The organism is Ligilactobacillus sp. LYQ60 (assembly GCF_045033015.1).
GTDB lineage: Bacteria > Bacillota > Bacilli > Lactobacillales > Lactobacillaceae > Ligilactobacillus.
In genome coordinates this window covers 57,672-115,342 of record NZ_JBJFZV010000001.1, presented here as the reverse complement: position 1 = coordinate 115,342, position 57,671 = coordinate 57,672, and the positions used below count along the sequence as shown (strand labels likewise).

Genomic DNA, 57,671 nt, shown 5'->3' with positions numbered 1-57,671 from the left:
GCGGGTGTATTCCCTTCCCCGGGTAAATGCTGTTCGGGAATCCGCCTTCTGGACTAACTGAAGTCCCGTGATAACCGTATCGGTAACCAGGCAACGGAACCAATCATGTTTCCGTAAGGCGGTGACCATAGGTTCTGTCCACGCAAATCCCGCCGCCATCTGAACTACCACTGCTTGGTTCCCGTACTGCTTTTTGCGCGTCGTTTTTCCCACCGTCACATCAAAAAAACTAAGGTTGAGAATCCCCATCACTGAAGTAAGGGTAGCGGGATCGGTGGCAGCATGGTATTGATTGAGCGCTTCCTTATACGCTCTTTCAGTCACTACGCCGTCATTTTCAAGCAATAACCTCAGCAAAACCAATTCGTGTGGTCGGAGTCCGTTCACCAACTCCTGGGTAATAAACGTGAGCACTTGGTCCTCCCACTTAGTTAGTGGACGGTCATCCTTCATCCGCGCAAGAAACTGGTTGTAGTTTTTCACCCGCGTTTGGTGGGTAAACGCCCGCGGACTCACCGTTTCTGCGGCAGCAAAGTCGTGGAGCAATGGTACCCGGCCGAATCGTTGCTTGAGCGTCTGGTACGCCTGCTTAAGGTGCACCAGCGCATCCACCTTCGTTTGTTCCAGGCTTCGCAAAATCCGCTCCCGGGCAACCCGGGTGAAATTGATTGTTGTAATCCCCATGGTTGGAGGGGCAGCTACTATATCCCGAACAGCGGGATTCGCCGCCGGGAGATGTCCCGTTAACGCAATCGGAATCATGTAATTATTCTTATAGTTCCCGATAAAATCAAGCACAAGGACACTCGTCTTCCCGGTAGCCCACCGCAATCCACGTCCTAACTGCTGAGTAAAAACAACCGGTGACTGGGTACTCCGCAACATTACCACCTGGTTAACACATGGAATGTCAATTCCTTCGTTAAATAAATCAACGGTCATAATGTACTCAATCCGTCCAGCTTCAAGATCCTGGACCGCCCTTGCCCGGGTAGTTGGCCCATCAGTATTGGTCAGCGCAACCGCGGGGTGATCCGCTGCCGTGAACTGCGCGGCAATTTTTTTGGCCTCCGCTTGCCGGCTGCAAAACACCAACCCGTGTACCGGACCGTGCGTACCGTAATAGGCAAGCTGCTGTAAAACATACTCTACCCGCGCTGGTGCTGCCAGGCGCTTTAACGGAACTTGTTCGTCAATTATCCGGCCTTGGTACGTATAGTCCGCTACCCCAACGTAATCAAACGGGCATACCATGTGACTATCAATCGCCGTCCGGAGTCTGATCTCATAGGCAACATGATAATCAAACAGAGCGTACACGTCCGCATCGTCCATCCGCTCTGGGGTTGCCGTCATCCCCAACCAAAACTGCGGGGTAAAGTAATTCATCACGCGCTGGTAACTTGGTGCCGGGGCCCGGTGCGCCTCATCGATAAGGATAAAGTCAAAGGTTGTGGGGGAAAAGTGATGTTGTATCCGTTCTTGCGCCATGGTTTGAACGGTCGCAAAAAGGTACTGGGCGTCCCAGTCGTGGCGGTGACCGCTTAGAATCCCAAAGGCACTTGCAGGTCCACCTAACACCCGTTGAAAACTTTTCCGGGCTTTGAGGGCGATTTCCTCCCGGTGCACAATAAACAAGAAGCGCCGCGGTTGAAATGCCTGAACGGCAAACGCTCCTAGGTATGTCTTTCCGGTTCCGGTAGCCGATACTACTAGTGTCCGGTGTTCTCCCCGTTTCCAGGACGCCTGCAGGGTTGCTAAGGCTTCTTGTTGCATCTTATTCGGGGTAACTTTCTGGGTGGGTTTTTGGTGCAGCGAGGTAGTCACCAGCGGGTGGTAGGTCGCAGCATAATCCTTAATCCACGCTGGAGTGATGGGATGGGCTTGCTTCCATTCCGCTTCAAAGGCTGTTGTAAACTCCTGAAAAACGGTACCGCGGGTGGTTCCCACCACCCGCAATGTTAGCTCCCGGTTCGTAAGGAGCGCTTGTTTAGTGAAATTTGCACTCCCCGTAAAGAGCACTTCCTCTCCCGTTTTTCGGGTAAAGGCATAACCCTTAGCGTGAAATCCCTGACTAGTCGCCACCCGGGCCGTAACTCCCGGAAGCTTATTAAGTTCATAAAACGCTGCGGGAGGATTAAAGCCCGCATAAGTTCCCGTAATAATTTGCCCCGTGACCCCTGCCGGTTGATCTGCTAAAACGGCTTTTAAGGGAACAAGCATCGCGGGAGTAACAAACGCAATCATCCACCGGAAACGGGTACAGTGTTCCAATTCAAACCGTAGGTAATTCCATAATTCTTCCCCCGGCTCGTTAGTAATTATCCGGGGCCCCCATACCCCCGTTGTTTTTTCCCGGGTACCACTAAACCCGGCAAGCAGCGCTGCGTTAATCCCTTGATCCACTTTGTCCACCTCTTTATTTTTCTGATCCCATTATACCCGGAAGACTTACTTCAAGCGACCGGTTGCTCCAGGTCGCATCTAACTTTCCTTCTGGTATATACTAAGAACGGAAAGAAGGAATTACGGTGGAAATTACCTATAATAAAAAGGGCTGCAAGAAAGTCTTTAAAACGTATAAGCACCAGGTTGCAACCATCCAAAAGGCCATCGTCGCACAGCTTACCCAGCAGTTTGCCACGGACTTCGCTAAAACTAAACTTGCAACCCGCATCCCCGTTGCGGGCACTAAGTGTTATGAATGCCGGGTTAATCCCCCGCAATTGCCAGCAATGCGGGTTGCTTTTACCCGGCACGGCGCTAATGCAACCGTAGAATATCTAACGACTAACATCACAAAGGCAGACTTTACCCAGGAACTTGAACAGTTTTTAGGGGGCAAATAAAATGAAACTGATTGAACTAAAACAAGCGCAAAAAACAGCCCTCACTAACCTTAAAAAGCGTCGGAAACAGGAACTAGGATTCTACACGTTTAAGAAGGATCGGTCCGTGCGGATTAAGTTGATTGATGACGGGGGAGCCGAACTTATTGAACACGGCTACGCCGAAGAACGGACCCAACTTGACGGGCAAAACGCTAAACGGGCCCTGAAGCGGGCGTTCAGCCGGGAATTTCCCCGAAGTCATAAGGTGTATGTCCAAGAACACTGATTAAATTAATCAAGCCGTGTATTAACGCAAATAAAACAAGCGTGATGAAGAACTCTTCTATTGAAGCACCCCACACCACTTCAACAGGCGCGCTCCTTTCACCACGCTTGTTTTATTTATTCCCTAATTCACTTCATCCTGAATAAAAACGTACCTGGTTGAATTTGAAAATTCCGGACGGTACCGGTAGCCCCTAGTTTGAAACTGCCGGGCGGTTTCGGGCTGTGTTACATTGTTTTCTGCGAGGTATCGGACCATTTCCCCCCGAGCCATCTTTGCCAGCGTTCCCCGTTGAACCACCCGGCCATTAATCAACTTGCCAAAAACACAGTCAATTAGTTGTTCGTCTGGTTGAAGATACCGTCGGACCGTCCGGGCAAACATCGCCGAAGCAACGTTTAACACGACCTTCCCGTTCCGAAATGCTGCATCATGGAGCTTGCTCCCCCAAAAATTTGGCAAGTTGCGGCTACCATTCACATGAATCTTCGCCTTTAGTTCCAGCCGGTATGGAGCCACCCCATCAAACGGACGAAGTGCCCCGTAAAAGCCTGATAGAATGGTCACGTGGTCCTGCAGGTAGGCTAACCCGTGATCGGTGAATAGGTCGGGCGCCATGTATTGGTACGCTAGTCCCTGAAAGGCCATAATTGCCGGTGTAAGGTTGTGCTCCAAATCCATGGTTTGAAGATTATGGTAGCTCGCCTTAACAATCCGGTCACTTGCATGCCACATTGCTGCTAGGTCCGCATAGCTCATTGCCCGCAAATAATCCCGAATCATTCGTGCATCGTCCAGGTACAGGGGGCGGGTAACGTCCTGAAAATCATCCGTATCCCGCATCATCTTTTTGGCGGGGGAAATAATAATTCCAAGTTGTCCCATCCCTATTCCACCTCCGAAACAAGATCCGCCACTACCTGATCATTAATCTTCATTCCGGCAGAATCGCCCAACAAAAAGAGCGGCGTTTGCTGGTCATCCATGAAAAACGGTAAATTCAGGTTAATTCCGTGGGCGTGCACGGAATGAAACCCGTTAGCGTACTGGTACGCAAACGTACCATGCGGGACTACCATTCGTTCCACTGCCCGGAAAGACCGGGCGTGTTTTCCCGGCCCCTGTTCGATTGCTAACCAGTTCCGGTGTTGCTTATCCCGCCTGAGTGTTCGCTGATTCATCGCGGGCATTGCCGCTTGAACTAGCGTGTCGGTGAGGGTTTCTACTACGGGGGTCAACGTTTCCGCCTGTTCCGCCGTAACAAAACGACGCACATCGCGTACAAGTTGAAGCCGGGCGGTTAAAACAAACCGGTTAAAGAGCGCGCGTTGTGCTTCGTTAGTCGGTTGTGCCTTAATCCATCGGATACTTACCCACTGCTCATTCAGAGTGCGGAAAAGAACACGTGCCGCCTGATTCCGTCCCTCTTTTCGCAGCCAGCGGTATGCATCTAAAGTTGCCCGGGCCTGCGCCATAAAGGCAACGTCCGTTCCCCGCACAACTCGCTCCGGATGAGCGCTTCGCGGCCATTGCGGTACAGTTGGCGCCTTAAACAATCCCATCACCTGCTGATGAAGGTGATGGAACTGCCGACGCTCCTTATTAGTAGGATGCCCTTCCTTGAAAACAGCAGCTACGATAGCATCTAATAACCCGGCAACAAAGAATGATGTTCCGGTAATATCCTTGATAAGAACTTCCGGTAAATAATACCCGTGAGTAAACAACGAATTTAACCCGTAAAACACCAGGTGACAGTAATTATGCTGGTCCCCCAATACAAACCGGGCAACATCCGCGATACTACTAATCTTTGGCCCGTGGCCCCATACTTCCGGATCCGTTCGGTACCACGTCTTTCGCCGGTCATCGCGGCCAAATGACGCTAAATCACAGTATTGTGCCTTTTGTTCAAGCGCATTAAACGTCGTTCGCTCGTCATCGATTCGCTGCGCTAACCAACTAGCAAGGCTCATATGATGTTGCCCCCAACACTGACCGTCCTGGGCGGCAAACGCTGATGCTAACGGTTCAAGGGCCATAAACGAATCAGGGTGCGCGCAAATCGTTCTTGTCCACAAATACTGCCGTAGCCGGCTCGAATGGTAGAAGAGCTGTGCCCGGGAAACACTCTCCCCGTGATCATGCAAAATAAACAATAAAAAGACGCCCCGCTCGTAGATGGGCCGTGAAACAACCCGAGCAGCTGCCAGCATGCGGCGGTTAACTAATGCTTGGTAATCATCCGCTAACGTACAAGTCAACTGAATCATCTGCCGTACCGTTCTTGTCCCGGTTTTATCTGCCAGCCGCACCGTTTGGTTTCCCGCCGTTAATAGGGCGGTTAGTTGTTTAATCAGGGCCAGCGCATTTACTGTCATTAAGCCCACCTTCCTCTTAGTCATTTTTCTGTCTCCATCTTACCAAGTATCATCATTATTAGCACGAAAAGGAGGTTATCACTTCAGATAACCTCCTTCGTTATGGTAATGGTCTGTGGGATATCCACAGATGGGGGATGAAAGTATGCGTTGTTTGGGCAAAACGCTTTTACCCCCAAATGGGAGCGTGGAGAAATTTCACTTTTTACCCGCGCACATTTTCATTCTCAGTATAGAAACGCCCTTCTCCCGGTTCAAATAATATGCTCACTCACTTCTTCACTAGTTAGTCCCATCCTTTCGGTACAACTATCAAACAACAAATATTTTTCGATTATAATTAAATAATTTACTAGCAAATAGTTATGGTACACTTAACAGCGGTGCACTGCTCATTATTATTAAGCTATTAAGGGAGGTATTATCACAATGAGTGATTTGTCTAAAACCACTAAAAAATCATACATTAGCTGGCCGGTTCTCGCCTTAATGGACTTCGTGACGGTCATTGGTTTTGACGATTTAATTTACAATTTTCAAAACCAAGGACTGAGCGTCATTACGTCGTGGATCATCATGCTCTTTTTCTACGTTATTCCGTATTCATTAATGGTCGGGCACCTCGGGTCGGCATTTAGCAATGAAGGCGGTGGTTTAAGTTCATGGGTACGAGGAACAAGTGGCGAATTTCTCGGCTATTTCACTGCCTGGACATACTGGGCGGCTTCAATTCCTTACGTGGTCGACACGGCAAACTCAATCGTTGTTGGGTTGGGATGGGCTTTTAACGGCAACGATCACCTTGAACACACCCTCTCCAACAGTATGTTTGCCCTCTTGAGCCTAATTGTCTTTGTCGTCTTTATCGTGATCCAATCACGGTTTAAGCACTCCATGGAAATTCTTAGTACCATTGGAGGCATTGCCATGTTTGGGATGACCGTACTGTTTGTCATCATGACAATTACGGCAATTGCGATGGGCGGCCACATTGCCACCCAGCCAATGAATCTGCACGCTATCCTGCCGAAATTTAACTTTAAGTACTTCGCAACGGTCGGGATGCTAATCTATGCCATGAACGGTGCCGAATTAGTTGCCCCGTTCGTTACCCGAATGAAGAAACCAAAGACAGACTTCCCCAAAGCAATGATCATGCTAGCAGTCATGACCGCCTTTTTGACCATCTTCGGGTCCTTCTCTTTGGGAGTCTTCTTTAACGCCCACCACCTACCAAACGACCTTAAAATGAACGGGTCGTACTACGCCTTCCAGGCACTTGGTCGACATTATCATGTAGGAAACCTTTTCATGTACTGCTTTGCGTGGACCGAAGTTTTCTATTTGGCCGCTTTGCTTGCAGTGCTACTTGATGCCATGACCCGGATGTTGATTTCAGATACCGGCACCAAGTACATGCCTAAGTTTCTGCGAAAAACTAACGCTGCCGGGTTGCCAATTAACGGGTATATCCTCACATGTGTTTTAAGTGCGTTCATCATTGGTTTAGGAATCTTCTTGCCGGATATGAACGATATCTTCAACTGGTTATTAAACCTAAACGGAATCGTATCACCAGGAGTGACCTGCTGGATTTTCTTTGCTTTTATCATGGTGCGGCTCAAGCAAAGCCAATTCCCGTCCACGTATGTTTATATTAAAAACCGGAAGTTTGCGTTGGTTGTTGGCTGGTGGATGTTGATTGTAACGGCGATTGCAACCATCCTTGGAATTGCTCCGCAAGATGTTACCACGTTCTCAGGTACTTGGTGGTATGAACTAACCATCAATCTCATCGCCATCATTGTCCTCGTTGGGCTCGGAATTATCCTGCCATACATTACCCGGCGGGAACAGCGAAGTACAACGGGCGTTGCTTTTACTAAACTACAGTGGCTTAGCATGGTTGGTGTTTTGCTTGTCGCCTTAATTAGCGCCTTTTATCTGGGAGGAACTCACCTTACCAGCAGGTGGTGGTTAATCGGAATTATCACCGGTTTGGCTGCAGTCCTACTGATCATCATTGGTAAACCAGAGCATGACCGGCAAAACTAAAAAAAGCGCTTGTCTTTTATCAGGGAAGTCGCTATAATAACCTGGTTGTTATCAATTAGGTTATATTCGTCGTTTCGTTTTGGAACGGCGTTTTTTTGATATCAAATTATTTGAAAACAAAGGAGGCCGCGATTTACGGTACAGCCTCCTTTGTTTTCTTCGAATTTTCCTTAACGGCAGATTATTTTAGGGGATGCCGGTGACGCCACTGCTGAACGGTAGTATCTCCCACATACAAAAGAATCCCTGCTGCCAACAACATGGCGCCAAACACAATTACCCGCCACTGAAGGTTAACCAGAATATACCCACACACGATGAGTGCCATCAATGGTACGGTCACCCCACCGTGAAGGTGGAATCCGGTACGGGCTTGTTCCTTATGCTGGTGTTGCCGCCACTTTACCCGGAGCATTACCAATGCAGTGGAGAAATACTGAACCAATGAAACAATCACCGCACATGGCACCAAGAACAGGTAGTTTCCGCTTAGGAAAAGCAACGCACATACTCCCGCCGTCAAGAGAATCGCTACCCACGGCGCTCCGTTCTTGGTCTTAATCCCAAAAAATGCTGGCAACAGTTTATGCTCATTTGCCAGTGAGGACGCCACAAACGGGGTACTATACGACAGGGAAATGGCGACTCCCAAAATGGAACCAATCGTTCCGATCGTAATAAGTAACTTTCCCCAAAATCCAAACCGGGTTGCAAATGCCAAAGCTAACGGCGCTGAACTCATTGTAATCCGCCGTCCTAACATTCCAATTACCACCACAAAGACCACCACATAAAGGGTTACGACTGCCGTAATCACCGCCAATAGTTCCCGCGGTAAATTCTTTTGGGGATTGCGCATTTCCGCCGCAGCAACCGGGAGAAATGCAAAGCCGGTGTACATGTAAAAGACGTTACTATACGCGTTATTATACGATACAAACGAGTGAGCTGGACTATGGAATAAGTGGGCGCCGTGAATGAACCAAACACCGCCGATAACAAATAGAAGTAACACCGCTAATTTTAACAAGGTTGCCGTATCGTTCGCTGCGTTTGATACCCGTTGCCCCAAAATGCCAATTACCGAAATCGCGAGGATAACCAGGATTCCCGTTATCCGATAGGTAGTCGGATGGTAAAGTTGGGGGAAAAACACCTGAAGAGCCGTCAAAAACGCGGCAATTTCAGTCGCAATCGTCATTACTCCCTGTAACCAAGTAAATAAACCCACTTCAAATCCGGCAAACTGCCCAAATTCGTTATAAGCATATAACCACCCCGCGCCGTTACCACTGGTTCGACTCGCCAAACCCGCATAACACAACGCCAGTAACAAGGCGGATACTCCTGAAAGAATTAGGATTGGAATAATCATGATTCCCGCTTTACCGTATAAGTTACCTGGTAGCAAAAACGCGGCGGACCCAATCATACTATCAACACCCAAAAGAAACACCGAAAACGGACTCATTTTATGCCCTGCCTTTGTCATTTAAATCGCCCTCTTAAAATTAAATTGTTTCTTTGCTTAAAAACACGTAGAATGAACAATTGAGAATTATGTAAACGGAGGAATGACGGATGCAAAACCACCTGATTGCCCTTGATTTGGACGGCACCACCTTAACAAGTACGGGAATAGTTACCCCCTATACTAAACAGGTGTTGCAAGCGGCCAGTGCTGCCGGGCACGTTGTGGCAATCGTTAGCGGCCGCCCATACCGCATGTGCACAACAATTTACGACGAACTTGGCCTTACTAGTCCCATGATTAACTTCAACGGCGCCCTCGGCAGCATCCCCCACCGACACTGGCGGGGTGAATACACCGAAACAATTGATCCGCACATTGCGCTGGCCATTGAAGATGCCAAGGAAGAACTTAACTTACAAATTGTTTCCATTGAAAGTAAGTTCCGGTGTTTGGTTGACCAACTCAATTACGAAATTGACGAGTTCTTTCCCCTAGCAACACGCCCAGAACAATTGCTCCGGGCAGAAAACATCCAAAATGATCCGCTTTCAATCATGCTTGTCGCCGCTAACCAGAAAACAAAGGCAGCAACGGTCGCTACACTTGAAGACCGGTTTGGAGACCAAATTCACGTTGGCGTCTGGGGCGGGCCCCGACCAATCCTCGAACTTTCGCGTCGTGGGGTCAGTAAAACGACTGGTATCAAACACCTCATGACAACCTATCATATTCCACGTGAAGCGGTAATCGCCTTTGGGGACGAGCATAACGACGCCGAAATGCTCAGCTTCGCCGGTCACGGGGTTGCAATGCAGAACGCAACACCGCAGATTAAAGCGGTGGCGGACGCCATTACTTCCAAGGATAACGACCATGATGGAATGGCGCACTACTTGGCGAATTACCTGCAACTTACTTTTTAGAAAGGAACCCTCTTTCCAGGAAGTAATTATACTCTTGTTCCGTAAAATTACCGGAAAGTATAAACAAAAGAGACTGTGTTTTTTTGATATGCTCCCAAATCTTGGATAAAGTAAATTCAAGGTTTGAAGCTTATATCAATTCCCGTCACAGTCTCTTTTATAATCTTAATCGAAAAACACGCATGGAATTATTATCCACAAAGGATTGACCCATCAGACATGCTTCTTAGAAACTAATCCCTACTTTTCTTCGTCGCTTTTCAGTACACCCGCAACCGAGTACCGGTCGTGCTGCATTTCGTTAAGCACGATGTGGATGTGCTCAGCTGGTGCCCCCGTATTTTTAGAAATCGCAGCGGTAACATCTTTTACCAGACTCCGCAGCTGTTCTTCTGACCGGCCAGCCAGTAAATCAATATGAACTAATGGCATGTTAGCCCCTCCTTACCATCAATAATCATTCTCATTCTACCGGTCCTCCTCAACGAATTCAAGCGCAGCACAATGCTAATGTGATACAATCGGGATAACTTTAATCTACCTGGGAGGGATTTTAATGCCCCGGAAAGAGGACTATTTTTCATCATGCACAAGTATTTTAGTTGGTAAAAACGCCATGGCAATGGGAACCCCGATTATTGGGCGTAACGAAGATGCCAATACCGCGTGGCCTAAGCACATGGTTATTCACGCTCACCAGGAAGCAACCACGCCCCAGCAGTTTAAGTCGCCGGATAACGGTTTTACCATTGACCTGCCGACTACGCGGTTAAAGTATACGGCAACCCCCGAATGGACGCTAAAGTACGGGGTTTTTGAAGAAGATGGTATTAACGAAGAAAACGTTGCGATGAGTGCAACGGAAAGTGCCTATGCCAACGAACGTGTCTTAGCCTATGACCCGCTCAATACCAGTACGGGGATTGGCGAAGAGGCCATGGTTACGGTTGTGCTCCCATACATTCATTCAGCCCGGGAAGGAGTTGCCCGCCTTGGAAAAATCGTCACGGAATACGGAGCAGCGGAGACAAACGGTGTCTTATTCGCCGACCAGAATGAAGTTTGGTACATGGAAATTGCAACGGGTCATTACTGGGTTGCCCAACGAATTCCGGACGACGCTTATGCGGTGGTTGCCAACCAGTTAGCAATTCAGGATGTGGATTTAACTGATTCAGCGAACTTTATGGTTGCCCCGGGAATTGCCAACTTTGTCAACAAACATCACCTGAATCCTAACCCAACCACCTTTAATTTCCGTAACATTTTTGGTACCCACACTGCCAGTGATGAGACGTATAGCACGCCCCGGGTTTGGGTGGGGCACCAGTTGTTTTCCCCTGAACAGTCGGAAACAGAAACCCCAACCAGTGAAAACCTCTCGTTTATCATGCGTCCTGATCACCTGCTTCAACGGGAAGATTTGATGGCACTACTGGCCAACCACTACCAGCAGACACCCTATGACTTACTGGGAAAGGACAATTCCAATAAACACCGATTCCGGCCAATTAGCCTGGCTAAAACGCAGGAATCCCACCTATTAGAAATCCGGCCAACAATGCCGAAGGAGATGCAGGGAATTCACTGGTTAGCAATGGGCGTTACCGCCCAAAGCGTGTTTGTCCCAACCTACGCGGGAACAACAGATATTCACGCCGCATACAAGGTCGGAAAACACGAGTACAGCCCTGATTCAGCATACTGGACTTACAAACTGGCTGGCGTGCTTGTTGATGCCAATTACCCGGTTTTAGGTGATAAACTGCATAAGGTACAACAGGAACTGACCACCACATTCCGGCAGATGCTTGCTACGACCGACGAACAGCTACTGACAGTCTCCCCAGCGCTCAGGACAGAACTAATGACCTCAGCATCAATTAAGATGCAGGCAATGGGGTTAAATAAAATGAATACCCTCATCAGCGAACTTGTAACAGCAGCAACCGCCTTATCCCCGCTTAATTTCAAGACGGACGCAAACTTATAGAAAAATTTTAAGCAAGCTCAAAAACGCTTATCACGAAAGTGAACTATCTAAAAAATAAGGAGGATGTGCGTAAATCACATCCCCTTACTTTTTTGTATAATGCGATGCTAAAAATAACCGGACCGACGAAAATCATAACCTGTTCCCCCGGTGCTGCATATTGCGTTTGCTTGCTGCTTTTACTACGGCCGTTTTAGCACATTTCTCACTTTTATTTTACTGCCGTAATCTTAACCGTCATTTCACCACCTGGCGTTGTCAGCGTTACTTCTTCGTTTAACTTATGTCCAATTAGCCCCTTAGCAATCGGCGATTCGTTAGAAATCTTACCGTTAAACGGGTCAGCTTCTGCTGCGCCAACAATCTTGTAAGTTTCTGGTTCTTCGTCTGGTAATTCTTGAAATGTTACGGTCTTTCCCACAGCCACTTCATTCTTATCGATGCTTTCACTATCAATGATTACAGCGTGGTGAAGCATATTTTCCAGTTCCTTAATTCGGCTTTCATTGAAAGACTGCTCATCTTTGGCTGCTTCATATTCGGAGTTCTCTGAAAGGTCCCCGAATGACCGGGCAATCTTAATTCGTTTGACGATTTCCGGCCGCCGGTTTGTAATTAAATCGTTTAATTCATCTTCAATTTTCTTTTTCCCTTCAAGGGTCATTGGAAATGACTTTTCATCTGCCATGAATGTTTTCCTCCTGTCCAGTTAGTGCATTGTTGATTATACCACGCTAAACCCGTTCACGGTTCTTCCGGATAACGTCGCGAATCTTTGTTACCAGCAGATCAATGGCCACGTGATTTTGGCCTCCTTCCGGTACGATGATGTCAGCGTACCGTTTGGTCGGCTCAATGAATTGGTGGTACATCGGCTTTACCGTTGCCATGTACTGATTGATAATTGAATCCAGCGACCGGCCCCGTTCTTCCATGTCCCGTTGAATTCGGCGAATAATCCGAATATCATCATCAGTATCAACAAAGATCTTAATGTCCATTAGATCCCGTAACCGCGGATCGTTAAGCACCAGAATTCCTTCGACGATGATGACTTCCTTAGGTTCTTGAATGATTGTTTCCTTACTCCGGGTATGGTTAACGTAGTCGTACACCGGCTTTTCAATTGTTTTCCAGTCACGTAACTGTTTTAACTGCTTGATAAAAAGGTCAGTGTCAAACGCATCCGGGTGGTCATAATTCGTTTTTACCCGTTCCTCGAAGGGCTTATCATCCTGATTCTTGTAGTATGAATCCTCCTGGATCATCAGGATTGAATGCCCGTTAAGTTGGTGAAAAATTGCTTCACTAACGGTTGTTTTTCCGCTTCCGGAACCCCCAGTGACCCCAATAATAACGGGCCGGCGCCGTGTTTCTTGTTCTGTCATTGATTTACTTACTCCTTAGTTATTATCACTATCTACTTTATCAACGTTCTGCTGGTGTGCACTGTAGGTTTGCGTAAAGTAAACCTTCCCGGTTTTCATGTTGGCCACAAAGTATAGGTAACCCTGATCACGGTCCTTGGGGTGAAGCACGGCTTGCACCGCAACGATGCTTGGATTGTTAACCGGGCCGGGGCCAACACCCGCATGCTGATATAAGTTGTACGGGGAGTTAACCTGTAAATCCTTGTAGGTAATGTTTTTATGGTGCTTATTTAAGGCATACTGAATTGAAACATCCGACTGAATTTTCATATTCTTATCCAACCGGTTTTCAAAAACCCCCGCAATCTTTGCCTGAACATCCGAGCTACCACCCTCACCTTGAACTAGAGCCGCTAAGGCTAGTGTTTCTTGCACGGTCCATCCCCGACGCTTAATTTCATCGTAGTACGGACTCATCTCCTGGTTTTCTTTGGCAACCATTTGTTCAACCAGTTGCTTTAACGTTGTATGCTTATTGGCATAATACGTCGCCGGGTATAAATAGCCTTCAAGTTGATAACGAACGTGCTTTGCGTTAACCGCTGAACCAAGCAATTGCGGATACTTCTTCACAAGGGCCTTAATGAAGGCTTTGTTTTCCATTAGATTTAAGAAATCCCGTTTTGAATAACGGGTACGCGCTTGAATGACATTCCCAATTTCGTCAATCGTAGCTCCTTCCCGAACAAGAACCCGTCCGGCGAGTGGATGACTGTTGCCCCCTTGCTCGAGACTCTTTGCAATCTGATTAAGTGTCATTGCCGGAGTAAACTCATAGTAACCCGCCTTGAAGTTTCCCATATTATGCTTCCGGGTGTACCGGTTAAAGACAAATCCACTCTTAATAACACGCTTTTTTTCAAGTAACGCCCCAATTTGCTTGGGTGAACTACCCACGGGAACTTTTACCTCAATTTGCTGGTGCGAATTGGGATTGAGCGGTTGCTCAGCACTCCGCAAATAGTGGACCCCGAAAACAACAACTAAAAGAACCAGAACGACAATTCCAGTAACGGTTCCCCAAACGACTTTTCGGCCGTCCTTTTTTATCCGTTGGTGCTGGTGCCGTCGCGTTCTTCGTTTGGCATTCCGGTCTTGACTAGCCACAATACCCCTCCTAACAAACTTTATCTTTGCCATTATACAATAGATTTGCCTGGATACCACGGTGAATTCCGGCAAACCAGGCAAAAAAACAGAAATTAAGAAAAAAGAGGTGGCAATTGACGTCTTGCCAATCGCCATTCCCCTCTTAAAGAATGTTTATTTCTTACTTAAAAAGCCTTTTCCAATGGTGGAACTACTTGCTTCTTCCGGGAAACAACGCCTGGAAGATCCACCTTGCCATCAACGACCTTCTTGCCAAAGGCCTTCTCAACAACGGCTTGCGGTTCACCCACTACCATCAACCGTGTATCTGAATTAAGGATATCCGTTACCATCAGTAGGAACAAGTCGTATCCTTCCGCTGCGTTCTGCTTTTCAATCGCAGCCCGGAAGGCAGCTTCCCGCTTAAAAACGTCGTTCAAATCAACCGTGTTAATCTGATCGATTCGGACCGTTTTATTGCCCATGTTAAACGACTTAGCATCGGCACTAATCAACTGTTCCTCACTCTTATCGTCAAGGTTTGTTCCGGCCTTTAACATTGCCAGGCCATATTCCTCATAATTAACCCCCGCAATTGCGGCTAACTCCTTTACCGCCTGCCGATCTTCATCAGTCGTTGTTGGCGATTTCAATAGCAGCGTATCGGAAATAATCCCGGAAAGCATCAACCCAGCGATGTTTTTCGGCACATCAATTCCGTGCTGCTTGTATTCCTTGTAAATAATCGTACTGCAGCAACCAAGCGGTTCAGCATGAAAGTACAATGGTCCTTGCGTTTCAAAGTTTGCAATTCGGTGATGGTCAACCACGTGCGTAACCGTAACGTCCGCCAGGTCATCAACACTCTGCTGGGCCTCATTGTGGTCAACCAGCATTACAGCATCAACTTCCGGCGCAGCCTTGGTGATTACCCGTGGTGCTGGCTCGTTAAAGTAGTCTAACACAAACTTCGTCTCATCATTGGGTTCGCCGAGCGCAACGGCTTCAACCTCCCCACCAAGTTTGTTTTGTAAATATGCATACTCCTTAGCACATGCAATCGTGTCGGTATCTGGGTTCTTGTGTCCAAAAACTAATTCTTTCATGCCATTGTCTCCTCTTAATTATTCTTTCTTAAAACTAACGCGCTTGGTGAATCGCTGTCAAGCGTTCGGTATAATCCGCCGCATCAAGGTACTCCTTAAACCTATCCATGAAAAACGCAATCCGGGGAATTGACCCCTTATCCTTCCGGCAAATGCAGTCCATGTCAAAGTGGATTGCTGGCATAAACCGTTGAACTGTTAAGGGATTTTCATGCCGGTGAGCTAGTAAAAATGACTTAGGAAGCGCCGTACTAACGCGATTACTAATTGCAAACCGAAAAATCTGGGACGGCCGTGTGAAGGACGCAACGTAGTTTGGCTCGGTTACCATCCGCTGTTCGGACGCTTGGTTAATAACCTGATGAATGTAGTAATTTCCCGGATACGAGACCCAGTCCATCGTCGTGGCTGTTGCCAACTTAATCGAGGCTGCCGTGGCGTGAGAATCTGCATTCAAAAACATCAGTTCGTCAGTAATTATCCGCCATTTCTCGTACGCCTGCCAATCCTTAATCCGGTTATCCGGGAGGTAAAGGATTGCAATGTCTAAGGTATTATCGTCCAACCCCGCCCAGATTTCTTTCCGCGACATCATGTAACATTGAATCCGAATATCTGGGTGTTCGTGAGCATACCGTGTCACAAAGTCCGTAATTACGGTATCCTCAATTGATGACAAAATTCCTACGTTAATTACCCCATACGTCGCCGAACTAATCTGCTGGATTTCGTTCTGCGCCCTGTTCAAAATGTCCTTTACCTGTCTGGTTGCATCCAGCATGGTGTACCCGGCATCCGATAAGTGGAGTGTTTTCCCGGTCGAATAAAACAACGGTGCCCCGATTGCCTTTTCCAGCCGCTTAATTTGTTGGGTAAGTGCAGGCTGCGTGATCCCAAGAATTTTTGCCGCCCGCGTGTAACTCATAGTTTCCACTAATTGCAAAAAATACGACAGTGCCTTTGCCGAAAAAATATTCTGCTTATTACTCTTCATTGTCGTCCTCACTATTCGTACTCAACGCAGTAACGTTGGCTCCTGGTAGTTTCTCACCAGCTGTAGACTAACATTATATTGGGATTCACGCTAGTAATCAAGGTAATTTTACCACTTTACTATGAAGCTAATTCTTAAACCGGGCACCCCACGCCTGCGGATCCTGGCGCCAATCAGAAAGCACAGCCCGTTCTTCTGCAGTAACGTAATTTTCCTCTACCGCGGCATCTAACAACTCAGTATAGTTGGTAATCGTCGTGTACGGGATCCCCGCATTCCGGAAGTTTTCGTCCAACTGTGGAAGTTGGTAGCTAAAGATCCCGGCAACCCCAATGACCTGAGCACCCTCGGTTTTAGCAGCCGTAACCGCCTTAAGTACACTGCCACCCGTTGATAATAAATCGTCAATGACCACCGTCTTGGCCCCAGTAGGAAGAACCCCCTCAACCTGCCGGCCCTGGCCGTGATCCTTTGGTTTTGAACGAACATAGACAAGCGGTAGGTTTAATTCCGCAGCAACCCACGCTGCGTGGGGAATCCCCGCCGTTGCAGTTCCAGCAATTACCTCAACACCCGAGTAACGCTCCTTAATCTGCGCAGCAATCCCCTGTGCAATCCGGGTCCGGATTTCCGGATAACTAATCGTTAACCGGTTATCACAGTAAATCGGACTCTTTAACCCACTTGCCCACGTAAACGGTTTGGTTGGTGACAATTCAACCGCCTTGATTGATAAAAGGTCCTTTGCAATCTGTTTCATTTGTTACTCCTCCCATAACTTCTTCACTAGCCGGTATGCCGCTACCGGATCATCCGCCTGAGTAATCGCCCGACCAACCACGATAGCACTTGATTGGTTGGCGGCTGCCTGATTAGGGGTCATTACCCGTTTTTGGTCACCAACCGCGCCGCCTGCCAGCCGAATCCCGGGAGTAACCCGCATGAAATCAGCCGCAGTAACCGCGGCAATTGCAGCGGCTTCATGGGCGGAACATACTACCCCGTCCATTCCCGCCTGCTGGGCAACGCGCGCATAGTTAAGCACGCTTTCTTGCAAGCCAACCTGAATTAGCTGCTCGCGGTGCATCTGTTCTTCACTCGTTGACGTTAACTGGGTAATCGCTAAAATCTGAGGGATCCGTTGCCCGGCAGCCCCGTCAAGTAATCCTTCCTTCGCAGCGGCCATCATCTCCCGACCACCCGCAGCATGGACGGTGGTAAGTTGCACCCCAAGTTTTCCCAGCACCCGGGCAGCGGCGTGAACGGTGTGGGGAATATCATGCAGCTTTAAGTCAAGAAAAACGTCATGCCCCCGGTCAAGGAGCGCCCGCACAAAATCTTGTCCTTCGCTGTAATACATTTCCATCCCAATTTTAACGAAAAGGTGCTCGTCTTGGGGAAAACGGTCCAAAAAACGAGTTGCCTGCTCCTGGTCAGGAAAATCTAATGCAATAATCGGTCGGTTAATCTTCATTAATAAATTTCCTCCTTACATCAGCGTGCAACTGAGCGAGACTTTCAACGTGGAGCTCGTCCATTAAAGCAGGCAAAGCAGCTACGATATGTTCAATTGCGTGGGCATCTGCAAAGTGAGCGCTCCCGACAGCCACGGCACTTGCGCCTGCCATCATCATTTCAAGCACGTCCTCAGCTGTCGCAACCCCGCCCATACCAATGATTGGCAGGGTTGTTGCGTGGGCCACCTGGTAAATCATACGCACTGCGATTGGTTTCACCGGGCGACCGGAGTATCCTCCCGTGACGTTTGCAACAACAGGAGTCCCCGTGTGCACGTCGATATGCATCCCTAACAGCGTATTAATTAAGCTTAACCCATCAGCGCCCCCGCGTTCAGCGGCAAGAGCAATTGTCACAATATCCGTAACATTGGGGGTCAGCTTAACGTAAACAGGAAGCGTCCCAACCCGCTTCTTCACGGCGCGGGTAATGGCTTCGACCTGTGCTGGATCCGTTCCAAATAACATTCCTTCATCCTTAACGTTCGGACACGAAACGTTGATTTCCAGTGCGTTCACTGGCGCCGTTGCTAACTTAGCAGCTACTGCGGCGTATTCCTCAATCGATCCGCCCGAAACGCTCGCAATAATTGGCAAGTCTGGATATTTTTGCCGCACTGCTGGAATTTTTTCGTTGGCTACCGCATCCACCCCGGGACCCGCAAGGCCAACAGCATTCAAGACGCCGTCATCCAGCACCGCAATCCGGGGTTCGGGATTGCCCACCCGGGGCCGGGGCGTTGCGGTCTTAATGACCATTGCTCCAAACTGGTTTAAGTCTACCTGCTGAGCTAAGGGGGTGTCCCCAAACCCAAACGTCCCGCTAGCAGGCATCAGCGGATTTTTCAACATTAATCCTGGTAACTTAACGGCTAACCGGTTAGTCATTTCCATCGATACTTCACCTCATTTTATAGTGCGTCCGTTGCAAATGACCGGTTCTCAAGCGCTTTTAAGAGAGCGTCCGCTGTGTTCAGCGATGTTAACAACGGAATGTTGTGTTCAATGGCCGTTTGCCGGATCGTAAAACCATCGGAGGCGACATCCTGGTCATCCCCCATCGTGTTAATTACCAGCTGAACAGCGTTCCGCTGAAGCATGCTCAAGATTCCGTGATGCTGCTGATCATCCTCACCAATCTTATTAACCTGGGTAACGTGAAGCCCGTTACTCTCAAGGAAACGAGCCGTCCCCTTCGTTGCAAAGATTCGGTACCCAATTCTGCTGAAACGCTTAGCTAGTGGAAGGACTGCTTCCTTATCCCGTTCATCAATGGTCAACAGGACCCGCCCTGCTTCTGGTAACTCCATCTTTGCGCCGACAAAGGCCTTATAAAGAGCCTTTTCAAACGTTTTATCGCTTCCCATTACTTCACCGGTAGATTTCATCTCTGGTCCAAGATAGCTATCAACATCGGCTAGTTTACTGAACGAGAAGACAGGTGCCTTAACGTTTACACGATCACTTTCTGGGAAAAGACCGGATTCGTACCCTAGTTCCTTCAAAGTGGAGCCAAGAATAACTTTTGTCGCCACTTGTGTCATTTTGATCCCGGTAATCTTACTTAAGAACGGTACCGTCCGACTAGCCCGCGGATTAACCTCCAGCACGTACACTTCGTTATTGTGCACAATGAACTGAATATTCATAATCCCAATGCACTTAAGCGCCACGGCAAGTTTTTTAGTTGCCGCAACAATCTGGTCCTTGATGTCCTGGCTAAACGTTTGCGGTGGGTACACGGCCATTGAATCCCCGGAGTGAACCCCAGCATGTTCAATGTGTTCCATGATTCCTGGTAACAGCACGTCAGTCCCGTCACAAATGGCATCCACCTCACACTCACGGCCTTCCAAGTAAGCGTCGATCAAAATAGGGTGGTCAATTGCCGCCGTTGCGTTATCCTTCAGGTAAGCAAGGAGTTCGGCTTCATCGTTTACGATTGCCATGGCCTTTCCCCCTAAAACATAACTTGGCCGAACTAAAACCGGGTACCCAATTTCTTGAGCACACTTAAGAACAGCTTCCTGTGTCGTCGCCGTCTTACCAATTGGTTGCTTCAACCCAAGGTCGTTGATTACTTCATCAAATAGCTCCCGGTCCTCTGCCCGATCAAGGTCCTTTACTGTCGTCCCAAGTACCTTAACGCCATGGGCTTCCAAACCAGCTGCAAGGTTAATGGCAGTTTGTCCCCCAAATTGAACAATTACACCCTTAGGCTGTTCTAAGTCGACCACATTAAGAACATCTTCCAACGTTAGTGGTTCAAAGTATAGTTTGTCCGAAACAGAAAAATCGGTGGACACCGTTTCTGGGTTGGAATTCATAATGATAGCTTCATACCCAGCATCCTGAAGCGCCTTAACGGCGTGAACAGTAGCGTAGTCAAACTCGACTCCCTGCCCAATCCGAATTGGACCTGATCCAATAACCATCACGGATTCCTTTTTTGACCGCATACTTTCGTTTTCCTGGTCATAGGTACTGTAGAAGTACGGCGTGTGGGATTCAAATTCAGCCGCACACGTATCCACCATCTTGTAGACCGGTGTAATTTGGTTGTCTAACCGAAGTTTGCGAACATCATCTTCTTGAACGCCCCACAGCCGCGCTACCGTGTAATCACTAAAGCCGTAGTACTTCGCCCGCCGCAAAACATCCACGTCACGCCGGTTAGCCGCTAACTCCTGTTCTAATTCCGTAATGTGCTTAACGATGTCCAGGAAATACGGGCTGATCTTAGTAAACTCGTGAACTTCTTCCAGGGTGTAGCCCCGCCGAAAAGCCTCAGCTAAGTAGAATAACCGATCATCCTGTGGGTGTACCAGCTTTGCTTCCAGTTGATCATCCGTAGCTTCCTGCGCCACTTGTGAAATTAAGTCCTTTTCATCAATTTCCAGGGACCGGACGGCCTTTTGGAGCGCTTCTTCAACGTTCCGGCCGATTGCCATTACTTCCCCCGTCGCTTTCATCTGCGTCCCAAGATTCCGGTCTGCCTTGGTAAACTTATCAAACGGCCACCGCGGAATCTTCGCAACCACGTAATCAAGGGCCGGCTCAAATTCAGCGTAGGTCGTCCCCGTAACCGGGTTAATGATTTCGTCTAAGGTTAACCCTACCGCAATTTTGGCCGCCATTTTGGCAATCGGGTACCCCGTCGCCTTAGAAGCCAGGGCAGATGACCGCGAAACCCGCGGGTTAACCTCAATCACGCTGTAGTTAAAACTGTTGGGATCGATGGCCAACTGAACGTTACAGCCCCCCTCAATTTTGAGGGCCCGAATCAGTTTTAAAGCACAGTCCCGTAGCATCTGGTACTCACGGTCCGTTAACGTTTGTGTTGGCGCCATAACAATTGAGTCCCCGGTGTGAATCCCAACCGGATCGAAGTTTTCCATCGAACAAACCACCATTGCGTTGTTGGCAGAATCGCGCATCACTTCAAACTCAATTTCCTTGTACCCCTTAATACTCTTTTCAATTAAACACTGGGTTGCCGGGGAAAGGTCTAACCCGTTGGCAACAATCTCCTCGAGCTCTTCTTTGGTGTCACACATTCCACCACCGGTACCTCCCATTGTAAAGGCCGGCCGTACGATAACAGGGTACCCGATTTCAGCGGCAAAATCCGTGGCTTCTTCCACGGTGTTAACCGTCTTGGAAGGCGGAACTGGCTCGTCAAGGTCTTTCATTAATTGCTTAAACCGTTCCCGGTCTTCCGCCTGATCAATTGCATCCAATTTTGTTCCGAGTAATTCAATGCCGAGTTCGTCTAAGATTCCCGAATCATGCAGGGCCACTGCTAGGTTTAACCCAATTTGTCCCCCAATTGTTGGTAAGAGGGCATCCGGGTACTCCTGCCGGATAATCCGGGAAACCGAGTCAACCGTCAGGGGTTCGATGTACACCTTGTCGGCAATTTCCGTATCCGTCATAATCGTGGCCGGATTAGAGTTAACTAAAACCACCTCGTACCCCTCTTCCCGCAATGCCATGCAGGCCTGGGTTCCGGAGTAATCAAATTCAGCGGCCTGGCCGATAATAATTGGGCCGGAGCCGATTACCATAATCTTATGAATATCTGTTCGCTTAGGCATTCCGGTGCGCTTCCTTTCGTTCGTCAATGAGTTGCATAAAGTCGTCAAAGAGGTCGACCGCATCATGCGGCCCCGGCGCTGCGTCCGGGTGGAACTGGACGGAAAAGGCCGGATACTTCCGGTGACGCAGCCCCTCAACGGTGTGATCGTTGATTTCCTGGTGTGTAATGATTAATTCGTTCGGATCAACCGAATCCGGGTCAACCGCGTACCCATGGTTCTGGGAAGTAAACATAATCCGCCCCGTGGCAATTTCCCGAACTGGATGGTTGAATCCGCGATGACCAAATTTCATCTTAAAGGTCTTAGCCCCGTTAGCCAGCGCAAAAATCTGATGGCCCATGCAAATTCCCATCAACGGAATGTGCTTCTCGACTTCTTGCACCATGGCAGCGGCTGCCGGAATATCAACCGGGTCGCCAGGGCCGTTTGATAGCAAGACCCCATCCGGATTAAGCCGTAAAATCTCTTCGGCGGTCGCCGTTGCGGGAAGCACAATCGTGTTGCACCCCCGTTTGCCAAGTTCCCGGAGCATACTGTGCTTGAGGCCATAGTCTACTAGCACCACGTTCCGTTTGCTTCCCGGATTCGGGTATGGCTTGCTGGTTGTTACCTGCTCAATAATTCCGGCATTAATCACCGTGGCCTTCAGCTGATCAAGGGTGTGCTTATCCGGCGCAACGTTTGTAATTCGTCCCTTCATTGTTCCGTGCGAACGAATAATCTTTGTCAGCATCCGCGTATCAATTCCCTTAATTCCCGGAATATCCATCTGCTTTAGAAAGTGGTCGAAAGTATCCTGCTTCCGCCAACTACTGGAAACCCGGGCTAACTCCCGGCATACAACCCCGCAACAACTAGGTTCAATTGACTCATAGTCGTCCAGATTAACCCCGTAATTTCCAATTAAAGGATTCGTAAACGTCAGAATCTGGTTGGCATACGACTGGTCTGTTACGGATTCCTGATACCCCGTCATCCCGGTATTAAATACAACTTCGCCGGTACATTCACCGGCTGCCCCAAAGGCTTCGCCGGTAAAGACGGTTCCATCTTCAAGTACTAAGTAACGCTCCACGGCTTAATCCTCCTTTTGCTCGTAAACAACCTGGCCAGCAACCATGGTTAGAACGGTGGTCCCATATACCCGGTGCCCGGTAAACGGCGTATTGGTTCCCTTAGAGTAATATTCCGCTGCGGTTAACACGTGCGGTTGCTTCAGGTCAAAAATTGCGATGTCCGCTGGTTGTCCGGGCATTAACGTCCCCGCTTGATCCAAGTGGAACAGTTCTGCCGGCCGCCGACTCAGCCAGTTCAACAACTGTGGAAGCGTAAAGACCCCTGTCCGTACGTAGCGCGTATACAGCGTACTGAACGCCGTTTCACTTCCGGTAATTCCAAACGCTGCGTGGCGCAAATCACCCGTTTTTTCTTCCTTGCTATGCGGCGCGTGGTCGGTGGCAATCATATCAATTGTTCCGTCCAACAACCCGTCAATGACGGCCTGCCGGTCAGCTTCGCTCCGTAACGGCGGGTTCATCTTAAAATTCGGATCATCCACCGTAACGTCGTCTTCTGTAAGTAACATGTGATGCGGGGCTGCTTCACACGTAACGTGAATGCCTTGTTGTTTAGCCCACCGGACCAGCGCCACGCTTTCTTTTGTTGAAACGTGGCAAATGTGATAGTGCACACCTGTTGCCTGCGCTAACAGGAGGTCACGGGCAACCTGGGAAGATTCTGCCACTCCCGGAATTCCAGGTAAGCCCAATTTAGCAGCCCGCTGGCCGGCATTCATCACCCCGTTAAGCTTAAGCGATTCATCCTCGACGTGAGCCGCAAGCGGCAACCCCGTTGCGGCAATTCCTTCCATGGCCGTCATCATCGCGCCAGCAGTTTGGATCCCCGAACCATCGTTACTAAATCCAATAGCGCCCGCTTCTTTTAGGGCCTGGTAATCAACCGGACGCTCACTTGTCCGGTTCTGGGTAATCGTGGCGTACTGGTAAATATGCACAACCCCATCTTGCGCGTTCAACTTTTCCATGGCCCGTAATTTATCCGGCGTATCCGGCGCAGGATTAACGTTCGGCATCGCACACACAGTCGTAAATCCCCCATGAGCTGCCGCTTGGCTTCCCGTTTTAATGGTTTCTTTATACGTTTGCCCCGGTTCCCGGTAGTGTACATGAACATCAACAAGGCCTGGCGTAACCAGTTTGTCAGTCGCCTTAATGGTGCGGTCAATTTCTTCTCCTAGTGCATCCAGATTCCTTCCAATGGCGCGAATCCGCCCGTCACTTACAAGGATATCCTGTTGCGTAACCTGATTATTATGAAAAACATTTCCGTCCTTAATTAAGATATTCATTATTCCAATCCCCCTAACTGGCGGCCCCGTAAGACCGCTTCAAGCATCGCCATCCGGACAAAGACCCCGTTTTGCATTTGGTTCACAAAGCGGGACTTGGGTGCTTCAACCAGCGCACTTGCAAACTCCACATCCCGGTTAATTGGTCCCGGATGCATGATAATCGTCTGATCTTTCATCCGTTCGTACCGTTCCCGATTAATTCCATACTGCTTGTGGTAAGCAGCCGCATTAAAATGATCATCCTCCCCAGCAGCATGTCGTTCGTGCTGCACGCGAAGCAGCATCACAACATCAACCATGCTTACAAGCTCATCAACATCCCGGTATTCTCCGTACGCCTTAAACTCATCACTAAACCAATTTTCTGGCCCCGCAAAGTACAGCGTTGCGCCAAGCGTCTTTAACATCTGCATGTCGCTCCGAGCCACCCGGGAATTGGTTAAGTCACCAATAATCGCCACCTTCAACCCGTCAAAATGGCCAAACTGCTCGTAGATTGTTAACATATCCAGCATGCACTGGGATGGATGCTGCCCGCTACCATCACCGGCATTCAAAATACCGATATTCAGGTGCTGGTCTGGGCGGAGATTAATTAACTGATTGTAATACTCATTTTCGGAGTGACGGATGACTGCCAGGTTGCATCCCACAGCCCCCAAGGTGAGCAACGTATCATACAGCGTCTCGCCCTTCTTCATTGAACTGGCCTGCGGGAAAAACGGAATCGTTTGAATTCCGAGCCGCCGTTCCGCCATCTCAAAGCTGGAACGTGTCCGTGTGGAATTTTCAAAGAACATATTGGCCGCGTACACAGGTTGCCGCAGATAAAAATCAGCGGTACCACGCTTAAATGCCTGGGCGCGGTGGATAATTTTCATTACCTGATCATCTGTCAGGTCCTTAACGGATACAAAGTGTGGTAAACGAACAAACTCGTCAGTCATCTCTGACTCCTTTCTGCCTTTTCGGCTTCCCCTCTCTGCAAAATAAAAACCCGGACCGTTTTCCGCCGGTCCGGGCAAAAGAGAGTTTTCGCAAAGAAAACCCAACCGTTTTGCCCTCACGGGGGTCAATTAAATGGTTGAATTAAATCACTTATGTTCAATTGTAACGGCATCATGGTCATCAACTTCAGTGACAGCTACCTTAACATCTTCGTCCTGCGCCGTCGGAATGTTTTTTCCGACAAAGTCAGCACGTAACGGTAATTCCCGGTGTCCCCGGTCAATTAATACCGCAAGTGAAATGCGCGCCGGACGACCCTGATCCATCAGGGCATCTAACGCTGCCCGGATTGTCCGCCCGGTAAACAGCACGTCATCAACCAGAACAACGTTTTGGCCGGTCAAATTAAGATCATCCGCCTCTGCCGCCGCCTGTCGCTTGATTGATGACGGTTGATCATCCCGGTACTGCGACACATCAAGTTCCTTCACTGGAACAACCGCACCCTCAAGCTGTTTTAACCGCGCAGCAATCCGCTGAGCAAGGAAAATACCGCGGGTCTTAATCCCAACAAGAACTAGTCCCGAAACGCCTTTATTTTTTTCGATAATTTCGTAGGTCATCCGGGTCAGTGCCCGCTTCATCGCCATCGCATCTAAGACTTGTTTGGTCATAAAACTTCCTCCTGTTCATAAAAAGAACCACTTAGCCATATAAGTAAGGCTAAGTGGTTCTTTCGGCCACAATAATAACCGAACCGTACCCCCTTATTAGCCTCACAGGACCAAATTAAAAGGACAATTGTTAGTTTTAATTTACTGAATCCGGCCCCGTTTGTCAAGCCGCGCCAGCGTTCGTTCAAACACTGGCGGAAGCGGGGCCGTAAAGATAAGTTGTTTTCCCGTTACCGGATGGGTAAACCCTAGTTTCCCCGCGTGAAGAAACTGACCGTTTCCCGTTAGTGTCTTCCGGGGCCCGTACAGGGGATCACCAGCAAGCGGATGCCCAATATATTTCATGTGAACCCGAATCTGGTGCGTCCGCCCAGTTTCAAGCTGGCACTTAATTAAGGTGTAATCGCCGTACCGCCGCGCCACCGTAAAATGTGTTACCGCCATCCGCCCATCAGAAACTACTGCCTGCTGTTTTCTGTTCTTAGGGTTACGGCCAAGCGGGGCATTTACAGTACCATGATCTTCCCGAATGTTGCCGTGAACAAGCGCCGTATATTCGCGAATGTTGGTCTTAGCCTTTAGCTGGGCAGCCAACGACCGGTGTGCCCGGTCGGTTTTGGCCACCATCAATAACCCTGACGTATCCTTATCAATCCGGTGGACAATCCCTGGCCGGTAAGTCCCGTTAATGGTCGAGAGCGGACAATGGTATAGTAGCGCATTGACCAGCGTATGGTTGGGATGCCCCGGTGCCGGATGAACCACCATCCCCTGTGGTTTATTCACCACTAATACGTCGTCATCCTCATACACAATATCCAGCGGAATGTTTTCCGGTTGTAAATCAAGGTGAACGGGCTTTGGTTCCATCACCTGAATCAGGTCGCCCTGCCGAACCTGATCCTTGGCACGGGGAACACTGCCGTTAACCGTGACCGCCCCGGATTTAATTAACCGGTGAAACTGTGACCGGGAGTACTGCGGGAACAGCTGGGGTAACACCTTATCAATGCGGCCCTGTTGGGTTGTAATCGTCGTCGTCAACATGTTTTTACAAGGCATCGTCCTGCATCACAGTTAGCAAGACGATGATCACGCCAAGTGTCAGGGCAACATCGGCAACGTTAAAGATGGGAAACTGGATAAACCTGAATTCAAACATATCAACCACGTAGCCTACCACGAGCCGGTCAATAAAGTTTCCCAGCGTTCCCCCAATCATCAGGGAAATTCCCAGGGCGTATCCCCAGTTATGCCATAGATCACGGAAAAAATAAATCATGATTGATAACGCAATTACGGTAAAAATCAAGAAGAAGATCCGGTGACCAAGAAGGAGACTCCACGCTGCCCCGTAATTCTGGACGTGCGTTACTGATAAAATGTGCGGGACTAACGTATAACTAACGTTTACTGGAATCTGGGTCCGCACAAAAAACTTAACGAGTTGGTCAAGCAGCACGACCGCAAAAATAATTAACAAGTACATTGGCATAACCGATCACCCCGTGTCTAGCTATTCTTGGTAGCCGTTCAATATCCTTCTCATTGTACTCTTTTTGCCTGGAAGCGCCAACTGTTAGCAAAACAAAAGGTAGTCGTTGCCGGCTACCTTTTAGGAGTTATTTCGCAATTATTTGGTTACTTTAAACCTGTCCACCGCCATTCGGTAACTTCTGGTAAGTCTTTCCCGTTGTCCCGAATGAATTGGTTATGCTTGGCCACCATATCATCCATCGCTTGAACAAAGGATGCAGCCTTCTGTTTGTATCCTGGCACGTGCAGAATTGCGTCCTTAGCCAGGTGGAACCGGTCAAGTTCATTGACAACCCGCATGTCAAACGGCGTTGTAATGTCCCCTTCTTCCCGGTAGCCATGAGCAATCAGGTTATGGTTATGCCGGTTAAAGAAGATACTTTGTGGGAGGTCCTCAAACGCGTGAATGGCAAAGATCACGGGTTTGTCCGTGGTGAAGTAGTGGTCAAACTCTTCGTCCGATAAGCCCCGGGGATCGACGGACGGTGCCCGTAGTTTCAACAAATCAACCACGTTTATTGTCCGGATCTTCAGTTCCGGGAAGTGCCGGTGCAGAATATCAACGGCCGCTAAGGCTTCCGTTGTTGGTTCCGTTCCTGCACTAGCAATGACAATGTCCGGTTCCGCGCCCTGATCAGTTGAGGCCCAGTCCACGTACTTCAACCCGTTATCAACGAGTTCCTTAGCTTCTTCCTGGGTAAACCACTGGAGCCGTGGGTGCTTAGACGTTACCATCAGGTTAACCACGTTGCGTTCCGTGAATGCTTTGTCCGCCACCGCCAACAGGGTATTGGTATCACACGGAAGGTATTCCCGCACATACTTTCCTTTCTTTTCCGCCATGTGGGTCAACATCCCTGGATCCTGGTGCGTGTAGCCGTTGTGATCCTGCTGGAAGGAATTGGAAGCATTGACCACGTTCAGGGATGGGTAATCCTTCCGCCATGCGCATTCATCCGCTTTCCGAATCCACTTGAAGTGCTGCGTCAACATGGAATCAATTACCCGAGTGAAGGCTTCATAGGAAGCAAACATCCCATGCCGGCCGGAAAGAACGTAGCCTTCCATCCATCCCTCACACTGGTGTTCGGAAAGTTGTGAGTCAATGTTCCGCCCAGCGGGGGCCATATTTTCATCATTTGGCTCATGGATTGGCTCCATCCACTGCCGCTTCCCGTCGTCCAGCATCTTAAAGAGTTTGTTGGACTTGGTTTCGTCCGGACCAAATGTCCGGAATGAGCTTGGGTTCCGGCGCTCAACTTCTGCCAAATATTTACCCCACGTTACCATGTCCTCAGCCTTAAACTGGCCCCGGCCCTGTTTTTTGATATCCAACGTAAAGTCACGGAAGTCCGGCAGGTTCAGCACTTGCGGGTCAATCCCGCCGTTGGTAATCGGGTTTGTGGCCATCCGGTGCTGCTTATCCGGAATGTTTTGCCGCACAAGTTCCGTTGGATAGCCGTTTTCATCAAAGAGTTCCTCCGGCTGGTATGACTTCATCCAGTTAACCAACAGCTCCTTGTGCTCCATGTGTGCCTGACTAACCGGGATTGGCACCTGATGGGCCCGGAAGGAGTTCTCAATTGGGTTACCGTCTAAGTCCTGCTTCGGCCCGTTCCACCCCTTAGGTGCCCGTAAGACAATCATCGGCCAAACTGGTAAATGATCGTCGTTGTTTTCCCGGGCGTTCTTTTGGATCGCGTGAATCTTTTCGATGCAGGCATCCATGGCCTGTGCCATTTCCTGGTGCGCTGTCATGACATCCTTGTCGTAGACGTTCACGAAATGCGGCTCCCAGCCCATTCCTTCGAAGTACTTCTGGAGGTCTTCGTCACTCATTCGGGATAGGATGGTTGGGTTAGAAATCTTAAACCCGTTGATCTGTAAAATTGGTAAGACCGCCCCGTCCTTAATCGGGTTAATAAACTTGTCAGAGAACCACGATGCCGCTAACGGTCCGGTCTCAGCTTCCCCGTCACCAATTTCAACGGCAGCGATTACCTCCGGATTATCGAGGATGGCCCCCGTCCCGTGGGAAATGGAGTAACCTAATTCGCCGCCTTCATGCATGGAACCCGGTGTTTCTGGAGCTGCATGGGATGCCACCCCACCCGGGAAGGAGAACTGTTTAAACAGTTTGCCCATCCCGGCTTCATCCTGCGTAATGTGCGGGTAAATTTCAGTATAGCTGCCATCTAGGTAAGAATTGGATACCATTACCTGACCACCATGCCCGGAACCTTCAATGTAGAACATGTTCAGGTCATACTTTTTAATGACCCGGTTTAAGTGCGCATAAATAAAGTTTTGTGGTGCCACTGTCCCCCAGTGACCAATTGGCTTGGGCTTAACGTCCATGGCCTGGAGTTCCCGCCGCAGCAGCGGATTATCCATCAGAAAAAGTTGCCCCACTGATAGGTAGGTTGCGGCCCGCCAATAGGCATCCACACTCTTCAAGTACGTTGGTGAATCGTAGTCAACTGTCATTTTTAAACACCCCTCTAAATTAAGTAATTATAACTTTGCCAGCAAGCGTTGCACGTCTTGTGCAATCATGCGCTCTTCATCGGTTGGAATAACAAACGCCCGAATTGATGAATCAGGAGTTGTAATTTCTGCCAACTGCCCCCGAACTTTGTTTCGCGCTTTATCCAACTGCACTCCCAGGTAACCCAACTGAGACAAAACAGCTGCCCGTACTTCCGGTGAATTTTCACCAATTCCAGCCGTAAATGTAATTGCATCAACCCCCTTTAACTCGGTAATGTACTGTCCAACATACCGAATTACACTTGTGTTATATAATTCCAAGGCCAGCTGGGCGCGAGGATTTCCTTGAGCAGCCATTTGCTCAACATCACGCATATCCGCACTGCCAGCAAGTCCCTTAAACCCTGATTGTTTGTTCAACAGGTACGTCATTTCATCTACTGTTTTAATGCCAAGTTTTTTAACCATAAACGCTACCAATGATGCATCGACGTCCCCTGAACGCGTTGCCATTTGAAGTCCCGTTAACGGGGTGAAGCCCATTGAAATATCAACCGAACAGCCGTGGTCAACAGCGCAGACCGATGAACCCGCCCCTAAATGGCACGAAATCATGGTTAAATCAGTCTCTTTCCGGTGTAACTGCCGGGCTGTTTCCTGCACAATATACCGGTGACTAATCCCGTGGGCTCCATACCGGCGAACATGATACTTAAAATACCAATCGTACGGGACACTATACATGTAATGCTTCGGCGGTAATGTTTGGTGAAAAGCTGTATCAAAGGCAGCCACTGCCATCGCCTGGGGAAGAAGTCGCTGACACAGTTCAATTCCTTGAAGATTAGCGGGATTGTGCAACGGTGCAAGTTCTGCTAATACATTAATCTTTCGGCGAACCTCATCCGTTACAACCACAGAGCGATCAAACTCCTCACCGCCGGCTACAACCCGGTGACCGACTGCCTTAATTTCATTCAAATTATTCAGCGCATGCAACGCAACCAGCTGTTGTAATACAAAGCGAATGGCAGCTTCGTGGTTAGGCATTACTTGTTCCCACCGCGCAGCAGACTCCCCAGCGATACGGATTTTAACGGGTGATTTCGCTTGACCAATTCGTTCCACCTGCCCGCTTGCACGGAGTGTTAACGAATCAGCCGTGTATAACTTGAACTTAAAGCTGGAACTCCCACAATTAATTACAAGAATCATTGGCCTACTCCGCTTTTTTCCGGGGAGCATGTTGCTTGGAATCCGCATTGTTCTGCCCGTAATATGCATGGGCACCGTGCTTCCGGTAATAGTGCTTATCCAGTAAATACTGGGGAACATGACTATCACGGCGTGTCAGTTGGGCCGTATGATAATCCATCTCCGCCACTACTTCTAGAACCTTCGCGTTGTACACAGCCTTGTCTGGCGTTGCTCCCCAACTAAACGGCCCGTGCTGGCTAACCAAAACCGCCGGGACGGCTTCAGGATCAATTTGCCGCTTAGTGAATTCCTCGACGATTACTTTTCCGGTGTTATACTCATACCCTTCATCAATCTCCTTAGCTGAAAGCGCCCGGGCACACGGAATATCGCCGTAAAACGTATCCGCAGCGGTTGTATTAAACGCCGGAATATCCATCCCCGCCGCAGCGTATGATACCGCCCACGGCGAATGGGTATGCACGATTCCACCAACGGTTTTAAAGTGCCGGTAAAGGTACGCGTGCGTTGGCGTGTCTGACGATGGATTAAGCTCACCTTCAACCACGTTCCCGTCAAAGTCGCACACCACCATTTGGTTAGGTGTCAGGGTATCGTAATCAACCCCGCTTGGCTTAATGACGAATAATTTATGTTCCCGATCAACCCCACTAACATTTCCCCACGTGAAGGTTACGAGGTTAAGGGCGGGGAGCTGCATGTTTGCTTCGTAAACCTTCTGTTTTAACTCTTCAAGCATTCGTCCTGCACCTCCGCGAGTTCAAATTGTTTGGTGATAAATTTCTTAGCTGCCCGCACTTCACTGACCGGATCAGTGCTATTTTCGCCACTCCACATCTCAATCATGTACGGTCCGTGATATCCGAGCCGCCGTAACGTCCGTAAGGCACCCACAAAATCCACGTCACCTTTGCCAAAAGAAACATTCTTAAACTGTCCCTTAGACGTAGCCGTTACGTTTTTCGTATCCTTAAGGTGAATCTGAGCGATATTATCGATTCCCAACTCAAGCTCTGTTCCGAGATCGTTTTCTGGCCAAGCACTGATATTACCGATGTCCGGATAAGCCTGTAACCACGGAGAATGAATTTGCCGCTTAATCAACTGGATTTTTTGTAATGAATTGATAAACGGGTCATCCATTGTTTCGATTGATAACATCACGCAGTGCTTAGCGGCCATTGCCACACATTTCCGTAAATCCTCGATAAAGTACTCGCGCGTTAATGGTGATTTTTGCTCATAATACACATCATAACCAGCAAGCTGAATATCCCGAATTCCCAGATAACTAGCAATTCTGATTGCCTGTTCCATCATCTGCAAGGCTTTTTGCCGGACCCGCGCATCAAGTGAACCCAACGGATACCGCCGATGACCACTTAAGCAAAGAGACAATACGGGAATCCCTGTATTCACGATCGCCTGCTGCACCTGTTCAAGGTCCACTTGTTGCCAATCGAGGCGGGCTAACCGGGCATCACTTTCATCAATTGACATTTCGACGAAGTCAAACCCTAAGTCCTTCGCGATTGTTAGGCGTTCCTGCCAAGAAACATCGACTGGCAGCGCCTTTTCGTAAATTCCTAACATTATTCTTCGCCCCAGTACTTGTCAATTTCGTGCCGGATTTCCCGAGCAGCAGCTAACGGATCATCAGCGCCGGTAATTGCCCGGCCCGCGATAAACGTCCATACCGGAACACCCTTAAAGAGTTTGATTGTATCGGCGTTTAACCCACCGGTAACAGAAACCTTAAAGCCCATGTCAATGAACCTCTTAACAACATTCAGGTCCTTTTCACCCCATGTTTCTCCGGCTAGAAGCGCGTCACGACTTTGATGGTAGACAACCTGATCAATTCCAATTTCACGCCACTTTTGTGCGTCATCCCACGTCCAACCCTGGTACAGTTCAACCTGCAGGTCATTAATTTCCTTTTTAGCTGCCTGCATTGTGGGAATTGTGGCACAACAAATGACCGTCATCCAGTCTGCACCAGCAACCTTACTATTATGCGCAACCGTTCCTCCAGCATCCGCACATTTCGTATCGGAAACAATAATTTTGTCTGGAAACGCTTGGCGAAAACAACGAATTGCTTCAGCTCCAGTTTGCAGCTGGAGAATCGTTCCAGCTTCAACGACGTCCAACGCCGGTGCTGCCTTCGTCGCAATTCCCAATGCTTCTGGTAACGTATTTTGATCAAGCGCTACCTGTAATTTGGGCCTTTTCATTCTAAACTCCCCCTAATTTGAATTAATTATTGACGTACTTTTGGTAATTTGAGTGTTCAATGATATCTAACAAGTCCTTTTGATTTGTTAACTGCAGGATCCGATCAACAATGCCTTCCTGTTCAAACACAGCAACAATTTGCGGGATTGCAATACTAACATGAATATCTGGGTCAGTTGCCGCTAGAACAACAAGCACCTGGACCGGCTTGTCGCCCGGAAACATTACGGGTTCTCGAAGCGTGATAAAACTAAAGGCATTGCGCATTACATGACTGTTATTCTGTCCCTGTGCATGCGGCATCGCCATCCGGTCAGTTAAAATGTAGTACGGTCCCAATTCCCGGGTAGCGACAATGATATCCTCAGCGTAATCCGGAGTAATTGCCCCGCTTTCTACAAGGGGAGCGCACGCTACTTCAATAGCATCCTCCCAACTAACCGCACACGTATTAAGACGAATGGAATCTTCGGTGACTAACGAATCCTTAAATGATAATGAATCGGCCATCAACTATCCCCCCTACTTAGTAATTAACGGTGTAATCTTATCCTTGATTTCAGCGTCGTCCATCAGATTTTTCAACCCAACAAGGTGAGTATTGGGCATCTCACTAAATTGATTGGTGAGTTGTTCAGAAACGACTACGATATCATACTGTTTACCAATTGACTTAGCTTCTGATACACTAGTTGATTCAACCTGCGCATCAATCCCCATGTCTTTCAGAATTTTCTGAATTTTCAAGCGAATCATCATACTTGAACCCATTCCGCTTCCGCATGCTGCTAATACCTTAATCATTACAATCACTCCATTTCATGTAAAAATCATTACTCTTAAATCTTTCCTTGATCGTATGCTTCCTTATCCTTAGCAAAGTGGTATTGCAGTTGTGGAATAGCCAACAGGAAGATCACAACGAGGGCAAAGCCCACAACCTTTAAGACCTTAAGTGCAGCCCCGGCCCATGGCCAGAAGAGCTCAAAGTCGAGGCTTCCTTCCCAACCACCAAAAGCAAACAACTTAAAGAACATCAGGGCAAAAGCACCGACTAAAACCTCAATTAACCCAGCACTGAAGCTTAAAATAGCCGCTGCTCGCCGGCCGCCAAAATGGTCCGCAAAGATCGCAACTGCGGCATTGTCGAAGAAGACCGGAACAAATCCGGTAATAACCAGAATTGGTGAATGGAATACAAGTAACCCAAGAATTGCAACAAACTGTCCGATGGCCCCAAGAATGAAACCGAATAAAACAGCATTGTTTGGTGCAAACGGGTAGGTCGTTGCCACATCGACTGCGGGCATTGCTCCTGGCAAAATCTTGTTGGAAATTCCCTGGAAACTGTTAGTTAATTCAGCAACGAACATTCGAACCCCCGACATTAATACTTGCAGGTAAACCGTAAAAAACAGCGATTCATGAATCACGTAAACCGGGAATGAAATTCCCCCTGCAAAACCTGCCGGATCAAGTTTCATCATCATATGCTTGCCCAGAACAGTCATGATAATCCCAAAGAAGATAATCATCAGAACAGACGTAGAAACAATGCTGTCTTCAAACATTGATAACCAACCAGGTAACTTTAAGTTACCCAGATTCTTTTCCTTATTCCCCAATTTTGGAGCAATCTTACTAGAAGCCCAGATTGCAAACATCTGCTGGTGGCCAACGGCAAAGCCAGCCTGGTTCGTCAGGTCTTGAGTTACCCCAACGGTTAAGTTGGAACCAACTCCCCAGTACAATCCCGAAAGAATTCCAACCATCAATGCACCCCAGATATTCCGGTACTGTGGCATTGCAAAGAAAACCAACCACGTAATCACCGTTGAGGTCTGCACCATAATATGGCCAGTAATAAAGAGTGACCGCACCTTCGTCCATTTCCGGAACATAACCAGCAAAATGTTAACGATAAACCCGATTAACATAGCTGTCATCGTCCAAGAAACGGATACCCCAATACTTTTCAGGGCATGGTCAACCCCGCTTAGAGCGAAGTACGGGTCAATCACGGCCGCATGAAGGTGGAAGCGGTCTTTCAACCCTGCCAGAATCGGCCGGAACGTTGAAACCAATCCTCCAGCTCCAATGTTTAACAACATGTAACCGACAATTGCCTTTAACATTCCCGTGATACTTTCATACCACCGCTTTTTTAATAGAACATAACCAATCAACACGAGCAGCCCGATAAAGAATTCCGGCAGCCCTAAGATGTTGTTCACAAACCAATTAACAACCGCCATAACTAACTCCCCCTATTCGTACCTGCTTATAGCAATGACGGGAACGGTAAATCCGGTTCCTTCGTAAAGACGTCTTCAAAACCACGTGGGTAATGATATTCAATTTTGCCAACATCTTGTGGGTAGGTGTACTTTCCACCAACTTGCCAAATAAATGGTTGGAATTTGTAATCAAGTCGGTCCTTCTTCATCTTCCACAGTTCGACGATTTCCTTTGGGTCTGCCTGGAAATTAGACCATACATCGTAGTGAACAGGAATCATAACCTTTGTCTTGAGGTCCTCAGCCATCCGCAAGATATCAACGGATGTTACTTTATCTTGAATTCCTCGTGGGTTTTCACCGTATGCTCCCAGTGCAACGTCAATCTTATTTTCGTTACCATCCTTAGCAAAGTAGTTCGAGTAGTGCGAATCACCAGCATGGTAAATATTTCCACCAGACGTTTTAAATAAGTAGTTAACGGCCAACGGGTCCATATCCTGTGGCATCTTCCCCTTCAGTGTTTCGCCAACCGGAGCTGTCACTAACTCTGTCCGATCGTATGCCTGGAAAGCCTTGATCTTAACGCTCTTAACCTGAACTTCATCACCAGGCTTAACGGTGATTGTTTGGCCAGCAGGAACCCCCCATTTAATCCACGTCTTAACAACTTCGGCCGGGCCAATAAACTTAACGTCTTTACCGCCCTGCTTTAAAACGGCTGCTGCAGTATTAATGTCCAGGTGATCTGAGTGCGTATGTGTCACAACCAAAGCGTCAACATCTTTCATCTTGAATGGATCAATAACAAACGGTGAAATTCGCAAATTTTGTTGAACATTATTTACCCCACTCATCCGCATCATCTGATGGCCAGCACGCATCTTGCCATCACCATGGGTCCGTTTCCCCGAACCACACCATAAATCACAAACAATGTTGGTGTTTTCGTGGGTCTTAATCCATAAACCAGTGTTACCTAACCACCACATCGTAAAGTTATTTTCAGGAACAGTTGTGTTTTCGATTTCTTCGTTTAACCACTGTCCCCATTCCGGAAAAGTACTTAAAATCCAATTTTCCCGCGTAACGTCATTCACATTTGTAATTTTTTTACTCATCATAAACCCCTCCATTTCCCAACTACATGTCTATTATACAAATCAATGTAACCGATTTCAACACTACGATATGTTATTTTTGATAGTTTTCGCATAAAAATAACATATATACTAAAAATATATATTTATATGAAAATTAACACATAATAAGTTATAATTAAGTCAGAGGTTATATTATTGGAGGGTTATCATGAAAAGATCAACAAAGGAAATTCACGCACGGCGCCAACAAATTAAACAGCTCGTTGCTGCCCACTCGATATCACTAACAGAACTAAGCAAACAACTTAACATCTCTGAAATGACGGCACGGCGAGACTGCGCCGTTCTTGAAAAGATGGGAATTATTAGCCGGCATAAGGGAATTCTAAGCATCCTTAATCCAACAAGCAATGAACACAATTTATCCATTAATTCAATTGAAGATATCCTGGCGGCCGAAGCAGCTAAGTACGTTAAAGACAACACTGTACTTTTTATTAATTCAAGTAAAACAGCCATTAAAACAGTTAATTACCTTACGGCACAAAACGTTACCGTGGTTACCAATAACCTTAACGTGCTTCACGAAAAACTTCCTACCAGTACTAACCTCATTTTGAGTGGCGGGCGGTATTACCCATCGACTAAGATGATGGCTGGTGACCTTGCATTTAATTCGTTTAATGGCTTTCACGCCGATTATGCTATTATCGGATGTGACGGAATTACTCCTAACGACGGTGTAACAACTTCCAAAATTGAAGGAGCACGAATTAACCGTGTAATCGTGAATCACTCAAAGAAAGTAATCCTAGTTACTAGTTACGCGAAAATTGGCAATGTTTCCAACTTAAAAATTGCTGATCCAGAAGATATTGACATTATGATTACTGATACATTTGTTGATAAACAACAAATCACCCAACTCCAAAACAAAGGAATCCAGGTCAGTCAACTATGCGTGTAACCACCAATCAAATGATTGTTGCAACTTTCTCACGAACCTTTTATAATAAATAGCGTTACGGAGAGTTGGCAGAGTGGTAATGCACCGGACTCGAAATCCGGCGAACCGGTAGTACCGGCGCGCAGGTTCAAATCCTGTACTCTCCTTTTTAATGAATCATATGTTATCACGAAACCCCGTAAAATGTTGATTTTACGGGGTTCTACTTTTTAGTGAACCATATGTTTTCGTGTGTTTTTACAAAAACTGAGAACAAAAGCGCTCATAATAAAAATCAATCCATTATGTATGCAAAAAAAAGACTTCCTACTATCTTGGTGAGAGGTCGTTTTATCAAAAATTCAATTTTTCATCCGGGTAAATCAGGTTCACATTCCGAATACTATTTAATGTATCGCCTACGTAACACCCCCAGCCGGAGCGGTTGCCAAGTAATTGCGTGATACTTCATTTTACCCACTACTACCACTCTTTTCGATTAATATATGCTGTAATACAGGCACAATGAGTATGAAAATGTCGACGCACTCTGTCACGAAACCGTCTGGGCGTTCCGTTTGGAGCGCCCTTTTTTATTTGCTCTCCCTAACCCCGTCGATATAATAAAATATTAAATCATACCAGTAGAATTCAGAGAGACTAAACTACAGTGTCACTGGCGGTTTTTTACTTGTTCTTACCACTATGGTACTATAACTCCGAAAGCAAAAACACAGTTCGGTTGGTAGTCCGGACGTCAGTTAAAACTGATCAGTATCCTTCCCCTCCGGGATGTCCCGCTTTCTTGATCTAATTTAAGGAGGGGACATGATGGCTATTCAATCTTGTCTAACAATTATTTTCGACGGCAGCTTTTACAAGGCCATTTGGGAACGCCACGATGATAAAAATTATTCGGTAGCATCCGTTACACTTGGCAGTTCGGAGCCTAAAACATCATTAATCCTAAAGCTGATAAATCAGAATTATCATCGGTTTCATTTTCATTATGAGCCAGACAAAACACGGATAATTACAAAACATATCAATCCCAAACGCACCCAACGTTTGGCCAACAAAATAATGAAATCACGCGGTATCAGTACTAAAGCACAATACATTTTGCAAAAACAATTTGAAGAAAAAAAGAAAATTCGTAAAACGCAGCGTTCTACTGAGAAACGACTAGCACAAGAGCTTCGATATCAAAAGCGAATTGCTAAACATCACAAAAAACATCGTGGTCATTAGCACCATGCATGATCGTTATATAAACGATCATGCTTTTATTTTGGTTTTTGTTATCTAAAAAACTGCTGCATCACTTCGCCAATATCCACATCATCCGTTTTATCAGCCAACATATTAATTAAATTAGCACATGACGCTGGCGTTAATCCTAACTCACCGGGCAGCTGCTTTAATTTCATTGTCGCTGCATCTAAAAGCTGCGCAGCCGGGATTCGTTTATCCCCTTAAAAGTCCCGGCGTGGTTCACCCTTCCCGTCACGAAGAACTTCACCTGTCGAAAGGATTGCCGTTTTCTACATTACTTGTGTCTGTGCCCGTGTCCCTCCCCGTCCTTGTACGCCGTAATCAACTATAATAATGCAAAACGCTTTAACCAGCTGCATCCCCTAATCACCTCATAAAAATAAGAATGGTTGTTACCCACTCCATATTTTTTAAAACTATTAATACAGCACCGGTAATGTCCAATAAATGAATAGCGCCTATTTTTCGAATTATTGTCGTTTATTTGAGACCATCTCTCTTCAATTTATTTTATTTATAACTGCCTAAATTAAAAAACGTCCCCGTTTAGAGACGTTTCCTTTACGTTAACCCCGCCGCACTTGCATTAACCGTGCACACTCATATGAAACTGCAAACATTAACACTATCCATAACGTACACCCGACGTAAAAAGAGATGTACATGTTTGAACTAAGCACTCGTTGAATCAAACTAACTACGGTTGGCAGGCTACTTGCAATCTTAAAAAAGCCGTACAGGACCAAATATATAACAACTAACATTACTGCTTTTCCCAGTCGTTTAAATAGCGCCAAGAAGCTACTCAAGGCAAAAAACGTAGCTGTAACAACAAAGCAACTCACTACAACACTACTAATTAATAACATTAAGATCCGTGCATTGGCATGTTGAACGCGCAAATTAACTACTGCAAAAATAGTAATTAATAAGGTAATTACTACTACTTCAATTACCTTCACCCACCAAAAGATTGTTCGCGAAAAACCTAACTGCGTTGCAACCAAATAATCTTTGTACTGCGTGAAGAATCCATACAGAAGTGATACTGCCAACATGAAAAGAATCAGGCCATTTATCATGCTCATCCAATACCGTGCTTCGATAATTGCTTTAAATCCGCTAATAATATTTCCTAAAAGCAATACACTAATAAAAATTGCCGTTGCGATAAAAACCTGACGCGCTCGATTATGACATGTACACCTTAATAGTTTAAAGACCTGCTTCATACCTATTCCTCCCCATTTGCCGTTAAAGTAATAAATGCTGTTTGCAAATCAACCGGTTGTACCGTAACCGTTTCAGGGATATTTTTCCCCCGTAATAATTCTGTTTTGACATTAACCATTACCTGCTGTCCAACTGTTATTGGATTAAATAAGTTAACTGATGATCCAAGTAAACGTTCAATCTCCTGTCGTGATCCCCGGATCTGTGTAACTTTCTTACACAGGTCCTCGGCCGACTGGTTAAATTGTAATCGTGCATTATCTAAAACCAACACATCTTCTACTAGATTCTGCACCTCGTTAATTAAATGAGTTGACAACACAAAAATGCGTGGGCGTTCATTATAGGTTTTAATCAATTCGCGGTAAAACGTATTACGCAGGGCAGCATCTAACCCCAATGTTGGTTCATCAAGTAAAATAATCTGCGCATTAGTACAAAAAGCTAAGATTAATTTAGCCGCCGTTCGCAGCCCCGTTGATAAATTTTTAAACCGTTGATGTTCATCAATTTGGAAACTATGTGCTAATCGGTGTGCTTCTTCATAATTAAAATTCCCGTATGCGACATCATTATATTGGTATAAATCCAAGACAGTTTCCCATCCATAATACATTGACGAATTGTCATTCATTAAATAAATCTGATGTAATTGATGAGAATTATTATGCAGCGGTTGCTCATCGAGTAAAATAGCTCCATCACGAAACAACAGCCGATCGCAAATACAATTTAACAATGTACTTTTCCCAACACCATTTCGGCCTAACAAACCATATATTTTGTTACCTGTTAGCTCAAACGAAATATCCTCTAAAATTGGTTGCTGATTAAATGTTTTTGTAAGATTATTTACCGTTAACCTCGTCATCATAATTCCCCCGCTCAATCATGTCCAAGAGACTTTTTTTCGATATATGCAATTTCTTAGCCTCCCGTAACATCCCTTTGACGTAATCCTGATAAAAACTTTTTTGACGCTGAGCCATGACTTTTTCATAAGCTCCAACACAAACAAACATTCCCATTCCACGACGTTTTTCAATTAAACCCGCACCAACTAACAAATTCATCCCCTTTAACACTGTTGCTGGGTTGATACTTAATTCCTGTGAAAGCTGTGTTGTAGAAGGAACTTGTTCTCCCTCAACCAACTCCTGCACAAAAATCATTTCCTCTAATTGATGGGCAATTTGGCGATACAATGGCTCTTTCGTATTAAATTTAAACTCCATTACCACACCTTCCGTCTTAAGTGGTTAACTACTTATGTAACTAAGTATATAAGATTCCACCACTTTGTCAATTATTTTTTTCAAAATTAAAAGCGACAAGTATGTAGCGATCGCCCAACTAGCATTATTACTCACAACATCCTAATCACTTTACTTTTCTTAGTACTACCAATATAACCAGCAATATTAGTTAGTTCAGAATCGATGATTCTTTAATAAGAGAGTTGATTTTAAGACAAGAAATGACTATATTAGTATATGCGAACACTTGTTCGATAGGAGGAATAGCATGAATAAGGTTTACATTGCAATTGACTTAAAATCCTTTTACGCCAGTGTGGAATGCCGTGCCTTAGGCTACGATCCGTTAACCACTAATCTAGTAGTTGCTGATGAATCGCGCACGGATAAAACCATTTGCTTAGCGGTTTCTCCCGCTCTAAAAGCCTTTGGTGTTCCGGGACGCCCGCGTCTCTTCCAAGTTAAAGAAATTGTTCGTCAGTTTAACCACCAACGAGTGCAACGGGTGCTGGGTAAACGACTAATTTATTCCTCAATTTACCGTCCCGATATTTTACATAACCCAGCCATGGGACTAGATTTTGTGGTTGCCAAACCACGAATGGAATTATACGAAGATGTGAGTGCCCAAATTTTCGGGATCTATCTTAACTACATTGCACCGGAAGACATTCACGTTTATTCGATTGATGAAGCCTTTATTGACGCCACTGGATACCTAACAATGTACGATTGCACGGCCCAAGAGCTCGCCGACCGGATGATTAACGACGTCTTTAATGCTACCGGAATTACTGCCACTGTCGGAATCGGCCCGAACCTTTACTTAGCCAAGATAGCGATGGATATTATGGCTAAACGGATGACGCCGACACAGACGGGTTACAAGGTCGCCACTCTATCGGTCAAGGAATACCGGCAACGACTATGGAACCACCAACCCCTCACAGATTTCTGGCAAATCGGTCCCGGTTACGCGCATCGGCTTAATCAGTTAGGGCTGCATACTATGGGTGAAATCGCCGCCTGTTCGGTGGGAACACTCGACCAGAAATATAACGCGGACCTCCTCTATCGGACATTTGGCATTAAGGCAGAATTATTAATCGACCATGCTTGGGGCATGGAACCTTTAACCATTCAGGACATTAAACAGTACCGTCCCGAACATCAAAGCCTTTCGGTCGGTCAGGTATTGCCCCGCCCGTATACGTTTGCCGAAGGATTAACGATTATTAACGAAATGAGTGCGGAGCTTGCTCTACGTTTGACGAAACACCGCCAAGGAACCAAGCAAATCATCCTCAGTGTTCGTTACGATAAAAAAACACCGGTACCCCTAACGAAGCATCGGCTACACGCAACGGTTAACCTACCGCAGCAAACTAACTTAACATCTATCATTCAACGAGCTCTCCGAAACGCCTTCTGCGACCAAGTTAACTCGCACTGTTTAATCCGGAAAATTAGCCTCACAGCCATTGATATCCACGATCACTTTACCCAGGAGTTTGAGTGCCTACAAACCAATCTGTTTGAACAGAAAGCGCCACATAACCACCACAAAGAGGAGCAATTACAGCAAACCACCCTCGATATTCATAGTCGTTTTGGAAAAAACGCCCTACTCACAGCTGAGGACTTAGCACCCTACGCCCGCACACAAGAACGTAACCAACAGATTGGAGGACACCACGCATGATATACAATCAAGCTACACTAATTAGCGCTGACTACCAATCCCACCTCCGCTATCCGCGAATGCCTCAAAAAGAACGCGCGGCGATTTTCTTGCCGTACGCCGCTTTAAATGGATTTGAAGAAAAAATTCAATATGTTTTAAAACAACACGGTAATTAAAAATAAACAAAAATTACGAAAGGTCACCTAATATGTAGTCGCATAGTACTAAAAATTAAAATTTTTCCAAAAACACAAAAAATTCACACCGTAACTATACATATCATGATACGCTAAATGGCGTTGTCGAGTAGCAACGTGCTAAAGGTACTATTCGATAACGCCATCTAAAGTGTTAATGAAGAAAGTCACGTACAAAGGAAATGCATTACGTGGCCTTATGATTAGAATATCACTCTTAGATTCATTATTCTAATCAAGTTTTATAATAGTTTCACAAAGTAACAGTTATTAAAAGGCACTAGATTTAATTTAATGCTCTTTTTTTTGTAGAATAATGTATTATTTTTCCAATCAGTTGTCAATTTTTAACTAATTTTTCCGTTTTTCAGCTAATCTTAGCAACTTATCTAAATCAGCGGCTGCTCTATTGCGAATACCCCCTCCATGTCGCTAACCCGTGAATTGAAATAACGCAAATGTGCTTTATTATTCTCCTTTTTCCGGGCTTCTAGCATGCCATATAAATGGCTGCTTGCGAGCACACTCATATGAGCAACAATCGAGTTATATGTATGGCGGCGTGATACCACAGTAGTTATGACTTGCACCCTTATTTATCAAATAACACGTAATTATAATGCGAACTGCTTTCAATATACGATGCAATTTCGAAACAATACGCATTCACTATCCAACCGAGAAGGCGTGTTTAACCCCATTCACTCCCTAACCATGTCAATTTCGAAGATAAAAAGTTATACCGGAACCGGCCTTTTAACTACTCACCATGTTCTGAAATTAACTCGATGTCCATAAACTGTTCACCCGAATTTTTCCTTTATCGGTCAGAATAAATCAAATCAAATCAACTCTTCACCTATTTAATTTGCATCCGGTTTTTATCCATCCATTGACTAGTTAAATTAACAAAAGTCAGCTGCTTTTGTCCACGACCACCATGCAAATTAATCAACCAATCGCCTCTGGTAAAATCCATCTCATTTGCAAATAAAATAAAAATTACCTACCGTACCAACGGCCCCGTCCCTAAAAAAGAATGTAATAAAAGTGGAAAATAGTCGTTATACGGTTAATATAAAGGCATAAGAAATAACCATAACAACACACTCTAAACGCTCGAACCACCAAGCTAATTATTTTACGTACATCGACCTGGCTACATTACAACGTAACCCGTGCCATGTGCCAAGACAGGATGTGAAACTAACCAAGTTTGCAATAGAATCATGCGGACAGTTTTATGAAGAAGGACATGGTGAACGCCTCGATTATTTTGATTACTTCCACCACATGTATGACGTTAACCAAGATATGATGGATTATTTGCAAAAACCGTATTAGAAAGTCTATACACGAGAGACATGCCTAAAAAAAGTTATTAGATTTTTAACAAAAATGGTAACCAGTAAGATTCCCAGGAATTACTTTTCAACTTTATAGTAATAAAAAAATTGGTGAAAATAACGTAATCTTAGCCATCGGGTACAAACCCCGCGTCATTTGAACTACCGCAACAACGTCACTCAATTGCGATGATAACGTCATCTGTTTAAACGCCCCGTCACTTTTCCCACAACCATAAAAATCAAATCGGATACTACAATAACCCGCACGCCCCAAATCCTTGGCACAGTCAGCCATTAAAGAACCAGCTGTTCGCCCACAATCTGCTCCAAATCCATGTAGCAAAATTATAATATCAGTTATTAATTTTTTATTAGGAACATCAATATAACCCCGCAGGATACTATTATTCCTTTTACATTCAAATTCTTTCAAACTTATTTTTTCATCTCACTACTCATAATTTTTTATGCTGATATTTAAATCATAACGTTCAATGGATTGATTAGTAATATAAGTAATATAGAAAATTTTTATACCCCACACCATAAACATTAAAAAAGCAACATACACTACACTTATTCTTTCGAAAATCTGCACGAAACTAATCGTTCGCTTTTATAATATTGCATTTACTTGAACACCAAACGGTTTTACCGATTACCCCACGGATACTAACTGTTTTTTAATTCTATCTTTTTGCCGGCAATTTTATTTATAAAATCAACATCATGATCAATAAGTAACATCGTAGGAGAAAATTCCAATATCATATCTTGCAACTGTTGTTTGTTATAAACATCTAGATAATTTAACGGCTCATCCCAGATATATAACTCGGCGTTCTCTGTTAACGATTTTGCTAACGCAACCCGTTTTTGTTGTCCGCTACTCATATGTTCAATTCTTTTATTAAACATCCTTCTTTTGAAACCCAATTTATGCAAGTTATTCAAAAAAGCGTTAAAGTTAATCCTATTCGTCTGGGCAAAATCTTTCAATGAACCCCGATAATTAAATTCTTGGCGCACGACGCTTATTTTTAGGTCCTTAGCCTTATGCAAAGATCCGACTATTTCACCTTTAAAGTCCCCTAAAATAGCATTAATTAAGCTTGTCTTTCCTACCCCGTTTTCCCCAACTAATGCAATGCAATCATTCCTTTTTAGTTCGAAGCTTATCGGCACAAATAACTTACCGTTACCGTAGCTCAACGAAAAATCCTGTAGTCGTAGTAATTTTTCTTTTCTTGTAGGACTAAAATTTAAACTCAACTTATCCATAAATTCAACATCATTCAATAAACCTTTTTTATCTTGTATTTTATGATCAACTGCCTTCTTCATGTTGTTCATCTTCTTCATCAGCCTTGCTGATCTAGCGCCTTCAAATCCCTTGTCCTTTTTTGCATTATCCTTCCGCTTACTTTTCTCTTTCTCCCTTTTATTCCCCCATTGTTTCTTTTGATTTAACGAATTTGTTAGTATACTAATTTCCTTCTTTATCTGAATATTATCCTTTACGTTTTTTTCATCACGGCGTTTCTTCTCCGCCTTAAAGGTTTTATAGTTCCCCCGATACAAATAAATGTTTTTGCTCTCAATACTTAATATATGGTCACAGACTGTATTTAAAATTTATGAATCATGACTAACCAGAATAAAGCCACTTTTTTTCAACAGGTATTGCGCAACTTCCCGTCTCCCTTCTACATCCAGATGATTCGTAGGCTCATCCAATAACGGGAAGGAGTCACTTTCTATAAAACAAAGCGCTAACAATAGCTTGGCTTTTTCTCCACCTGATAATTTTTTAAACGGTTTCCATAACAAATCTAAATCTACGCCCATTAAATTTAACTCACGTTCTAACTGCCACTCTTCAAACTGGCTAACCTGTTGTAATGCATAGAGAGTATAATTATCAACATCACGTACTTTATGGGGATAGTACGTGAATGCTTGTTTGTGATCAATTTTCCCCTTATAATCCAAATTTCCCCTCAAAAGATTTAAGAAGGTTGTTTTCCCCCTTCCATTTCTTCCAATTAACCCTAAGCGCCACGAACTATCTAAATTTAAATTAACGTTATCAAATAATGGTTCATCTTGATCGTCGTATTTAAAACTTAGTCTTTTAATTCCTATTGACCCCATTAATTTTTATTCCCCTTCCTTTTTACTCGATTATATAACAATTAGATTTATAATTATGTTTTAATATGGCAACAACCTTATTTGCCTCAATTTGTTAGTCTAAATAAAGTTTTAGATTTTATTCTTGTAATCCATAATCAAGCTACACTGATTAACGCTGACTACCAATCCCATCTCCGCTATCCGCGAATGCCTCAAAAAGAACGCGCGGCAATTTCTTTGCCGTACGCCGCTTTAAATGGATTTGAAGAAAAAATTCAATGTGTTTTAAAACAACGCGAAAAAAATAGGCAAAACATATGAAAGTTTGCCCAAACAAATTTAGCCTAGCTTTTTTCGTAACTATTTCTTAAACATTCCCCGTTGGTTTTGCACGTTTTTATCACATTTGACATGTATACTCATTGATAGTAAAAAATTGACGACACCCAGTAGACTGAGAAATAAAAAGATAACTACTGGTAATGTCGCCGTTTAGTAAAAATATGTTGTGAGCCCATAGGGAAAAAACTTGGAGACAGAATTTCTCTGGCTCACTCGTGTAGGATAGCATATGTCCTGTTAACCGTCTACTTAAGTTTTATAGCGGTTTTAAACGGTTAATGTACTTATTATGGACTGTCTAACTCGATTATTTTGTTGTTCGCAAAATAATATAGGATCACTAGGGTTTTACTCTAGTGATCTTATTTTTACGAAAAAACGGTAATATTGTGTCTAATGCTGCAGCATATCTAAAATGATATGGGACAAACATCAGATTCCTGCATTTAAAGTATTGCGTATAAAATACACTCTATTATTTTATAAGTACATCCTGAAATGCTTATAAAAATAATATCTAGCTTTCACCTATTCTATGTTATGCCTGGGGTTGGTTCTCCAAAAACATGCTAAATAATCTCCCATAATGGATATATAGTTATATCAGTGTTAAATATATTTGACACCAGCACAACGCTAATATATAACTATATGTGTAAAATAAATTTTACATCGGAGGTGGCACCGTGCAAAATCGAATCTTGCAGTTACGCAAGCGATACGGCTATTCACAAGGAAAATTAGCAGAATTGGCTGGCGTAACCCGCCAAACAATTAATGCGATTGAGAATGCAAAATATTCCCCTTCATTAGAGTTGGCATTCACTTTGGCTAATCTTCTTAACGTAACCGTTGATGAACTGTTTACAATGAAAGGTGTTGATAAAAATGACATGGATTAAAAAACAATTATTACTCAGAGCAATTACAATGACGGGCCTTTTAATTTGTTTTTGCGGCACGGTAATCTTCGTTAATACTCACATTCCATTCGCAATTTGCTCCCTTTCAATGGTAGCCTTTGCGTTTACTCGAATATTCATGCTCCACAAAAAAGCGCCAAATTCGCACCAAAGATTCTGGGCTTTACACGCCCGCCCAACTTATCCAATTGGTGATGAACGCGAACAAAATTTAATACTAAGCGCCGGTTATATTGCTGGACAAGCAACCATGGGAGTAGCGATCATCATTATTTTCATATTATCATTTGCCAATGCTACTACAGCTTTAACGGTTTCTCTCCCTATTGTTGTGACGATTATCATAGCAATTATAATTGCTCATGAATGGTTGGTTCTAGGTTTTTATTGGTATCTTACTAGTAAATAATAATCATTCTGACAGCACTTTAAGTCCAACGTTTTTGCAAAGTAAAAAGACGAGAGCTTCGACTCCCGCCTTTTTTACAACTATTACAGATGAATCAACACTACCTATTTAATTATCACGCAACGTCAAAAAACGGTTATCCCACATCTGGTAATAATAAGCTAACATCTTTTCCGCTGACAAAAATTCATTATCATAAGTTGATGTGGTCCCCTTATACATTGTCAATGAATATCCCAAATCATGCGCTACCCGAATCGTGGTATCTACACAGTATTCAACGCATAACCCGGTAATTTCTAATTCAGTCACGTTTAGCCCTGCTAACGTTTTCGTTAACTCCGTCTGATAAAAAGAATCAGCATGGTACTTTTGCACAGTAATATCTTTATCAGCGCAATAATCAATTAATGGTGTTATCTGCCACTTTTTTGTCCCGGTAACTAACTCTTCATCATTGTGTTGAATAAAAACTATCGGACCCCGTTGCTTCCGAAATTCATGAATTCGGTTGTTAACAGCCATAGTTACCTTTTTTTGATTATAAAGCTCCTGAGTACAAACACCATTTTGCATGTCAATTACTAACAACGCTCGCCCCATGTTAACCCTACTCCTTCTGTTAATCTGATAAATACATTTTTAATTTTTACATGTGGATAGTCTACCACGTAACAAATAAACATAGAACCTTCTCGACAATATTTAATATATACAAAAACGGCGTTAACAGAAAGAACTCACTATCCGTTAACGTCGCCTTTTTAAAAGGACATAGGGCATAATTGCAAACATGCTAATAAACGGTAAAAAGGAGATTGTTTTGCTATGGTGCCTTATGTACTCCTATCGTTGTGAAGTATATCACTTTATTTTTATAATGGAAAGAACAAAATAAATAATACAGTAATCTAACACCGCCATAATATCAACGCTCTCTTGGTTCTCAGAATGACTGAAAATTTCTCCCAGTAAAAAAATAATGACACACGATTATTAACGACTATAAATGTCAGAATTTGTGAAATCCTTGATATTACTGTTTCTGGTTAATATCATATGGCCTTACTGCTTAATACAGCGCAATTTCAATTTAATCACTGCCGAATCGCTACGTTGATTTGCTGAGCAAGTGCTGTTGGATCAGTCACTCCTAGAATTAGTTGCTCGTATTCAGCGTCATGGAGCTGAATAACAAGTGGCGTTTGCGTTCGCTTTACATTAAGAAAGAGCTTATGGTGATCTTGATAATACGTTCCGGCGTAATAAACCCCCGGAATACTCGTCCCTGGTGACCGAAACGCTTTTAAAGGACGGGAAAAAATATCAGTAGAGACAGTTGCCTTTGTAACACATTTTAATGGGACAGTTATCTTCCCCTTAAGCGTTAAAATATGCCCCATCCCTTGTGGGACAACCGTTAAGGAATCATCCGTCAATTTAACCAAATTTTTCATAATAACTCCCCCATGGCAGCTTTAGTTTGTTTATCAACATAATACTTATAAACAAACTAATTGTCTACCATAATCTTTACATTTAAATAGATATTAATTGTGTTTTCATATAATTCTGTGACACTTAATAATCAAAATGTTATAATCTACAACGTTAATCGAAACTAATCCCTAGCAAAGGAAGATTAAAATGAAAATCAATCTGCACGATTATGTAAAAAAGCATTATGAGAGCGGTGATTACGATAATGCTTATTCATCCTACGATTCTAATCAACGTCGGCATGAAGATACTTACAAATACGACAACGTTACAAGAGACGAAACAAACGACTTCGATTTAGGGTATAAGAAAGGACTATCAGATAGTTTTAACAGGTTTAAATTTGTTCCACTAAAACTTTTGAGGTGGATTAATCAACTTTTCAATGGCAAACTGCACGAAATTATTGATTATATAGAAGGATATCGGAAGGCATACCAACATAACCATTAATATTAATTGAAAGGAGTTCCCCAGCATGATCACATACCAGGCCTATGGTAACTCAAAAAAGCCCGTCTTATGCTTACTCCCAGGTGCTGGATTGGGAGCATGGGCTTATCAGCAAATAATTCCATTAATTTCAAAAAATTTCTATATAATTATTCCCGACGTTCTCCCCAACTTTACAACAATGACGGATGCAAGCCAACAACTACATGAATTAATTACCGCTAAATTCCAAGGTCACATTCAAACATTAGCGGGATTAAGCATTGGCGCTCAAATTGCATTAAACCTAATTTCATCTTATCCCACCATATGCACTAACCTATTGTTGGAAAGTTGTGCTGCTTTTCCTCAACCAATTCATAAAGTAATTAAACCACTTACTAGTTTGAGCTACTCCTTGACACGATTCACGCAATTCAACCGGTTACAAGCAGCTGCCCTTCATTTACCATCAAATGAATATTCATCCTATGACCAAGAAGTTAAAAGCATTTCCAAACAAACACTGATTAATACGTTAACGGCAAATACAACGTTTGACGCTAGAAAACTCATCCCCATTGACTTTAACGGAAAAACATTTATTGTATATGGAACAAGTGAGAAAAAAATAATTATTAAATCAAGCCATTACCTTTTGAAGAATTTCCGTAACGCTAAAATCATCCCTCTAACTAACTATTACCACGGGGAACTCACGCTAACCCATCCGGTCGAATTCACTCAAATGATAAATAAACTCAATAATTATGATTAATATTGGTGATATTGTATCATCCCTGTTTTTTATATTAACGTCACCGTATTAAGAAGATGACAATACAGCCTATAGTGGAAAGAATTAGCAAGATTTCGCAATACTCCTATTAAACTTTAGCAATAGTATCGTATAAAAAATTCTTATCAAACTCTATTACTGAGGGAATACATGCTTATTTTAAGCAGTATGCTTTACATTCAAGCAATATAATTGATCATCTCGTTTCCTTTCTAATGGACGAAATAATAACCGATCCGATTATACCCAGTGCAATAACCTGCATACATCCCCAATTCAAATAAGGAATTGTTTTTCCAAAAATAAAATCTGCGATGGGTGTTAAAAGGGAACACGCAACAAACAGAACTGAAAAAACACGGCCCAAAAATTCTTTTTTAGCACTCAACTGAATCAACGTAAATGCTTTAGCGTTAAACTGCGTTTCAATGTAACCGTTAATAAACGCCAACGCTATTAACGCCGGGTAATTTTTCAAAAAACCGACTATAAAGAATGCAATGCCTAAAATAATGATGTCCGTTTTAAATTTTATTTCTTTTTTACCATTCTTTTTACTAGCAGATAAAATTATTCCGCCAATAACTCCCCCTACGGCAGTTAAGCTTAAGATAAAACTATACTGACTACTTCCCCTGTTCAAAACAGTTTTAACAATGTACGGCAGCAATAACATAAAACCTTCCATAAAGAAGTTAATCAGCATTACCAGCACAATTAAACTGAATAGCGTTATTTCTTGTTTAACGTACCGTAAACCTTTTAAGAGATCAGCGATAATTGTTGCTTCTTTATCAGGATGAATGGTTACCCTGTACCTAACAAATAACGTTAACCCACTAGATACCAAAAAGGTTATCCCGTTTATAAAAAGAAATTCTTTAAAGTTATTACTATGATTTGCAAGGACCGCACCGAATAATGGACCACCAATTTTTATTAAGCTTGACAATGTATTTTGAATAGAATTAAAAGCTTCAATTTTATCGTGAAAAAGAACTTCCGGAACGATCGCTTTTGCAGCGGGTGAATTAAAGGACAAAGAAACGTTCAAAACCGAGCTAACCAGAATTAACAAAGCGGTATGTTCGATTGGATTACTAAACAACAACCCGCTTAGTATGCATACAACTGCACTAAGAAGATCAGCTATCATCATAATGGCCTTTCGGTTCTTTGAATCAGCAATCGGCCCCGCAATAATATTAGAAACGATTAAAACAAGCGAACTTACCCCATTAACCAGCCCCAGCAGTCCTGTATTTCCGGTTAACTGGACCAAAAACCAATTCAATCCGTAAGAATAGATAATATCGCCAAGCAAAGAAATTCCATAACCCGTCAGGAGAAATAACGGTGCAGTTACTTGTTTTGGTGTTTTTTGTTCCATAATTAACTATTCCTCAAAATATTTTGTAACAAACCGACTAAGATATTATCCTTACACGGCATAACAACCACATTACGCGGCCTATTGCTAGCACTTTTAAGATCACGAGTAACAGTGTCCGTATCCCTCGTCTCACCCCAAAAATTAACGGCAAAGTTCAAATTATCCCAATAATCCCTGATTTTCCCAAAAATAGCCGCTATTTTAATTTCCAATTTTTTGATACTTATCAATTTGCTTTTCTGTCCAATAAATTTCCGTCTTTTTAATGTGTTTTCCTGCTTGATGATCCTTTTTTTCGTGCTGTCGCATTGTTAAATTATATTTGGCAGCCAATTCTTGCCGTTTACCAAATGGTTCGTTTTCACTTGCTTCGTCAGTTAGATAATCATAATCATAACTTGAAATTGATTTACCGTTAATTCCAATTAAAACAACATTATCTTGAATATTTTGCGCGTCCCCACATACATCTGTTTCGTTCAAGGTGATTTTTGAAGTTGGAATGACTGCAAACTTTGCTGTTTTAATCCCCGATACATCGGAACTCAATTCTGACAACTGCTCATTTTCATATGATTTTCGATTCTTAGTGTATTCTTTTTTCATCATTACTAATGTTGACCGCTGTTGGGTTATAGTTATTATTCCAATACTTCCAATTAATCCGCAACTAATAATTACAATTACCCATAAAGCAGCCCTATTCTTTTCCCGTGACCACTTCGCGCGATTAATTAAGATCAATAAAACGATTCCTAACGCAGTACTAATAATCAAACAACTTAATGAAACAAACCGCCAAGTAAAAGCATAATGATACTGAATTCCACCCTCGTCATCATAAACAAATGGGCGGTGAAAAAGGCCATTAAAAGTAAACAAATAAATAATATTAACGATTATGGAAGCAATCATCAATATTTTGCTTCTCTTTATTAGCGTAATCCCCATTAAAATTTCCGGAATAATATAAATTACATATGCTCCTCCTAACGTAAAAACCAATATCCAAGGACCAGCACCAGTTAAGACATACCGCGCACACCAAAACGAACCAACTAACCCGGTCAAAATAAACCCAATTACAAGACTAACGAATAGCTTTTTAGATAATGGTGAACCGTTCTTAAAAACACTACGTTGGTTCTTTAATTTTCGTTTTTCTTCAGTCATCGTTATTAACCTCCATTAATATTGGAATTTTGAATATCAACAGACGATTAAGAGTTATTTACCGAATGTTGTCACCGTGCTGTCTATTATGCCTGCTAATTGAATCGCTAACCTTGTTTTTCATCCGTTTCACCGCTATCTTTAACCTACATCTCTCCGGAATAAAGGCCCATACCACAGCAAACACAAAGTAAACAATGCAAAGATCTTCCATCCAGTCCATCAACTGGTCCAACGCCGTTTCCTGGTTATCATAGTATGTAACACTATCTACATGATAGTAAGAAGAACGGTGACCATGCCACGTTCGCGGAATCAAATAATTAAGAGTATCCTTTACTCTTGATCCAAACGATTGCGGCTCATCACCCGTTTCGTCATCATCTAAATGCGTGTGCGTCCCGTCCTCATCATCGTCATGAAAGGCATGCCCGCCCGTTCCTTCATCATCATGAAACGTATGCGTTGTATGTCCGCCACCAAAACGACCTCCGCCGACATGGCCACCTCCGTGAAAGCCTCGCGCCAATGCAACGGTTGGTGTAAAAAACATTAACATGCACACAAAAACAATAAGCCACCTATTTCTCTTCAAACCCCTATCTCCTTCACCCTGATATTTATTATCTAAGTAAAGAGAACAGCCAACTCACTCTAAACCTAATTCTACCTGTAACCTATTGATTGCTGAACGCAACTCCTTACGACTTTTATGAGTTAGGTAATACAAACTTACTGTAAGGGCGTTGGCACCCTTGGTAATATCGCTCATACTACAATCATGGATTTCCTTGGTTTTTACTGTAAGAACAGCACATTTATAGTTTATAAAATTAGTACTTAACCCGGAAACATTGATGGCTAAGACGTCATCAAAACTTATTTCAATTGTGTTTTTCGTAGAATCACCTACTCCTCCTATATTCAAGTTAAGAGAATTATGAGGAATAAGTACCCTTCGATTAAAATCAATTTCTAACGGCGAATTTAATGATAAAAATATAAGCATACTAATCGCTACAAACACCATAATTAAGACGTATGTTTTTATATTTTTTGAAAAAGACTCATCCCCACTCCCAGGACTAGGGGACGTTACTTCGATCACCACATTACCGTTAACCACGCAATATCGCGATCCCGGATTCGTTGATCACTTGGTTTACCTTCACCGTTCGCCGTTAAATTGGGTTTACCAATGTGTTCGGTTAAGACGTGGTGCTACTGGTTCAAAGCCGTAATGGGTTGTTCGTAGAGTTGGCGGTTCTCCCGCCCACCGCGAATCGAAGCTGCAAAGTAAATTTCCATGATTTCATTCTAAAATAGATGCATTTGGCGGCTTTGCGGCGTTGCCGGTCGTTCTGCTAACCGCCGGCGCCGGGCATTCGCCATCCGCCGCTCAAAGACCTCCAGACTATCTTCCTGCCATAGCGGCATGGCTCGATCGACCTTAATAAATTCTTGATTACCAAGAGCTTCAGGAATCTTGGTGACATCGTCAATCTGCGGGCACTGACTATGATCCAACATGGCAACTGGTCGGTGCTGCTTAAATGCGTGTTGTAAGGCCATCTCAGTCTTCCCGTTCTGATCGGTTTCCACCACGACTAACCCATCGCTCATCCCACTTTCCCACTCATCACGGGCCGCAAGAAACTGCCGGCGCGCAGCCGTGCCGTAACGGAAGGACGACACCAATGCCCCTCCCCGAGCAGTAATTTCATCCGCCAGCGGCTCATTTTCTGGTGGGTAAACCGGTTGTTCTAGACTCTCCCCTAAGATTGCAACGGTTTTCCCGTCAGGTACATCCAAAGCGCCACGGTGAGCAGCGGTATTCGTTCCGATTGAAAGCCCACTTACCACCGTGTATCCATCCGTTGCAAACTTCTGCGCCATCCGCCGGCTCATCTTTACACCCAGATCCGTTGGGCGCCGTGTCCCAATAAACCCTACACTGGGCGTGTTAAGAACTGCTATGTCGCCCTTTACGTACAAAAGAAGTGGAAAGTTCACCAATCGCCGCATATTTTGCGGGTATGCATCTTCCTGGTAATTAATCACCTGCGCGCCATTCTCAACCGTCTTGGTAAGCAGGTCAGCAGCATCCTGCTGAATATCTAACCATTGCTGCGGGTCAAGTTTTCCCGCCAGGTACTGCTTGCGGACTGCTGCAACCCGGCATCCCGGAATCCAACCTGCCTGAGCAAGCCGGGCTGCTGGAATCCGGGCCAAAATTTGTCGGGCAGTCTTTGGCCCCACACCCTTAATCATTTCCAACGCCATAATTAACCGTGAATAATCTAATGGTTCCACCATGCTGCACTTCCTTACTTAGTTTTCGTTCTTAGTATAGCGCGCTCCCGTAGAAAAACCGGCAGTAAACCCCTCTTGCTACTTCAACCCAAGAAATAAGCCATAAAGAAGTGGCCCTAACAGTGCCGGCAACATGTTCGCCACCTTAAGCTGCCGGATCTTTAGCACATCAATGGCCAACGCCACAAGTAGTACCGAACCGACCGCCCCAATTTCCGTGATTACCGCCGTGGTTAGAAACGGGTGCAACGCTGCCGCTGCCCAGTAAATTATCGCCTCATAAGCAAACACAAACGGTCCCGCAAAAAGCACGCCCGGACCAAACGCTGCCCCGTAAATTAACGACGACAGCACGTCCAAAACAATTTTCATTAGCAAGATACTGGGGTTGTGACTCAACGCTTCATTTAGTGGCCCAATAATCGCCATCGAACCGATACATTCAATCATCAAAGCAGCGACAAACCCGGTTACAAAATCCTCGTTCATCGCATGTAACCGGCGCTCCAATACATGACCAACTCCCGTAAACCTACCGTCAATATCTAACCAGTAACCCACTAATGTTCCCAAAACTAAACTTACCAGCATCAACAACGGCTGTTTGGTCGTAATGGCTCCCTGAACCCCAATAATGCCCACACACAATGTTGCCGCATCCAGCATCGCGCCTGTTTGGGTGGTAGTTAACACGTGTTTTAATGGTTGGCTTAGTAAGCCAGCAATAATGATTCCTACTAAATCCATCATAACGTACAGCATAATTCTTAACTCCGTTCATTTAATCTCCCCTAAATTATACGGATTCTTAAGCAGAACGGCAACGGCGCTTGCGAAAAAGAATTCTTGCCGTGTACAATATACAAGAACAACTTATGAGGGAGGAATTCCTATGCATCTGCGGCACGCAATACCTAGCGACCAATCAGCAATTATGGCAATTCTTACCGGGGCAATTATCGCCTTAAAGCGAACTGGTAGTCCCCAATGGCAAAACGGTTACCCGAATGATACGACCATTACTACCGACATTAAACAGCACGTTGCGTACGTCCTTGAAAAGGACCAAACGGTAATTGGATACGCTGCCTTAGTCGGTGGCCCTGATCCAAATTACCTTCATATTAATGGACAGTGGCTCACCTCAAATACTAACTACTGTACCATTCACCGGGTTGCCCTTGCCCAAAGTATCCGGAGACAGGGAATGGCAACTCCCTTTTTAACCCTTTTGCTAGCCCAAGCTAAGCAAGATGGGTACCAAAGTGTCCGGATCGATACGCACCGGCTTAACCTCCCAATGCAAAAAACGGCAAT

The 57,671-nt window shown here is 44.9% G+C and carries 58 protein-coding genes and 1 tRNA gene (2 of these 59 cut by a window edge); 15 read left to right on the top strand and 44 right to left on the bottom strand.

The window, feature by feature from the left end; all coding sequences use genetic code 11:
- Window positions 1-2,406: the 5' portion of a DUF3427 domain-containing protein gene (locus ACI3EZ_RS00520; RefSeq protein ID WP_405025174.1), read on the bottom strand. Its footprint begins 432 nt before the window's first position; the window shows 2,406 of its 2,838 coding nt (coding positions 1-2,406); its start codon is at window positions 2,404-2,406; its stop codon lies off the left edge, out of view.
- Window positions 2,407-2,531: 125 nt separating this feature from the next.
- Here ACI3EZ_RS00520 and ACI3EZ_RS00515 point away from each other — a divergent pair, with 125 nt between their 5' ends.
- Together ACI3EZ_RS00515 and ACI3EZ_RS00510 are read left to right on the top strand one after the other, a co-directional pair.
- The gene (locus ACI3EZ_RS00515; RefSeq protein WP_405023655.1) at window positions 2,532-2,849 is read left to right on the top strand and encodes a hypothetical protein; all 318 of its coding nucleotides are present in this window, start codon (window positions 2,532-2,534) and stop codon (window positions 2,847-2,849) included.
- A 1-nt stretch (window position 2,850) separates the two neighbouring features.
- Window positions 2,851-3,117 carry a hypothetical protein gene (locus ACI3EZ_RS00510; RefSeq protein ID WP_283581709.1) on the top strand — a complete coding sequence of 89 codons (267 nt, stop codon included), beginning with the start codon at window positions 2,851-2,853 and terminating at the stop codon, window positions 3,115-3,117.
- A gap of 123 nt (window positions 3,118-3,240) precedes the next feature.
- On the opposite strand, the gene yaaA is transcribed toward ACI3EZ_RS00510, so the two are convergent.
- Together yaaA and ACI3EZ_RS00500 are read right to left on the bottom strand one after the other, a co-directional pair.
- Window positions 3,241-4,002 (bottom strand): peroxide stress protein YaaA, encoded by a 762-nt coding sequence (gene yaaA / locus ACI3EZ_RS00505; protein ID WP_405025173.1) that lies wholly within the window; start codon window positions 4,000-4,002, stop codon window positions 3,241-3,243.
- Between the two features lie 2 nt (window positions 4,003-4,004).
- Window positions 4,005-5,522, bottom strand: a complete 1,518-nt coding sequence (locus tag ACI3EZ_RS00500) for a hypothetical protein (protein WP_405025172.1) — start codon at window positions 5,520-5,522, stop codon at window positions 4,005-4,007.
- A gap of 405 nt (window positions 5,523-5,927) precedes the next feature.
- On the opposite strand from ACI3EZ_RS00500, the gene ACI3EZ_RS00495 reads away from it, so the two are divergent.
- A complete protein-coding gene (locus ACI3EZ_RS00495) occupies window positions 5,928-7,553 on the top strand; it encodes an APC family permease (RefSeq protein WP_405025171.1) in 1,626 nt (541 codons plus the stop codon).
- Between the two features lie 181 nt (window positions 7,554-7,734).
- Here ACI3EZ_RS00495 and ACI3EZ_RS00490 read toward each other — a convergent pair whose 3' ends face one another.
- Entirely contained in the window at window positions 7,735-9,045 is a 1,311-nt protein-coding gene (locus tag ACI3EZ_RS00490) for an APC family permease (protein ID WP_405025170.1), read from the bottom strand.
- Window positions 9,046-9,134: 89 nt separating this feature from the next.
- Between ACI3EZ_RS00490 and ACI3EZ_RS00485 the strand changes: the two genes are divergently transcribed.
- Window positions 9,135-9,950: a Cof-type HAD-IIB family hydrolase gene (locus ACI3EZ_RS00485; RefSeq protein WP_405023649.1), complete on the top strand. Its 816-nt coding sequence runs from the start codon at window positions 9,135-9,137 to the stop codon at window positions 9,948-9,950.
- A 240-nt stretch (window positions 9,951-10,190) separates the two neighbouring features.
- Here ACI3EZ_RS00485 and ACI3EZ_RS00480 read toward each other — a convergent pair whose 3' ends face one another.
- Window positions 10,191-10,382, bottom strand: a complete 192-nt coding sequence (locus ACI3EZ_RS00480) for a 2-hydroxymuconate tautomerase (RefSeq protein ID WP_405023648.1) — start codon at window positions 10,380-10,382, stop codon at window positions 10,191-10,193.
- Window positions 10,383-10,506: 124 nt separating this feature from the next.
- On the opposite strand from ACI3EZ_RS00480, the gene ACI3EZ_RS00475 reads away from it, so the two are divergent.
- Window positions 10,507-11,943 carry a C69 family dipeptidase gene (locus ACI3EZ_RS00475; protein WP_405025169.1) on the top strand — a complete coding sequence of 479 codons (1,437 nt, stop codon included), beginning with the start codon at window positions 10,507-10,509 and terminating at the stop codon, window positions 11,941-11,943.
- A gap of 211 nt (window positions 11,944-12,154) precedes the next feature.
- Here the strand turns inward: ACI3EZ_RS00475 and greA are convergent, their stop codons facing one another.
- The 24 genes from greA to ulaG all read right to left on the bottom strand — a co-directional run bounded on the left by greA (window position 12,155) and on the right by ulaG (window position 37,012).
- On the bottom strand, window positions 12,155-12,631 hold the full coding sequence (greA, locus tag ACI3EZ_RS00470; protein ID WP_405023646.1) for a transcription elongation factor GreA: 477 nt from the start codon (window positions 12,629-12,631) through the stop codon (window positions 12,155-12,157).
- Window positions 12,632-12,677: 46 nt separating this feature from the next.
- A complete protein-coding gene (gene udk, locus ACI3EZ_RS00465; RefSeq protein WP_405023645.1) occupies window positions 12,678-13,331 on the bottom strand; it encodes a uridine kinase in 654 nt (217 codons plus the stop codon).
- 15 nt (window positions 13,332-13,346) lie between these two features.
- Window positions 13,347-14,480 carry an endolytic transglycosylase MltG gene (gene mltG, locus ACI3EZ_RS00460; RefSeq protein ID WP_405025168.1) on the bottom strand — a complete coding sequence of 378 codons (1,134 nt, stop codon included), beginning with the start codon at window positions 14,478-14,480 and terminating at the stop codon, window positions 13,347-13,349.
- A gap of 167 nt (window positions 14,481-14,647) precedes the next feature.
- On the bottom strand, window positions 14,648-15,568 hold the full coding sequence (locus ACI3EZ_RS00455; RefSeq protein WP_405025167.1) for a manganese-dependent inorganic pyrophosphatase: 921 nt from the start codon (window positions 15,566-15,568) through the stop codon (window positions 14,648-14,650).
- Window positions 15,569-15,602: 34 nt separating this feature from the next.
- Complete coding sequence (locus tag ACI3EZ_RS00450; RefSeq protein WP_405023642.1) at window positions 15,603-16,562, bottom strand: LysR family transcriptional regulator; 960 nt, start codon at window positions 16,560-16,562, stop codon at window positions 15,603-15,605.
- Between the two features lie 127 nt (window positions 16,563-16,689).
- The gene (gene pyrE, locus ACI3EZ_RS00445; RefSeq protein ID WP_405025166.1) at window positions 16,690-17,322 is read right to left on the bottom strand and encodes an orotate phosphoribosyltransferase; all 633 of its coding nucleotides are present in this window, start codon (window positions 17,320-17,322) and stop codon (window positions 16,690-16,692) included.
- A 3-nt stretch (window positions 17,323-17,325) separates the two neighbouring features.
- Window positions 17,326-18,036, bottom strand: a complete 711-nt coding sequence (pyrF, locus tag ACI3EZ_RS00440) for an orotidine-5'-phosphate decarboxylase (RefSeq protein ID WP_405023640.1) — start codon at window positions 18,034-18,036, stop codon at window positions 17,326-17,328.
- Window positions 18,026-18,967, bottom strand: a complete 942-nt coding sequence (locus ACI3EZ_RS00435) for a dihydroorotate dehydrogenase (RefSeq protein ID WP_405024040.1) — start codon at window positions 18,965-18,967, stop codon at window positions 18,026-18,028. The genes pyrF and ACI3EZ_RS00435 overlap by 11 nt, the downstream gene beginning before the upstream one ends.
- Window positions 18,968-18,990: 23 nt before the next feature.
- A complete protein-coding gene (gene carB / locus ACI3EZ_RS00430) occupies window positions 18,991-22,176 on the bottom strand; it encodes a carbamoyl-phosphate synthase large subunit (RefSeq protein WP_405025165.1) in 3,186 nt (1,061 codons plus the stop codon).
- Complete coding sequence (locus tag ACI3EZ_RS00425) at window positions 22,169-23,254, bottom strand: carbamoyl phosphate synthase small subunit (RefSeq protein WP_405023638.1); 1,086 nt, start codon at window positions 23,252-23,254, stop codon at window positions 22,169-22,171. Before ACI3EZ_RS00425 ends, carB begins: the two co-directional genes overlap by 8 nt.
- 3 nt (window positions 23,255-23,257) lie before the next feature.
- On the bottom strand, window positions 23,258-24,547 hold the full coding sequence (locus ACI3EZ_RS00420) for a dihydroorotase (RefSeq protein WP_405025164.1): 1,290 nt from the start codon (window positions 24,545-24,547) through the stop codon (window positions 23,258-23,260).
- Complete coding sequence (locus tag ACI3EZ_RS00415) at window positions 24,547-25,497, bottom strand: aspartate carbamoyltransferase catalytic subunit (protein ID WP_405025163.1); 951 nt, start codon at window positions 25,495-25,497, stop codon at window positions 24,547-24,549. Before ACI3EZ_RS00415 ends, ACI3EZ_RS00420 begins: the two co-directional genes overlap by 1 nt.
- A gap of 147 nt (window positions 25,498-25,644) precedes the next feature.
- A complete protein-coding gene (gene pyrR / locus ACI3EZ_RS00410; RefSeq protein WP_405023635.1) occupies window positions 25,645-26,172 on the bottom strand; it encodes a bifunctional pyr operon transcriptional regulator/uracil phosphoribosyltransferase PyrR in 528 nt (175 codons plus the stop codon).
- Between the two features lie 141 nt (window positions 26,173-26,313).
- Entirely contained in the window at window positions 26,314-27,234 is a 921-nt protein-coding gene (locus ACI3EZ_RS00405; RefSeq protein WP_405025162.1) for an RluA family pseudouridine synthase, read from the bottom strand.
- Entirely contained in the window at window positions 27,224-27,667 is a 444-nt protein-coding gene (gene lspA, locus ACI3EZ_RS00400) for a signal peptidase II (RefSeq protein WP_405023633.1), read from the bottom strand. Before lspA ends, ACI3EZ_RS00405 begins: the two co-directional genes overlap by 11 nt.
- 146 nt (window positions 27,668-27,813) lie before the next feature.
- On the bottom strand, window positions 27,814-30,195 hold the full coding sequence (locus tag ACI3EZ_RS00395; protein ID WP_405025161.1) for a phosphoketolase: 2,382 nt from the start codon (window positions 30,193-30,195) through the stop codon (window positions 27,814-27,816).
- A gap of 27 nt (window positions 30,196-30,222) precedes the next feature.
- A complete protein-coding gene (locus ACI3EZ_RS00390; RefSeq protein ID WP_405025160.1) occupies window positions 30,223-31,413 on the bottom strand; it encodes an acetate/propionate family kinase in 1,191 nt (396 codons plus the stop codon).
- Between the two features lie 4 nt (window positions 31,414-31,417).
- Complete coding sequence (locus ACI3EZ_RS00385) at window positions 31,418-32,155, bottom strand: L-ribulose-5-phosphate 4-epimerase (protein ID WP_405025159.1); 738 nt, start codon at window positions 32,153-32,155, stop codon at window positions 31,418-31,420.
- Window positions 32,140-33,009, bottom strand: a complete 870-nt coding sequence (locus tag ACI3EZ_RS00380) for an L-ribulose-5-phosphate 3-epimerase (protein WP_405025158.1) — start codon at window positions 33,007-33,009, stop codon at window positions 32,140-32,142. Before ACI3EZ_RS00380 ends, ACI3EZ_RS00385 begins: the two co-directional genes overlap by 16 nt.
- Entirely contained in the window at window positions 33,009-33,653 is a 645-nt protein-coding gene (locus ACI3EZ_RS00375) for a 3-keto-L-gulonate-6-phosphate decarboxylase UlaD (protein ID WP_405025157.1), read from the bottom strand. Before ACI3EZ_RS00375 ends, ACI3EZ_RS00380 begins: the two co-directional genes overlap by 1 nt.
- Before the next feature lie 22 nt (window positions 33,654-33,675).
- On the bottom strand, window positions 33,676-34,164 hold the full coding sequence (locus ACI3EZ_RS00370) for a PTS sugar transporter subunit IIA (RefSeq protein WP_405025156.1): 489 nt from the start codon (window positions 34,162-34,164) through the stop codon (window positions 33,676-33,678).
- A gap of 12 nt (window positions 34,165-34,176) precedes the next feature.
- A complete protein-coding gene (locus ACI3EZ_RS00365; RefSeq protein ID WP_405025155.1) occupies window positions 34,177-34,458 on the bottom strand; it encodes a PTS sugar transporter subunit IIB in 282 nt (93 codons plus the stop codon).
- 35 nt (window positions 34,459-34,493) lie between these two features.
- Window positions 34,494-35,909, bottom strand: coding sequence for a PTS ascorbate transporter subunit IIC (locus tag ACI3EZ_RS00360; RefSeq protein WP_405025154.1), 1,416 nt, complete (start codon window positions 35,907-35,909; stop codon window positions 34,494-34,496).
- A 26-nt stretch (window positions 35,910-35,935) separates the two neighbouring features.
- Window positions 35,936-37,012: an L-ascorbate 6-phosphate lactonase gene (ulaG, locus tag ACI3EZ_RS00355; protein ID WP_405025153.1), complete on the bottom strand. Its 1,077-nt coding sequence runs from the start codon at window positions 37,010-37,012 to the stop codon at window positions 35,936-35,938.
- Between the two features lie 190 nt (window positions 37,013-37,202).
- On the opposite strand from ulaG, the gene ACI3EZ_RS00350 reads away from it, so the two are divergent.
- The 3 genes from ACI3EZ_RS00350 (at window position 37,203) to ACI3EZ_RS00340 (ending at window position 39,191) form a co-directional block, all read left to right on the top strand.
- Entirely contained in the window at window positions 37,203-37,961 is a 759-nt protein-coding gene (locus ACI3EZ_RS00350; RefSeq protein ID WP_405025152.1) for a DeoR/GlpR family DNA-binding transcription regulator, read from the top strand.
- Between the two features lie 59 nt (window positions 37,962-38,020).
- Window positions 38,021-38,107, top strand: a tRNA-Ser gene (locus ACI3EZ_RS00345).
- 664 nt (window positions 38,108-38,771) lie between these two features.
- Window positions 38,772-39,191 carry a YjdF family protein gene (locus ACI3EZ_RS00340; protein ID WP_405025151.1) on the top strand — a complete coding sequence of 140 codons (420 nt, stop codon included), beginning with the start codon at window positions 38,772-38,774 and terminating at the stop codon, window positions 39,189-39,191.
- 50 nt (window positions 39,192-39,241) lie between these two features.
- Here ACI3EZ_RS00340 and ACI3EZ_RS00335 read toward each other — a convergent pair whose 3' ends face one another.
- From ACI3EZ_RS00335 to ACI3EZ_RS00320, 4 genes are all read right to left on the bottom strand, one after another.
- Window positions 39,242-39,370, bottom strand: a complete 129-nt coding sequence (locus tag ACI3EZ_RS00335) for a hypothetical protein (RefSeq protein ID WP_405024051.1) — start codon at window positions 39,368-39,370, stop codon at window positions 39,242-39,244.
- Window positions 39,371-39,781: 411 nt separating this feature from the next.
- Window positions 39,782-40,447: a hypothetical protein gene (locus tag ACI3EZ_RS00330; RefSeq protein WP_405025150.1), complete on the bottom strand. Its 666-nt coding sequence runs from the start codon at window positions 40,445-40,447 to the stop codon at window positions 39,782-39,784.
- A gap of 2 nt (window positions 40,448-40,449) precedes the next feature.
- A complete protein-coding gene (locus tag ACI3EZ_RS00325) occupies window positions 40,450-41,319 on the bottom strand; it encodes an ATP-binding cassette domain-containing protein (RefSeq protein ID WP_405024053.1) in 870 nt (289 codons plus the stop codon).
- On the bottom strand, window positions 41,297-41,683 hold the full coding sequence (locus tag ACI3EZ_RS00320) for a GntR family transcriptional regulator (RefSeq protein ID WP_405024054.1): 387 nt from the start codon (window positions 41,681-41,683) through the stop codon (window positions 41,297-41,299). Before ACI3EZ_RS00320 ends, ACI3EZ_RS00325 begins: the two co-directional genes overlap by 23 nt.
- Window positions 41,684-41,972: 289 nt before the next feature.
- Between ACI3EZ_RS00320 and ACI3EZ_RS00315 the strand changes: the two genes are divergently transcribed.
- Window positions 41,973-43,406, top strand: a complete 1,434-nt coding sequence (locus ACI3EZ_RS00315) for a DNA methylase (protein WP_405025149.1) — start codon at window positions 41,973-41,975, stop codon at window positions 43,404-43,406.
- The gene (locus ACI3EZ_RS00310) at window positions 43,403-43,564 is read left to right on the top strand and encodes a hypothetical protein (protein WP_405025148.1); all 162 of its coding nucleotides are present in this window, start codon (window positions 43,403-43,405) and stop codon (window positions 43,562-43,564) included. Before ACI3EZ_RS00315 ends, ACI3EZ_RS00310 begins: the two co-directional genes overlap by 4 nt.
- A gap of 1,458 nt (window positions 43,565-45,022) precedes the next feature.
- Here ACI3EZ_RS00310 and ACI3EZ_RS00305 read toward each other — a convergent pair.
- The 3 genes from ACI3EZ_RS00305 to ACI3EZ_RS00295 form a co-directional block, all read right to left on the bottom strand.
- Window positions 45,023-45,229, bottom strand: a complete 207-nt coding sequence (locus ACI3EZ_RS00305; RefSeq protein ID WP_405025147.1) for a hypothetical protein — start codon at window positions 45,227-45,229, stop codon at window positions 45,023-45,025.
- Between the two features lie 377 nt (window positions 45,230-45,606).
- Complete coding sequence (locus ACI3EZ_RS00300) at window positions 45,607-46,515, bottom strand: ATP-binding cassette domain-containing protein (protein ID WP_405025146.1); 909 nt, start codon at window positions 46,513-46,515, stop codon at window positions 45,607-45,609.
- Window positions 46,516-46,569: 54 nt separating this feature from the next.
- The gene (locus ACI3EZ_RS00295; protein WP_405025145.1) at window positions 46,570-47,088 is read right to left on the bottom strand and encodes an ATP-binding cassette domain-containing protein; all 519 of its coding nucleotides are present in this window, start codon (window positions 47,086-47,088) and stop codon (window positions 46,570-46,572) included.
- A 1,010-nt stretch (window positions 47,089-48,098) separates the two neighbouring features.
- Between ACI3EZ_RS00295 and ACI3EZ_RS00290 the strand changes: the two genes are divergently transcribed.
- Together ACI3EZ_RS00290 and ACI3EZ_RS00285 are read left to right on the top strand one after the other, a co-directional pair.
- Complete coding sequence (locus ACI3EZ_RS00290) at window positions 48,099-48,314, top strand: helix-turn-helix transcriptional regulator (RefSeq protein ID WP_405024062.1); 216 nt, start codon at window positions 48,099-48,101, stop codon at window positions 48,312-48,314.
- Window positions 48,301-48,744, top strand: coding sequence for a hypothetical protein (locus ACI3EZ_RS00285; protein WP_405024063.1), 444 nt, complete (start codon window positions 48,301-48,303; stop codon window positions 48,742-48,744). Before ACI3EZ_RS00290 ends, ACI3EZ_RS00285 begins: the two co-directional genes overlap by 14 nt.
- A gap of 108 nt (window positions 48,745-48,852) precedes the next feature.
- Here ACI3EZ_RS00285 and ACI3EZ_RS00280 read toward each other — a convergent pair whose 3' ends face one another.
- The gene (locus ACI3EZ_RS00280) at window positions 48,853-49,347 is read right to left on the bottom strand and encodes an isochorismatase family protein (RefSeq protein ID WP_405024064.1); all 495 of its coding nucleotides are present in this window, start codon (window positions 49,345-49,347) and stop codon (window positions 48,853-48,855) included.
- A gap of 494 nt (window positions 49,348-49,841) precedes the next feature.
- The gene (locus ACI3EZ_RS00275) at window positions 49,842-50,201 is read right to left on the bottom strand and encodes a hypothetical protein (protein ID WP_405025144.1); all 360 of its coding nucleotides are present in this window, start codon (window positions 50,199-50,201) and stop codon (window positions 49,842-49,844) included.
- A 190-nt stretch (window positions 50,202-50,391) separates the two neighbouring features.
- Here ACI3EZ_RS00275 and ACI3EZ_RS00270 point away from each other — a divergent pair, with 190 nt between their 5' ends.
- Complete coding sequence (locus ACI3EZ_RS00270; protein ID WP_405025143.1) at window positions 50,392-50,697, top strand: hypothetical protein; 306 nt, start codon at window positions 50,392-50,394, stop codon at window positions 50,695-50,697.
- 25 nt (window positions 50,698-50,722) lie between these two features.
- Window positions 50,723-51,454, top strand: a complete 732-nt coding sequence (locus ACI3EZ_RS00265) for an alpha/beta fold hydrolase (protein WP_405025142.1) — start codon at window positions 50,723-50,725, stop codon at window positions 51,452-51,454.
- Window positions 51,455-51,671: 217 nt separating this feature from the next.
- On the opposite strand, the gene ACI3EZ_RS00260 is transcribed toward ACI3EZ_RS00265, so the two are convergent.
- From ACI3EZ_RS00260 to ACI3EZ_RS00235, 6 genes are all read right to left on the bottom strand, one after another.
- The gene (locus tag ACI3EZ_RS00260) at window positions 51,672-52,865 is read right to left on the bottom strand and encodes an MFS transporter (protein WP_405025141.1); all 1,194 of its coding nucleotides are present in this window, start codon (window positions 52,863-52,865) and stop codon (window positions 51,672-51,674) included.
- Window positions 52,866-53,069: 204 nt separating this feature from the next.
- Complete coding sequence (locus ACI3EZ_RS00255; RefSeq protein WP_405024070.1) at window positions 53,070-54,041, bottom strand: hypothetical protein; 972 nt, start codon at window positions 54,039-54,041, stop codon at window positions 53,070-53,072.
- Window positions 54,042-54,099: 58 nt separating this feature from the next.
- The gene (locus tag ACI3EZ_RS00250) at window positions 54,100-54,636 is read right to left on the bottom strand and encodes a hypothetical protein (RefSeq protein WP_405024071.1); all 537 of its coding nucleotides are present in this window, start codon (window positions 54,634-54,636) and stop codon (window positions 54,100-54,102) included.
- 54 nt (window positions 54,637-54,690) lie between these two features.
- Entirely contained in the window at window positions 54,691-55,167 is a 477-nt protein-coding gene (locus ACI3EZ_RS00245; protein ID WP_405024072.1) for a hypothetical protein, read from the bottom strand.
- Window positions 55,168-55,358: 191 nt separating this feature from the next.
- Window positions 55,359-56,357, bottom strand: a complete 999-nt coding sequence (locus ACI3EZ_RS00240) for a DNA-processing protein DprA (protein WP_405024073.1) — start codon at window positions 56,355-56,357, stop codon at window positions 55,359-55,361.
- Window positions 56,358-56,432: 75 nt separating this feature from the next.
- Window positions 56,433-57,116 (bottom strand): DUF554 domain-containing protein, encoded by a 684-nt coding sequence (locus ACI3EZ_RS00235; protein ID WP_405024074.1) that lies wholly within the window; start codon window positions 57,114-57,116, stop codon window positions 56,433-56,435.
- A 130-nt stretch (window positions 57,117-57,246) separates the two neighbouring features.
- Here ACI3EZ_RS00235 and ACI3EZ_RS00230 point away from each other — a divergent pair, with 130 nt between their 5' ends.
- A protein-coding gene (locus tag ACI3EZ_RS00230; RefSeq protein WP_405025140.1) for a GNAT family N-acetyltransferase crosses the window boundary here: on the top strand, window positions 57,247-57,671 show its 5' portion. It continues 109 nt past the right edge of the window; the window shows 425 of its 534 coding nt (coding positions 1-425); it begins with the start codon at window positions 57,247-57,249; the stop codon falls past the right edge of the window.

Excerpts from the sequence above, each read along its gene's own strand:
- ACI3EZ_RS00275 (WP_405025144.1), bottom strand. The coding sequence starts at position 50,201 with ATGAAAAATTTGGTTAAATTGACGGATGATTCCTTAACGGTTGTCCCA.
- ACI3EZ_RS00385 (WP_405025159.1), bottom strand. The coding sequence starts at position 32,155 with ATGCTTGAAGAGTTAAAACAGAAGGTTTACGAAGCAAACATGCAGCTC.
- ACI3EZ_RS00365 (WP_405025155.1), bottom strand. The coding sequence starts at position 34,458 with ATGATTAAGGTATTAGCAGCATGCGGAAGCGGAATGGGTTCAAGTATG.
- ACI3EZ_RS00360 (WP_405025154.1), bottom strand. The coding sequence starts at position 35,909 with ATGGCGGTTGTTAATTGGTTTGTGAACAACATCTTAGGGCTGCCGGAA.
- ACI3EZ_RS00280 (WP_405024064.1), bottom strand. The coding sequence starts at position 49,347 with ATGGGGCGAGCGTTGTTAGTAATTGACATGCAAAATGGTGTTTGTACT.
- ACI3EZ_RS00420 (WP_405025164.1), bottom strand. The coding sequence starts at position 24,547 with ATGAATATCTTAATTAAGGACGGAAATGTTTTTCATAATAATCAGGTT.
- ACI3EZ_RS00320 (WP_405024054.1), bottom strand. The coding sequence starts at position 41,683 with ATGGAGTTTAAATTTAATACGAAAGAGCCATTGTATCGCCAAATTGCC.
- ACI3EZ_RS00395 (WP_405025161.1), bottom strand. The coding sequence starts at position 30,195 with ATGACAGTTGACTACGATTCACCAACGTACTTGAAGAGTGTGGATGCC.
- ACI3EZ_RS00255 (WP_405024070.1), bottom strand. The coding sequence starts at position 54,041 with ATGACTGAAGAAAAACGAAAATTAAAGAACCAACGTAGTGTTTTTAAG.
- ACI3EZ_RS00485 (WP_405023649.1), top strand. The coding sequence starts at position 9,135 with ATGCAAAACCACCTGATTGCCCTTGATTTGGACGGCACCACCTTAACA.
- ACI3EZ_RS00340 (WP_405025151.1), top strand. The coding sequence starts at position 38,772 with ATGGCTATTCAATCTTGTCTAACAATTATTTTCGACGGCAGCTTTTAC.
- ACI3EZ_RS00490 (WP_405025170.1), bottom strand. The coding sequence starts at position 9,045 with ATGACAAAGGCAGGGCATAAAATGAGTCCGTTTTCGGTGTTTCTTTTG.
- ulaG (WP_405025153.1), bottom strand. The coding sequence starts at position 37,012 with ATGAGTAAAAAAATTACAAATGTGAATGACGTTACGCGGGAAAATTGG.
- ACI3EZ_RS00350 (WP_405025152.1), top strand. The coding sequence starts at position 37,203 with ATGAAAAGATCAACAAAGGAAATTCACGCACGGCGCCAACAAATTAAA.
- ACI3EZ_RS00480 (WP_405023648.1), bottom strand. The coding sequence starts at position 10,382 with ATGCCATTAGTTCATATTGATTTACTGGCTGGCCGGTCAGAAGAACAG.
- ACI3EZ_RS00500 (WP_405025172.1), bottom strand. The coding sequence starts at position 5,522 with ATGACTAAGAGGAAGGTGGGCTTAATGACAGTAAATGCGCTGGCCCTG.
- ACI3EZ_RS00305 (WP_405025147.1), bottom strand. The coding sequence starts at position 45,229 with ATGGCTGACTGTGCCAAGGATTTGGGGCGTGCGGGTTATTGTAGTATC.
- ACI3EZ_RS00330 (WP_405025150.1), bottom strand. The coding sequence starts at position 40,447 with ATGAAGCAGGTCTTTAAACTATTAAGGTGTACATGTCATAATCGAGCG.
- ACI3EZ_RS00510 (WP_283581709.1), top strand. The coding sequence starts at position 2,851 with ATGAAACTGATTGAACTAAAACAAGCGCAAAAAACAGCCCTCACTAAC.
- ACI3EZ_RS00325 (WP_405024053.1), bottom strand. The coding sequence starts at position 41,319 with ATGACGAGGTTAACGGTAAATAATCTTACAAAAACATTTAATCAGCAA.
- ACI3EZ_RS00455 (WP_405025167.1), bottom strand. The coding sequence starts at position 15,568 with ATGAAAGAATTAGTTTTTGGACACAAGAACCCAGATACCGACACGATT.
- pyrF (WP_405023640.1), bottom strand. The coding sequence starts at position 18,036 with ATGAAGATTAACCGACCGATTATTGCATTAGATTTTCCTGACCAGGAG.
- ACI3EZ_RS00370 (WP_405025156.1), bottom strand. The coding sequence starts at position 34,164 with ATGGCCGATTCATTATCATTTAAGGATTCGTTAGTCACCGAAGATTCC.
- ACI3EZ_RS00260 (WP_405025141.1), bottom strand. The coding sequence starts at position 52,865 with ATGGAACAAAAAACACCAAAACAAGTAACTGCACCGTTATTTCTCCTG.
- ACI3EZ_RS00295 (WP_405025145.1), bottom strand. The coding sequence starts at position 47,088 with ATGGGGTCAATAGGAATTAAAAGACTAAGTTTTAAATACGACGATCAA.
- ACI3EZ_RS00235 (WP_405024074.1), bottom strand. The coding sequence starts at position 57,116 with ATGCTGTACGTTATGATGGATTTAGTAGGAATCATTATTGCTGGCTTA.
- ACI3EZ_RS00375 (WP_405025157.1), bottom strand. The coding sequence starts at position 33,653 with ATGAAAAGGCCCAAATTACAGGTAGCGCTTGATCAAAATACGTTACCA.
- pyrE (WP_405025166.1), bottom strand. The coding sequence starts at position 17,322 with ATGAAACAGATTGCAAAGGACCTTTTATCAATCAAGGCGGTTGAATTG.
- ACI3EZ_RS00405 (WP_405025162.1), bottom strand. The coding sequence starts at position 27,234 with ATGCCTTGTAAAAACATGTTGACGACGACGATTACAACCCAACAGGGC.
- ACI3EZ_RS00450 (WP_405023642.1), bottom strand. The coding sequence starts at position 16,562 with ATGAAGAGTAATAAGCAGAATATTTTTTCGGCAAAGGCACTGTCGTAT.
- ACI3EZ_RS00435 (WP_405024040.1), bottom strand. The coding sequence starts at position 18,967 with ATGACTAACCGGTTAGCCGTTAAGTTACCAGGATTAATGTTGAAAAAT.
- ACI3EZ_RS00265 (WP_405025142.1), top strand. The coding sequence starts at position 50,723 with ATGATCACATACCAGGCCTATGGTAACTCAAAAAAGCCCGTCTTATGC.
- pyrR (WP_405023635.1), bottom strand. The coding sequence starts at position 26,172 with ATGACCAAACAAGTCTTAGATGCGATGGCGATGAAGCGGGCACTGACC.
- ACI3EZ_RS00335 (WP_405024051.1), bottom strand. The coding sequence starts at position 39,370 with ATGAAATTAAAGCAGCTGCCCGGTGAGTTAGGATTAACGCCAGCGTCA.
- greA (WP_405023646.1), bottom strand. The coding sequence starts at position 12,631 with ATGGCAGATGAAAAGTCATTTCCAATGACCCTTGAAGGGAAAAAGAAA.
- ACI3EZ_RS00390 (WP_405025160.1), bottom strand. The coding sequence starts at position 31,413 with ATGATTCTTGTAATTAATTGTGGGAGTTCCAGCTTTAAGTTCAAGTTA.
- ACI3EZ_RS00380 (WP_405025158.1), bottom strand. The coding sequence starts at position 33,009 with ATGTTAGGAATTTACGAAAAGGCGCTGCCAGTCGATGTTTCTTGGCAG.
- ACI3EZ_RS00315 (WP_405025149.1), top strand. The coding sequence starts at position 41,973 with ATGAATAAGGTTTACATTGCAATTGACTTAAAATCCTTTTACGCCAGT.
- udk (WP_405023645.1), bottom strand. The coding sequence starts at position 13,331 with ATGACAGAACAAGAAACACGGCGCCGGCCCGTTATTATTGGGGTCACT.
- lspA (WP_405023633.1), bottom strand. The coding sequence starts at position 27,667 with ATGCCAATGTACTTGTTAATTATTTTTGCGGTCGTGCTGCTTGACCAA.
- ACI3EZ_RS00270 (WP_405025143.1), top strand. The coding sequence starts at position 50,392 with ATGAAAATCAATCTGCACGATTATGTAAAAAAGCATTATGAGAGCGGT.
- ACI3EZ_RS00310 (WP_405025148.1), top strand. The coding sequence starts at position 43,403 with ATGATATACAATCAAGCTACACTAATTAGCGCTGACTACCAATCCCAC.
- ACI3EZ_RS00240 (WP_405024073.1), bottom strand. The coding sequence starts at position 56,357 with ATGGTGGAACCATTAGATTATTCACGGTTAATTATGGCGTTGGAAATG.
- ACI3EZ_RS00285 (WP_405024063.1), top strand. The coding sequence starts at position 48,301 with ATGACATGGATTAAAAAACAATTATTACTCAGAGCAATTACAATGACG.
- carB (WP_405025165.1), bottom strand. The coding sequence starts at position 22,176 with ATGCCTAAGCGAACAGATATTCATAAGATTATGGTAATCGGCTCCGGC.
- ACI3EZ_RS00495 (WP_405025171.1), top strand. The coding sequence starts at position 5,928 with ATGAGTGATTTGTCTAAAACCACTAAAAAATCATACATTAGCTGGCCG.
- ACI3EZ_RS00475 (WP_405025169.1), top strand. The coding sequence starts at position 10,507 with ATGCCCCGGAAAGAGGACTATTTTTCATCATGCACAAGTATTTTAGTT.
- ACI3EZ_RS00415 (WP_405025163.1), bottom strand. The coding sequence starts at position 25,497 with ATGACTGACGAGTTTGTTCGTTTACCACACTTTGTATCCGTTAAGGAC.
- yaaA (WP_405025173.1), bottom strand. The coding sequence starts at position 4,002 with ATGGGACAACTTGGAATTATTATTTCCCCCGCCAAAAAGATGATGCGG.